Annotated in this window: 50 protein-coding genes and 1 pseudogene (1 of these 51 running past the window's edge); 27 read left to right on the forward strand and 24 right to left on the reverse strand. The window is 63.7% G+C overall.

All coding sequences use genetic code 11. The features are described 5' to 3' along the window. Positions 1-144: 144 nt before the first annotated feature. Together J2W40_RS04620 and J2W40_RS04625 are read right to left on the reverse strand one after the other, a co-directional pair. Complete coding sequence (locus tag J2W40_RS04620) at positions 145-1,245, reverse strand: ThuA domain-containing protein (RefSeq protein WP_310222226.1); 1,101 nt, start codon at positions 1,243-1,245, stop codon at positions 145-147. Between the two features lie 92 nt (positions 1,246-1,337). Further along, entirely contained in the window at positions 1,338-2,837 is a 1,500-nt protein-coding gene (locus tag J2W40_RS04625; RefSeq protein ID WP_310222227.1) for a CoA-acylating methylmalonate-semialdehyde dehydrogenase, read from the reverse strand. Positions 2,838-2,931: 94 nt separating this feature from the next. On the opposite strand from J2W40_RS04625, the gene J2W40_RS04630 reads away from it, so the two are divergent. Continuing rightward, a complete protein-coding gene (locus J2W40_RS04630; protein WP_310222228.1) occupies positions 2,932-3,816 on the forward strand; it encodes a LysR family transcriptional regulator in 885 nt (294 codons plus the stop codon). Between the two features lie 70 nt (positions 3,817-3,886). Next, positions 3,887-5,494: an AMP-binding protein gene (locus J2W40_RS04635; protein ID WP_310222229.1), complete on the forward strand. Its 1,608-nt coding sequence runs from the start codon at positions 3,887-3,889 to the stop codon at positions 5,492-5,494. On the opposite strand, the gene J2W40_RS04640 is transcribed toward J2W40_RS04635, so the two are convergent. Further along, entirely contained in the window at positions 5,495-7,048 is a 1,554-nt protein-coding gene (locus tag J2W40_RS04640) for a family 43 glycosylhydrolase (protein WP_310222230.1), read from the reverse strand. It abuts the gene before it with no gap. A 76-nt stretch (positions 7,049-7,124) separates the two neighbouring features. On the opposite strand from J2W40_RS04640, the pseudogene J2W40_RS04645 reads away from it, so the two are divergent. After that, positions 7,125-7,271: pseudogene (locus tag J2W40_RS04645) on the forward strand (MFS transporter); the annotation flags it as partial. Positions 7,272-7,274: 3 nt separating this feature from the next. Here the strand turns inward: J2W40_RS04645 and J2W40_RS04650 are convergent. Next, positions 7,275-8,183, reverse strand: coding sequence for an SDR family NAD(P)-dependent oxidoreductase (locus J2W40_RS04650; protein ID WP_310222231.1), 909 nt, complete (start codon positions 8,181-8,183; stop codon positions 7,275-7,277). A 151-nt stretch (positions 8,184-8,334) separates the two neighbouring features. Between J2W40_RS04650 and J2W40_RS04655 the strand changes: the two genes are divergently transcribed. Then, positions 8,335-9,117 (forward strand): SDR family NAD(P)-dependent oxidoreductase, encoded by a 783-nt coding sequence (locus J2W40_RS04655; protein WP_310222232.1) that lies wholly within the window; start codon positions 8,335-8,337, stop codon positions 9,115-9,117. Positions 9,118-9,121: 4 nt separating this feature from the next. Here J2W40_RS04655 and J2W40_RS04660 read toward each other — a convergent pair whose 3' ends face one another. Beyond that, the gene (locus J2W40_RS04660; protein WP_310222233.1) at positions 9,122-9,577 is read right to left on the reverse strand and encodes a MarR family winged helix-turn-helix transcriptional regulator; all 456 of its coding nucleotides are present in this window, start codon (positions 9,575-9,577) and stop codon (positions 9,122-9,124) included. Between the two features lie 79 nt (positions 9,578-9,656). Here J2W40_RS04660 and J2W40_RS04665 point away from each other — a divergent pair, with 79 nt between their 5' ends. The 3 genes from J2W40_RS04665 (at position 9,657) to J2W40_RS04675 (ending at position 13,042) form a co-directional block, all read left to right on the forward strand. Then, a complete protein-coding gene (locus J2W40_RS04665; protein ID WP_310222234.1) occupies positions 9,657-10,754 on the forward strand; it encodes an alpha/beta hydrolase fold domain-containing protein in 1,098 nt (365 codons plus the stop codon). Positions 10,755-10,887: 133 nt separating this feature from the next. Beyond that, positions 10,888-11,463: a hypothetical protein gene (locus tag J2W40_RS04670; RefSeq protein ID WP_310222235.1), complete on the forward strand. Its 576-nt coding sequence runs from the start codon at positions 10,888-10,890 to the stop codon at positions 11,461-11,463. Positions 11,464-11,614: 151 nt separating this feature from the next. Next, positions 11,615-13,042 (forward strand): porin, encoded by a 1,428-nt coding sequence (locus J2W40_RS04675; RefSeq protein ID WP_310222597.1) that lies wholly within the window; start codon positions 11,615-11,617, stop codon positions 13,040-13,042. Positions 13,043-13,066: 24 nt separating this feature from the next. Here J2W40_RS04675 and J2W40_RS04680 read toward each other — a convergent pair whose 3' ends face one another. From J2W40_RS04680 to J2W40_RS04700, 5 genes are all read right to left on the reverse strand, one after another. Continuing rightward, positions 13,067-13,330: a hypothetical protein gene (locus J2W40_RS04680; RefSeq protein ID WP_043153409.1), complete on the reverse strand. Its 264-nt coding sequence runs from the start codon at positions 13,328-13,330 to the stop codon at positions 13,067-13,069. A 41-nt stretch (positions 13,331-13,371) separates the two neighbouring features. Continuing rightward, positions 13,372-14,058 carry a DUF4197 domain-containing protein gene (locus tag J2W40_RS04685; protein WP_310222236.1) on the reverse strand — a complete coding sequence of 229 codons (687 nt, stop codon included), beginning with the start codon at positions 14,056-14,058 and terminating at the stop codon, positions 13,372-13,374. A gap of 62 nt (positions 14,059-14,120) precedes the next feature. After that, positions 14,121-15,209 carry an NAD(P)-dependent alcohol dehydrogenase gene (locus J2W40_RS04690; RefSeq protein WP_310222237.1) on the reverse strand — a complete coding sequence of 363 codons (1,089 nt, stop codon included), beginning with the start codon at positions 15,207-15,209 and terminating at the stop codon, positions 14,121-14,123. Further along, complete coding sequence (locus J2W40_RS04695; protein ID WP_310222238.1) at positions 15,209-17,803, reverse strand: TonB-dependent receptor; 2,595 nt, start codon at positions 17,801-17,803, stop codon at positions 15,209-15,211. The genes J2W40_RS04690 and J2W40_RS04695 overlap by 1 nt, the downstream gene beginning before the upstream one ends. 81 nt (positions 17,804-17,884) lie before the next feature. After that, on the reverse strand, positions 17,885-18,814 hold the full coding sequence (locus J2W40_RS04700; RefSeq protein WP_310222239.1) for an AraC family transcriptional regulator: 930 nt from the start codon (positions 18,812-18,814) through the stop codon (positions 17,885-17,887). A 218-nt stretch (positions 18,815-19,032) separates the two neighbouring features. On the opposite strand from J2W40_RS04700, the gene J2W40_RS04705 reads away from it, so the two are divergent. After that, positions 19,033-19,899 carry a 2-dehydro-3-deoxygalactonokinase gene (locus J2W40_RS04705; protein ID WP_310222240.1) on the forward strand — a complete coding sequence of 289 codons (867 nt, stop codon included), beginning with the start codon at positions 19,033-19,035 and terminating at the stop codon, positions 19,897-19,899. Beyond that, positions 19,896-20,528, forward strand: coding sequence for a 2-dehydro-3-deoxy-6-phosphogalactonate aldolase (locus tag J2W40_RS04710; RefSeq protein ID WP_310222241.1), 633 nt, complete (start codon positions 19,896-19,898; stop codon positions 20,526-20,528). The genes J2W40_RS04705 and J2W40_RS04710 overlap by 4 nt, the downstream gene beginning before the upstream one ends. Before the next feature lie 12 nt (positions 20,529-20,540). Here J2W40_RS04710 and J2W40_RS04715 read toward each other — a convergent pair whose 3' ends face one another. Together J2W40_RS04715 and J2W40_RS04720 are read right to left on the reverse strand one after the other, a co-directional pair. Further along, positions 20,541-21,908 (reverse strand): ATP-binding protein, encoded by a 1,368-nt coding sequence (locus J2W40_RS04715; protein WP_310222242.1) that lies wholly within the window; start codon positions 21,906-21,908, stop codon positions 20,541-20,543. After that, positions 21,905-22,633, reverse strand: coding sequence for a response regulator (locus J2W40_RS04720; protein WP_310222243.1), 729 nt, complete (start codon positions 22,631-22,633; stop codon positions 21,905-21,907). The genes J2W40_RS04715 and J2W40_RS04720 overlap by 4 nt, the downstream gene beginning before the upstream one ends. Before the next feature lie 305 nt (positions 22,634-22,938). On the opposite strand from J2W40_RS04720, the gene J2W40_RS04725 reads away from it, so the two are divergent. Genes J2W40_RS04725 through J2W40_RS04735 form a run of 3 tightly spaced genes read left to right on the forward strand, consistent with a single transcriptional unit; the run spans position 22,939 to position 28,577 of the window. Continuing rightward, complete coding sequence (locus J2W40_RS04725; RefSeq protein ID WP_310222244.1) at positions 22,939-24,051, forward strand: efflux RND transporter periplasmic adaptor subunit; 1,113 nt, start codon at positions 22,939-22,941, stop codon at positions 24,049-24,051. Between the two features lie 3 nt (positions 24,052-24,054). Then, positions 24,055-27,213, forward strand: a complete 3,159-nt coding sequence (locus J2W40_RS04730; RefSeq protein ID WP_310222245.1) for an efflux RND transporter permease subunit — start codon at positions 24,055-24,057, stop codon at positions 27,211-27,213. Further along, positions 27,210-28,577 (forward strand): efflux transporter outer membrane subunit, encoded by a 1,368-nt coding sequence (locus J2W40_RS04735; RefSeq protein ID WP_310222246.1) that lies wholly within the window; start codon positions 27,210-27,212, stop codon positions 28,575-28,577. The genes J2W40_RS04730 and J2W40_RS04735 overlap by 4 nt, the downstream gene beginning before the upstream one ends. 66 nt (positions 28,578-28,643) lie before the next feature. On the opposite strand, the gene J2W40_RS04740 is transcribed toward J2W40_RS04735, so the two are convergent. Next, positions 28,644-28,859 (reverse strand): hypothetical protein, encoded by a 216-nt coding sequence (locus J2W40_RS04740; RefSeq protein ID WP_310222247.1) that lies wholly within the window; start codon positions 28,857-28,859, stop codon positions 28,644-28,646. Between J2W40_RS04740 and J2W40_RS04745 the strand changes: the two genes are divergently transcribed. Beyond that, the gene (locus J2W40_RS04745) at positions 28,858-29,136 is read left to right on the forward strand and encodes a hypothetical protein (RefSeq protein ID WP_310222248.1); all 279 of its coding nucleotides are present in this window, start codon (positions 28,858-28,860) and stop codon (positions 29,134-29,136) included. The two genes, J2W40_RS04740 and J2W40_RS04745, sit on opposite strands and share 2 nt — an antisense overlap. Positions 29,137-29,365: 229 nt before the next feature. On the opposite strand, the gene J2W40_RS04750 is transcribed toward J2W40_RS04745, so the two are convergent. Then, the gene (locus J2W40_RS04750) at positions 29,366-30,010 is read right to left on the reverse strand and encodes a glutathione S-transferase family protein (RefSeq protein ID WP_310222249.1); all 645 of its coding nucleotides are present in this window, start codon (positions 30,008-30,010) and stop codon (positions 29,366-29,368) included. A gap of 116 nt (positions 30,011-30,126) precedes the next feature. Between J2W40_RS04750 and J2W40_RS04755 the strand changes: the two genes are divergently transcribed. Continuing rightward, complete coding sequence (locus tag J2W40_RS04755) at positions 30,127-31,734, forward strand: alpha-amylase family glycosyl hydrolase (RefSeq protein WP_310222250.1); 1,608 nt, start codon at positions 30,127-30,129, stop codon at positions 31,732-31,734. Positions 31,735-31,737: 3 nt separating this feature from the next. On the opposite strand, the gene J2W40_RS04760 is transcribed toward J2W40_RS04755, so the two are convergent. Genes J2W40_RS04760 through J2W40_RS04785 form a run of 6 tightly spaced genes read right to left on the reverse strand, consistent with a single transcriptional unit; the run spans position 31,738 to position 37,785 of the window. After that, the gene (locus tag J2W40_RS04760; protein ID WP_310222251.1) at positions 31,738-32,733 is read right to left on the reverse strand and encodes an NAD(P)H-dependent flavin oxidoreductase; all 996 of its coding nucleotides are present in this window, start codon (positions 32,731-32,733) and stop codon (positions 31,738-31,740) included. Beyond that, the gene (locus J2W40_RS04765; protein WP_310222252.1) at positions 32,733-33,896 is read right to left on the reverse strand and encodes an acetyl-CoA C-acetyltransferase; all 1,164 of its coding nucleotides are present in this window, start codon (positions 33,894-33,896) and stop codon (positions 32,733-32,735) included. Before J2W40_RS04765 ends, J2W40_RS04760 begins: the two co-directional genes overlap by 1 nt. A gap of 4 nt (positions 33,897-33,900) precedes the next feature. Next, positions 33,901-34,683 (reverse strand): enoyl-CoA hydratase/isomerase family protein, encoded by a 783-nt coding sequence (locus J2W40_RS04770; protein WP_310222253.1) that lies wholly within the window; start codon positions 34,681-34,683, stop codon positions 33,901-33,903. After that, positions 34,683-35,444, reverse strand: a complete 762-nt coding sequence (locus tag J2W40_RS04775) for a 3-hydroxyacyl-CoA dehydrogenase (protein WP_310222254.1) — start codon at positions 35,442-35,444, stop codon at positions 34,683-34,685. Before J2W40_RS04775 ends, J2W40_RS04770 begins: the two co-directional genes overlap by 1 nt. 20 nt (positions 35,445-35,464) lie before the next feature. Continuing rightward, entirely contained in the window at positions 35,465-36,649 is a 1,185-nt protein-coding gene (locus J2W40_RS04780) for an acetyl-CoA C-acyltransferase (RefSeq protein WP_310222255.1), read from the reverse strand. An 11-nt stretch (positions 36,650-36,660) separates the two neighbouring features. Further along, positions 36,661-37,785 carry an acyl-CoA dehydrogenase family protein gene (locus J2W40_RS04785; RefSeq protein WP_310222256.1) on the reverse strand — a complete coding sequence of 375 codons (1,125 nt, stop codon included), beginning with the start codon at positions 37,783-37,785 and terminating at the stop codon, positions 36,661-36,663. Positions 37,786-38,023: 238 nt separating this feature from the next. On the opposite strand from J2W40_RS04785, the gene J2W40_RS04790 reads away from it, so the two are divergent. Further along, positions 38,024-38,659: a TetR/AcrR family transcriptional regulator gene (locus J2W40_RS04790; protein WP_310222257.1), complete on the forward strand. Its 636-nt coding sequence runs from the start codon at positions 38,024-38,026 to the stop codon at positions 38,657-38,659. On the opposite strand, the gene J2W40_RS04795 is transcribed toward J2W40_RS04790, so the two are convergent. Next, a complete protein-coding gene (locus J2W40_RS04795; RefSeq protein ID WP_310222258.1) occupies positions 38,660-39,529 on the reverse strand; it encodes a LysR family transcriptional regulator in 870 nt (289 codons plus the stop codon). It lies immediately after the preceding gene. Between the two features lie 86 nt (positions 39,530-39,615). Between J2W40_RS04795 and J2W40_RS04800 the strand changes: the two genes are divergently transcribed. Then, positions 39,616-40,761, forward strand: a complete 1,146-nt coding sequence (locus J2W40_RS04800; protein ID WP_310222259.1) for an isovaleryl-CoA dehydrogenase — start codon at positions 39,616-39,618, stop codon at positions 40,759-40,761. An 85-nt stretch (positions 40,762-40,846) separates the two neighbouring features. Continuing rightward, positions 40,847-42,448 (forward strand): carboxyl transferase domain-containing protein, encoded by a 1,602-nt coding sequence (locus tag J2W40_RS04805; protein ID WP_310222260.1) that lies wholly within the window; start codon positions 40,847-40,849, stop codon positions 42,446-42,448. Between the two features lie 134 nt (positions 42,449-42,582). Here the strand turns inward: J2W40_RS04805 and J2W40_RS04810 are convergent, their stop codons facing one another. Beyond that, positions 42,583-42,900, reverse strand: coding sequence for a GIY-YIG nuclease family protein (locus J2W40_RS04810; RefSeq protein ID WP_310222261.1), 318 nt, complete (start codon positions 42,898-42,900; stop codon positions 42,583-42,585). Between the two features lie 67 nt (positions 42,901-42,967). On the opposite strand from J2W40_RS04810, the gene J2W40_RS04815 reads away from it, so the two are divergent. The 5 genes from J2W40_RS04815 to J2W40_RS04835 all read left to right on the forward strand — a co-directional run bounded on the left by J2W40_RS04815 (position 42,968) and on the right by J2W40_RS04835 (position 49,112). Further along, on the forward strand, positions 42,968-44,830 hold the full coding sequence (locus J2W40_RS04815) for an acetyl/propionyl/methylcrotonyl-CoA carboxylase subunit alpha (protein WP_310222262.1): 1,863 nt from the start codon (positions 42,968-42,970) through the stop codon (positions 44,828-44,830). A gap of 124 nt (positions 44,831-44,954) precedes the next feature. Continuing rightward, positions 44,955-45,413, forward strand: a complete 459-nt coding sequence (locus J2W40_RS04820) for a MaoC family dehydratase (RefSeq protein ID WP_310222263.1) — start codon at positions 44,955-44,957, stop codon at positions 45,411-45,413. A gap of 97 nt (positions 45,414-45,510) precedes the next feature. Continuing rightward, the gene (ilvD, locus tag J2W40_RS04825; RefSeq protein WP_310222264.1) at positions 45,511-47,361 is read left to right on the forward strand and encodes a dihydroxy-acid dehydratase; all 1,851 of its coding nucleotides are present in this window, start codon (positions 45,511-45,513) and stop codon (positions 47,359-47,361) included. Between the two features lie 8 nt (positions 47,362-47,369). Then, complete coding sequence (gene gloA2 / locus J2W40_RS04830) at positions 47,370-47,750, forward strand: SMU1112c/YaeR family gloxylase I-like metalloprotein (RefSeq protein ID WP_310222599.1); 381 nt, start codon at positions 47,370-47,372, stop codon at positions 47,748-47,750. A gap of 69 nt (positions 47,751-47,819) precedes the next feature. Further along, a complete protein-coding gene (locus tag J2W40_RS04835) occupies positions 47,820-49,112 on the forward strand; it encodes a DUF3422 domain-containing protein (protein ID WP_310222265.1) in 1,293 nt (430 codons plus the stop codon). On the opposite strand, the gene J2W40_RS04840 is transcribed toward J2W40_RS04835, so the two are convergent. Then, a complete protein-coding gene (locus tag J2W40_RS04840; RefSeq protein WP_310222266.1) occupies positions 49,109-49,996 on the reverse strand; it encodes a LysR family transcriptional regulator in 888 nt (295 codons plus the stop codon). The two genes, J2W40_RS04835 and J2W40_RS04840, sit on opposite strands and share 4 nt — an antisense overlap. A gap of 94 nt (positions 49,997-50,090) precedes the next feature. Here J2W40_RS04840 and J2W40_RS04845 point away from each other — a divergent pair, with 94 nt between their 5' ends. The 5 genes from J2W40_RS04845 (at position 50,091) to J2W40_RS04865 (ending at position 55,933) form a co-directional block, all read left to right on the forward strand. Beyond that, on the forward strand, positions 50,091-51,200 hold the full coding sequence (locus J2W40_RS04845; RefSeq protein ID WP_310222267.1) for an S-(hydroxymethyl)glutathione dehydrogenase/class III alcohol dehydrogenase: 1,110 nt from the start codon (positions 50,091-50,093) through the stop codon (positions 51,198-51,200). Positions 51,201-51,202: 2 nt separating this feature from the next. Beyond that, on the forward strand, positions 51,203-52,036 hold the full coding sequence (gene fghA / locus J2W40_RS04850; protein ID WP_310222601.1) for an S-formylglutathione hydrolase: 834 nt from the start codon (positions 51,203-51,205) through the stop codon (positions 52,034-52,036). Positions 52,037-52,085: 49 nt separating this feature from the next. Continuing rightward, positions 52,086-54,116, forward strand: a complete 2,031-nt coding sequence (locus J2W40_RS04855; protein ID WP_310222268.1) for a M3 family metallopeptidase — start codon at positions 52,086-52,088, stop codon at positions 54,114-54,116. Next, positions 54,113-55,177, forward strand: coding sequence for a PLP-dependent cysteine synthase family protein (locus tag J2W40_RS04860; protein ID WP_310222269.1), 1,065 nt, complete (start codon positions 54,113-54,115; stop codon positions 55,175-55,177). Before J2W40_RS04855 ends, J2W40_RS04860 begins: the two co-directional genes overlap by 4 nt. Positions 55,178-55,246: 69 nt before the next feature. Then, entirely contained in the window at positions 55,247-55,933 is a 687-nt protein-coding gene (locus J2W40_RS04865; RefSeq protein WP_310222270.1) for a CDP-alcohol phosphatidyltransferase family protein, read from the forward strand. Here the strand turns inward: J2W40_RS04865 and maiA are convergent. Further along, positions 55,930-56,414 carry the 3' portion of a maleylacetoacetate isomerase gene (maiA, locus tag J2W40_RS04870; RefSeq protein WP_310222271.1) on the reverse strand. Its footprint extends 154 nt past the window's final position, so the window shows 485 of its 639 coding nt (coding positions 155-639); the start codon falls outside the window, past its right edge; its stop codon occupies positions 55,930-55,932. The genes J2W40_RS04865 and maiA overlap by 4 nt on opposite strands.

A 56,414-nucleotide genomic window follows, 5' to 3' on the forward strand; every position in this document is an offset into this window, starting at 1 on the left:
CCCAGATGCTGATAGCCGTTCATCATGTGCCTTCCTGGAAAAGGGATCAAACCCCTATAAATCCTAGGATTTCGCACTTCGATCTAGAATCCACCCTGCTACATCAAAAATAGTCGATAATATATATTATGTTAATTACATCTTCTATTCGGCCTGACATGCTTCCTGCCGATCGCCCGCCCACCGAACCGCATTTTCCAACAACCGTACATGATGCCCATCGGCATAGGTTTCCGGGCGATGGCCGATAGCGCTGTAGGACATGCGCCCTTTGCCGATGCAGCGCGTCCAGGCAATAGGATGATCACCCATCGTCAACGGTTCGCCGGGCTTGTAGCTGCCTTCGTCCAACGTCGCGATGATCGTCGCCTCGGTCCCGCGCGGGTTGCTTTTGAAGGAATACCATTCGTCATTCATGACCCACGTCTGGGGCAGGCCCTGATTGACAGGATGACCTGTATTTTCGATCACGACCCGCGCATCCTGAAATTGCGGGTTCATCGGATGTCCGGCAAAGCGCGCGCCGATCAGCGTATCGACATACCAGTCCCAAAACGTCGCCGGATCGCCGGCCGATCCATGAACCCCTACGAAACCGCCGCCGCCCTCGACATAGTCGCGAAAGGCCTTGCGTTGCGACAGGGTCAATACGTCTCCGCTGACGTTGTTCCAGATGACGACATCGAACTGCGCCAGGGTCGCAGGATTCATCGCGCCACCCTTGTCGGTCACGACGATCGCCCAGCCTTCACGCTGTGCCATGGCCAGAAAGGCAGCCTTTGCCGCTTCGACCGATGGCCCATCACGGAAGCCGGTCATCTTCTCGAACAGCAAGACCGCCAGCTTATTGTCAGGCAGCGTAAAATTTGGACGATCATCATCATAACGGGCGCACCGTGCTGCCCGGTCCGCATCCGTTACCGGGATTGCCCGCAAACGCTGGTCGATAGAGGCCAACGCTTCTGGCGTCATGGCCTTTTCCCTCATCGTCCGCACCGTCAAGATAGCCGCGAATGTCGGCGCCTTCGTCGAGGTAAAGCTGGGAGGCAGAGCTTTGAAGAGATCGGGAGCCTGCGTATCCAGCACGCTTTTCGCCACCGGGTTGAGCAACAGATCAACCAAGGGTGACTCGATCGAAAACGGCGCATCGCGAAGCGGGCAATCTATCAGCGTCCGCGCCGTGACCGGGCTGCTGGTTAGGCTGGCCAGGAACAGTCCAGCCAGTATCGCCCCCATCCGTTTCATCACCGCTCTCCCATCATCTTGTGTAAGATAAGGCTATAGCAGTGCGACAGCGATGAAAAGGCGAGCCGTGGCCGACCGACCCGCCCTTTCCATTATCCCATCGTCGGGATGACGAAGCTCTGGTCCATCACCGCACCGCCGCTCGGCCAGCGCTGGGTGATCGTCTTGACCCGCGTATAGAAACGCACGCCATCCATGCCATATTGGTTCATGTCGCCAAAGCCCGACCGTTTCCAGCCGCCAAAGCTGTGATAGCTGACCGGCACCGGGATCGGCACATTAATCCCCACCATGCCGACCTCGACATTGGTGCAGAATTTCCGCGCATAGTCGCCGTTACGGGTAAAGATAGCGACGCCATTGCCATATTGATGCTTGGTCGGATAGCTCAACGCCTCCTCGAACGTGTCGGCTCGCACCATCTGCAATACCGGGCCGAAAATCTCTTCATTGTAGCTTTTCATGTCCGGCTTCACATGGTCGAGCAGCGTCGGCGCCAGGAAGAAGCCTTCCTCATAGCCCTGCAACGCAAAGCCGCGCCCGTCGATAACGAGTTCAGACCCTTCATCAACGGCCATCTGAATATAGTTTTCAATCCGTGCCTTATGCGCCGAACTGACCACCGGACCATAATGGGCGTCAGGATCGCTCGGCACGCCGACGCGCAATCCCGCTATCCCGGTTTCGAGCTTGGCCCGCAGCGTTACTGCGGTCGCTTCGCCCACCGGCACCACCACCGGCAAGGCCATGCAGCGTTCGCCCGCCGACCCGTAAGCCGCGCCAAGAATGTCGGCGACCGCCTGGTCCAGATCGGCGTCGGGCATGACGATACCATGATTCTTCGCGCCGCCCATGCACTGCATCCGCTTGCCGTTCGACGCGCCGCGGCCATAGACATATTGGGCGATGTCGGACGAGCCGACAAAGCTCACCGCCCGGATCGCCGGATTGTCGAGGATCGCGTCCACCACCTGCTTGTCGCCATGAACGACGTTCAGGATGCCTGCGGGCAGCCCCGCCTCCATCGCCAGCTCCGCCAGCCGTACCGGCACCGACGGGTTCCGTTCGGAGGGCTTGAGGATAAACGCATTGCCACACGCGATCGCTGGCGCAAACATCCACATCGGGATCATCGCCGGGAAATTGAACGGCGTAATCCCCGCCGCGATGCCGATCGGCTGGCGCATCGAATAGACGTCGATCCCCGGTCCTGCGCCTTCGCTATATTCGCCCTTGAGCAGATGCGGAATGCCGCAGGCGAATTCCACCACGTCCAGCCCGCGCTGGATATCGCCCTTGGAATCCGAATGCACTTTGCCATGTTCGGCCGACAGCATTTCGGCCAGCTCATCCATATGCGTTTCGATGAGCGCCTTGAGGTTGAACATCACCCGCGCCCGGCGCTGCGGGTTCATCGCTGCCCAGGCGGGCTGCGCCGCCTGCGCATTGGCGACGGCCGCGTCCAGTTCGGTGGGATCGGACAGGCGGACCTGCGCCTGCACCTTGCCGGTCGCCGGATCGAACACATCGCCCAACCGGGTGGAGGTCGATGCCTGCTGTTGGCCGCCGATGAAATTGTCGATGATGCGCATGATGCCCTCGCGATAAATGCCTGACGCGGCGATTAGCCTATGGCGCCCTGCGCAAAAATGATCATATCTGCGCATCTGTTGTGCAAGGATATATATGCTGCATTGGGATGATCTTCGCCTCTTCCTTGCCGTCGCGCGTGCTGGCCGCCTGACCAGTGCGGGGCAGGCGCTGGGCGTTAACCACACCACCGTCGCCCGCCGCCTGACCGCGCTGGAGGAGGCGCTCGGCGCACGCCTGTTCGATCGCACTTCGCGCGGGGTAGCGATGACGGCGGCGGGCGCGCTGCTGCTCGACCATGCCGAACGGGTCGAGCGTGAGTTCGAAGCCGCCGCCGCAACGCTGTCGGGACGGGCCGAAGCGATCGCAGGCGAAGTGCGCCTTGCGACCCCCGAAGCCTTCGGCACCTACATTATCGCCCCCAACATCGCCGATTTTCACGATCGTTACCCCGACCTTTTGCTGGAACTCGTGCCGGAATCGCGGGCCGTCAGCCTCGCCAACCGTGAAGCCGACATTGCCATCACCGTCGATCGTCCGCCGCGCGGCAAGCTGGTGATGCGCAAACTGTGCGACTATCAGCTCGGCCTCTATGCATCCGCCGACTATCTCGCTCGCCATCCGCCGATCCGCACCGCCCAGGATGTCGCCGCCCAGCCCTTCGTCGCCTATATCGACCAGATGATCGACATGCGTGGCCTGCGCTATTTGTCCGAAGTCGCGGGCGAAGCCCGCCCCGTGTTCCGCTCAAGTTCGATTGTCGCCCAGCAAAAGGCGGTGGCGTCGGGCGTCGGCCTTGGCCTGCTCCATCGGTTTTCTGCCGACAGCGAACCCGGCCTCGTCCGCATCCTGCCCGACGAGGTCGAAATCACGCGCAGCTACTGGCTGGTCCTGCGCCCCGAACATCAAAAATCTCCCCGCACCCGTGCCGTCATAGCCTTCATCGACGATCTGCTGGCGCGATATCGGGCGTTGCTCTGACCCTCCATCGCCAGAGCGTTGGATTGCCACTCGGCTTGCTCGTGCCGCCCATCTCCCGCATTTCTGCGCCATGTCCGACATAGCTTCACTCCGGCGCACAACCCCCACCGGCTGGTCCGTCCGCCGCGACGATGCCTTCGCGGCGCAGGCCTATAAGGATGGCTGGTGGCAAGCGGAAACCGCCGCCGATGCAATGGTGCGGACCGCGCGCGAAACGCCCGACCGCGTCCTCCTGATCGACGGTGACACCAGCCTGACCGCCGCCACCCTCTATGCGCAGGCTACCCGTCTGGCACAAGCCATGCTCGCCCGCTTCGCACCGGGCAGCGCCATCTCCTTCATGCTGCCCAACTGGCACGAAGCCGCGATCATCTATATGGGCGCAACGCTGGCGGGCATGGTCGCCAACCCCATCCTGCCCTCGCTGCGCGACCATGATCTGCGCTTCCTCCTCGCTGATCTTAACAGCGCGATGATCTTCATCCCCGCCAGCTTTCGCGGGCATGATTATGCCGCGATGCTCGCGCGCGTCACCCCGGCGCTGAAAAGCCCGCCCGCCGTCGTCGTCTTGCGCGGCGATGCAGGCCCGCACATCGTCTTTGCCGACCTGCTGGCAGAAAGTGCCGACGCGCCGCTCCCAACCGTCGACCCCGACGATGTTCGTATGGTCATGTATACCAGCGGCACCACCGGGCGGCCCAAGGGCGTCCTCCACAGCCACAACAGCATCAATGCCTTGATCCGCCAGATCGGCCGCCACTGGCTGGTCGAACCAGGCGACCGCTTTCTGGTGCCGTCCCCCATCAGCCATATCGGCGGGTCGATCTACGCCTTTGAAACGCCTTTGCTTTTGGGCGCGACCGCGATCCTGATGGAACATTGGAATCCCGATGAAGCCGTCGCCATCATGACCACCCAGCGCTGCACTCATATGGCCGGTGCGACGCCATTTCTCCAGCATCTGCTGGCTTCAGCCCGCGCAGCCGGAACGCGCCTGCCCGACCTTAAACTCTTCATTTGCGGCGGCGCTTCGGTTCCGCCAAGCCTAATCCGCGACGCTGCCGCCTATTTCGACCAGGCGATCGTCAGCCGTGTCTATGGCTCCACTGAATTGCCTGTCACCACTGTCGGCGTGATCGACCCGGCCGATCGCGATCATGCCGCCGACACCGATGGCCGCCCCGGCATCGCCACCATCCGCATCGCGCCCGATGGCGAAATCCGCGCGCGCGGACCGCAGATGATGGTGGGTTATCTCCACCGGGAGGATGAGGAAAACAGCTTCGACGCCGACGGCTATTATCGAACCGGTGACCAGGGTGCATGGATCGACAGCGACCATCTGGTCGTCACTGGGCGGATCAAGGATATCATCATTCGCAATGGCGAGAATATCGCACCAAAGGAGATAGAGGATCTGTTGATCGCCCATCCCGACATCGCCGAAATTGCGATCGTCGGCATCCCCGATCCGCGCACCGGGGAAAAGGCGGTGGCCGTCATCGTCCCGCGCAATGGCGCAAAACCCGACATAGCCTCTTTGGCTGATTTTCTCGCCAGCCAAGGCGTCGCCCGCTTCAAATATCCCGAGAGCGTCCTGTGGGTCGATGCCCTGCCCAAGAACGACGCTGGCAAGATACTCAAAGCTGCGATCCGCACGAGCCTGACGACCGGCTGATCAAAGCGCTTGAAACCGGAAATTGCGGAACCGCGCCTCCCCCGGACCCGCCGCATACAGGCCCGGTCGGAGCATCAGGAACCCGCCGCGCACATTATGATGATAGCCCGACACTTCCATGCCCCGGTCGAAACGGCTCCACGTTCGCCCTTGGTCCCCGCTCAAATGATAAGAGACGATATGGTGGCGGTTGGTCACCTTCATCGTCAGCTTGCGGCCATGGGGATTGGCGGGGCGGCCCCGCTCCATGCCATATTGATGGGTGACGAAGCGCGTCTCGTCAAAACCCAGCCCGCAATAGAGCTTGTCATCATAGAAGAGCAGCAGTCCCGCTGTCCCACCAGGCGCAATCTCGATTTCGCACTGAAATTCATAGGCCGGGTCGCCCGCGATCAGCAGCAGCGGCGATGAATTGACTGGCGCGGTCCCCCGCCCCTTCAAGAACAATATGTTGTCTTCCACCCGTGCCCGATCTGCTTCGTCGGACGTCGGCTTGAAGAAATTCCACTTCGCGCCGAGGTTCAACGTCGCGAAATCATCCGACAGCGCCAAGGCGTGCGGCAGCGCTTGACCACCGCGTGGCTTGGCGATCGGCTGCGACAAATCGCCGCCGGTCATGCGGAACCAGCCATTCGGCGTCCATTCGACCGGATCGAGCAGGGTTTGCCGGCCCAATGTCCAAAGGCCATTTTCATAGCCATGATAGACCGCCCGCCAGCTTTTATCGGGCGCTTCGACCAAGCTGGCATGGCCGCGCGACCACCAGCGTTCGGCCAGCCTTTCCGTCCGTACCAGCGGATTGCCCGGATGCTGCTCCCAGGGACCATGAATGGAGCGGGATCGCGCTGCGATCACCATATGTCCGGTCGGCGGTCCCGCTGTCCCGCCCACCGCGGTCAGCATGTAGAACCACTCGCCATGACGATGGATCTTCGGCCCTTCCGGTGAAAATCCTTCCACATCCCACGTGTCGGGATAGCGCCAGGGATCATAGACATGCTCGACCGCGCCGACCGTGGACAGTCCGTCATTGCTCAATCTTATGCGGTCGCCGCCCGACAGGAACAGCCAGCGGCTGCCATCCTCGCCAACCACATGGCAGGGGTCGCTCCATGGCCCGTCGATCGTGTCGGCATGGATTACGAAGATGCTGTTGGGGGCTGCCTTGACCGGCATGTAGAGGAAATAGCGCCCGCCATGCTTTTCCAGGCTGACCGCCCACACCGAGCCGATATTCTTGTGCAATGCCGCCCCGCGCGGCTGCCAGTTGATCAGGTCGCGGCTATGCCAGATCGTGACCCCCGGATAGCTGTCGAATGTCGAGAAGGTCATGTAATAATCCGCGCCATCCTTGAGGACGGCCGGATCAGGGCGATCGCCCGAAATCAGTGGATTGAGAAAGCGCCCGTCGCCCAAATCGGCGATACGCTGATTGTCAAAGCCCCGCTTCCAGTCCGCCGCGGCCATAGGCGTTGTGGCAGCTTCCGCGCGGCCAAGCGCCAGCGCGCCGCCCGCCAATACCCCCGTCATCGCGTCGCGCCGACTGATCGCCATAGTCTTTCCCAACTAAAAAACCGGGCCGCCCGTGCAGAGGCGACCCGGTCATGAGCCTTACATCTTGAAGCGCGCGGTCATGGCCAAATATGCAGGTTACATCCTCGACGGCATCGGCAGCTACACGCCGCTCTTTGCCGTCGCGGGCAGTGCCTATTTCGTCGCATTGGGTGCCGTCCACCTGCTCTCGCCGCGGCTGGAGCGTGTGAGCGTATCGACCTGATCTTCAGGCCCCCGCTACGGCCCGTTCAAAGCTGTAGCGGATATGGTCGACATGGCCGTGCAAGCCAAAATCGAGCGGATCGGCGCTGTCCATGATGGCGTCGATTTGGCTGCCGACATCCTCCATCGACCAGGCTGGCTGATAGACGCCCTTGCTTTCCGCCACGAAGACCCGCGCGATGCGCCCCGCGATCGAGGCCAGCATCTGGCCGGTGATCGAGCAATCCTCATGCGCCAGCCATCCGACAACGGGCGCGACCAGTTCAGGCCCCATCGGCGGATAGGCGGACACGTCGATGCCTTCGGCCATGCGGGTGACGGCACCGGGCACGATGATATTGGACCGAACGCCCTGCGCCTCCCCCTCCAGCGCCAAAATATTGTTGAGGCCGATCATGCCGGATTTGGACATGGCGTAATTGACGCAATTTGCATTGCCGTAGACCCCGCCGATCGAGGAGGTCAGCACGATCCGGCCATAGCCCGCACTGCACATGATCGGGAAGGCGGGCCGGGTAACATGAAAAGCGCCGCGCAGATGCACGTCTAAGACGGCGTCGAAATCGTCCTGGCTTAATTCCTGCATAGATCCGTAGCGCACATTCCCGGCATTATGGATCAGCATATCGGTGCGACCATAATGGTCGAGCGCGCAGTCGATGATAGCGCGGCCGCCTTCGGGTGTTGCGACCGACTCGGTGCAGGCGACCGCTTCGCCACCCAAAGCCTTGATCTCCGCCACGACATCGGCTGCGGGTCCGGCATCGCCGCCCTCGCCCCGGATCGCGGCACCCGGATCATTGACGATCACCTTTGCGCCGCGGGCGGCCAGCAACAGTGCATAGGCGCGGCCCAAGCCACGACCTGCACCCGTGATGACGGCGACGCGATCGTCGAAGCGCAACTCGGCCATGGCCCTATCCTTCTCATCTGGTTGTCGCGCCAACGGGTTACCGGGTGCATCCGCCCGTTCAAGACAGGCCGACAAGGCATCGCTCCAGCGGTTCGCGATGGCGGGCCTAGCGCGATAGGACAGGCTCAAGACAGAGAGAGGGACATAAACGATGCAGGTTGCGATCATCACCGGGGCGGGCAGCGGCATCGGCCTGGCCACCGCTAAGATGTTGGCAGAGGCTGGCATGGCGATCGTGGGCGTCGGGCGCGACGCCGACAAGCTGGCGACGCTCGAACAGGCGATCGGCGATCCGACGCGGATCGCGACGCTCCCGGTCGATATCACCGCCGACGATGCGCCGACCCGGATCGTCGCTCTGGCGCTCGACCGCTTCGGCCGGATCGACTTCCTCGTTAACAATGCCGGGGCAGGCAGCCCCAAGCCGCTGCATGAAACCGACGATGAGACGCTCGACTATTTTCTGGGGCTGATGCTCCGCGCGCCGTTCCGCCTGTGTCGCGAAGTCATCGGCCATATGGGGGATGGCTGTGGCATCGTGAATGTCAGTTCAACCTATGCGATGATCGGCGGGCGGCGGGGCGGCGCTTATTCGGCGGCCAAGGGCGGCCTTGGCGCGCTGACCCAGCATATCGCCTGCGATTATGGCCCGCTTGGCATTCGCGCCAATTGCGTCGCGCCTGGCGTCACCATGACCGACATGGTGCGGCACCGATTCGACGATGAGATGTTCAAGCGGGTGAATGTCGAAACGACGCCCTTTCCCCGATTGGGCGAAGTCGAGGATATCGCCAGCACGATCGCCTTCCTTTGCTCGCCAGGCGCGGGGTTCATCAATGGGCAGACGATTGTCGTGGATGGTGGCTGGACCACCACCAAATATCTTTCCCCGCGCGCGCTGACCACGAAGTGGGTGGAGCCGGACGCCGAATAAGCGATCAGGGGTGGCAAGCGTCGCGGCAGATCTGGCGGAGCAGCGCCAATATCTCGTCGCGCCGTTCGGGCGGTATCGAACGGCCGATCACCTCTTCATGGCGCGCGAAGGCCTGCTGCACTTTTGCATGGAGCTGTTTGCCTTTGGATGACAGCGAGAGGGCGATCGCCCGCCCCTTCCCCGGATGCTTATCGAGCGCGCCGAGCAGCGCCAGTTTGTTGATCAGCGGCACCAGATTGGCGGGCTGGGCACGCAAAGCGCGGCCGATGTCGCTCTGGGTACAGCCCTGGTTCGCGCCCAGGAACAGCAGCAGCGTTGCTTCACTGACATTGAGTTCCAGAGGCTGAAGCATATTCGCCAGAGCGGCGGTCGCCGCCGTGGTGGTGCGGCGCAGATGATAGCTGAGCAGAGTGTCGAGCGGATCGACCAGATCGGATAAAGCGGACAGCGACACGGACATAGGTTTCAATAGTCTGCTTGCGCTCCCCACTCAAGTCTGTAGATTATGTTGTATAACATACAATGCAGAGGAGATGAGCATGTCTAGACTATCTAAAGGAATTAGAACGGTTTTCCTGGCCACTTCGGCTTGTGCGCTGAGTATCGCCGCCGCTTTTGCCCAGACGCCACCCTTGGCCGGACCCGGCACGATCGAGCCGGACGGTACGGTGGTTGTGCCGTCCTTCCGCTTGCCGCCATCGGACTATCTGAGCGAGGCGGCGAAGAAGGCGCTGCCCCGGACACCGTCGGACCCCGAAGAACCGATGATGCGCGCCGTCGCGGCCGGTCAGGCCGGTGCGTTGCGCGCGCGGATGCCGCAACTCATGGCGCCGCGCATTGATGCCCTGAAACAGATGTACAAGGTGACCACGCAAGAGACGGTGATCGCAGGCATCCCCGCCGTTCGGGCGACACCGACAGGCGGCGTCCCACGGGCGAACCGGGCCAAAATCCTGCTCAATCTGCCCGGCGGTGGCTTTGTCATGGGGGCCGCGCCAGGAACGGGCATGATCGAATCCATCCCGCTTGCGGGTCTGGCCGGGGTGGAGATTGTCAGCATCACTTATCGGCAGGCGCCCGAACATGTTTACCCGGCCGCAACGCAGGACGTGCTGACCGTCTATCGCGAATTGCTCAAGACCCATAAGCCACAGGATATCGCGATATTCGGCTGTTCGGCAGGTGGTCTGCTGACGGCAGAAACCATCGCGGCGCTGGTGCGCGACAAACTGCCCCTGCCAGCGGCGATCGGCATCTTCTGTGCGTCGGCCGATGCGCGCTGGGGCGGTGACAGTCGGGCGTTCGGGCGTCCGTTCCAGGCCTTGGCGCAGCGAGAAGATAGTCGCGGCTATTTCAAGGATAGCGACCTGTCCGATCCGCTGGTTTCCCCAATCGAGTTGCCCGCGACCTTGGCGCAGTTTCCGCCGACGCTGGTGATCACGGGCACGCGCGCGTTCGAGATGAGCGCGGCGGTCAACACGCATAAGGAGTTGGTGAAGGCCGGGGTCGATGCCGACCTGCATGTCTGGGATGGCCTGGGCCATGCCTTTTTCTACGATCCGGCGTTACCCGAATCGCGAGAGGCGTTCGACGTCATGGCGCGCTTCTTCACCCGTCACCTGAACCTCCAACGCTAGGCGGCAAAGGCGGCCCTCCGGCAAAGTCTCGCGCGTGACACTTTACCGGAGGGCAAAGTGTCACGCGCGACAAAGTGCGACTCGGCAGAAATTAGGGATTCACAGGAGGGCTGCACTGTGCTTGATTCACCTTATGTTTCACGCACCCCTTCCCTCCCGCGCAGCCGGCGGCAGCGATGTGTCGCTGCTGCTCGACCAATTGTCGCATTGCTGTTCGCGTCCGCGCTATGCCTTCATGCTGCTGACCTTGATCGCGGACGTGGCGCGGCCCGATGGCAGCGCCGGACCATTGGTGCGGGTGGACGACAGCCTGGTGTCGTTGCGCGACTGGTTGTGCGATGCGTTGACGCCCATGGGCCATCGCGACCCCCGGCGGATGGCGCTGGTCGAACGTGTCAGGGACGAATTGCGCAAGGAAGAGCGGCTGACCGGCGACGCGGCGGCGGACGAGGCTTTGGTGCAGGATGAAGTGCGTATGCGTGTCCGCACCTCCGGCAAGACGAACCTCAGCCGCGCGGTGTCGGAACTGGTGAAGGCCGGGTTGCTCAAACGCCATTATCAGGGGTTTCGCGTCGATCATTTGAACCGCGGCGCGCAGCGACAGGCGGTCTATACCCTGGCCGGACGCGCCCGCGCGCTGGTCAGTGCGCCGCCCCTGGCACGGCGTCCTGCCACCCGGCCACGGCAGGGCGATCTCTTCGCGTCCTGACGTGTGAACGTGCCGACATGTATGTGACGATTTCATGTCGCTACTGTCATAAAAACCGATAAAATCTGTCATTAGATTGTCATTTAAGAGTCATAGCTGGCGCCCTTGTCGAACAAGGGGCAAGGCTGTGAAACAATCGAGACATATCGGCATGGGTCTGGCGGTCAGCCTGCTGGCGCTGATGCCCCAAGCCGCGCAGGCGCAAACGGTTGAGCAGTTGCAGAGCCAGATCGACGAGCTGAAGGCCCAGGTCCAGGCTCTTACCGCCGCCTTGTCCACCCATCAGTCCGCCCCGACAACCGCGTCCGCCGCCGCCCCTGCGCCGGTCCCGACCAGCCCTGCCCCTGCCCCCGCGCCACAGGTAGCGACCCTTTCGGCACCCAGCCCGGAGCCTGTCGGTGCCGCGCCGGTCCAGAAGCCGAAGAAAAGCTGGTATGATCGCCTGTCGCTGCGCGGCTATACCCAGATGCGCTACAACGCCTTCCTGTCTGGCGACGATAGCGCACCTGCCGGGGTTTCGCGCCTGCGGTCGGTCCATGACAGCGGCATTTCCGACAATGGCGGCTTTACGCTGCGCCGGGTCCGCCTCGTCCTGCAAGGCGATATTTCCGATCGCGTATCGCTTTATCTGCAGCCGGACTTCGCGACCGCCGTCAGCAACCAGAGCGGTGGCGAACGGCGTGAGGGCTTTGGCCAGTTGCGCGACGCCTATGCCGATATCTTCCTCGACAAGGCCAAAAGCATCCGGTTGCGGTTCGGCCAATCGAAGGTGCCCTATGGCTGGGAGAATATGCAATCCTCGTCCAATCGCCTGACGCTCGACCGCAGCGACGCGATCAACAGCGCCGTGCCCGGCGAACGCGACCTGGGCGTCGTGGCCTATTATACGCCGCCATCGGTTCAGAAAATCTGGGACCGGCTAGCCGATGACGGGCAAAAATTGTTCGGCAATTATGGCGCGTTCGGGCTGGGCGTTTTCAACGGGCAGGGCATCAACAAGACCGAGCAGAATAAAGACCTGATGAAGGTCGCCTTTGCGACCTGGCCGTTCGAACTGGATGGCCTGGGCGATGCCTTTGCGGGCCAGGTGTTCGAGATCGGCGGGTCGGCGATGCTCAACACCATCCAGCCGGAAATCCGCAGCGGCGGGGTCAGCGCCCTGTCCTATGACGATAATCGCGCTGGCATCCACGCCATGCTCTATCCCCAGCCGATCGGCATTCAGGCCGAATGGAATTGGGGCCGCGCGCCGCAATATGATCTGGCCAGCCAGTCGATCCGCGCGAGCAAGTTGAATGGCGGCTATGTCCAGATGATGGCCCGACTGCCGACGTCGGACAGCTTCGGCCCGCTCATGCCTTATGCGCGATGGCAACATTATCGCGGCGGCTGGAAGGCGGCGACCAATGCACCGCGTCTGGAGACAGACGAATTCGAACTGGGCCTGGAATGGCAGCCGTGGAAGGCGCTGGAAATCACCATGACCTATGCCCGGATGAAGCGTACCGAAGCGGATGAGCGCCGCACGGGGCGCGCCGAAGGCGATTTGATCCGTACCCAGGTCCAGTGGAATTATTAAGGCCCGGCGCGCGCTGATCGACCGTTAATGCGCCTCGCTGCGCATCCGCACCACCAGCGCTTCGATCTCATTGGGTTCGAGCAACCAGGTCCGCGTCTTGCGGCCTTCCCGATGGACGGGATGGGTCAGCAACACCCGCGCCTGCGTCTGGGCGTGGGGCTTGTAGAGCGCGAAATGGGTGGCGCAGTCGCGGATCGTGCCGATCAGCGGCGGCTTGCCGTCGAGGTCGATCATCGTCGCGGGCTGGTCCCAGGGGATGGCGGCGACGCCGGGATATTTCTGTTCCATGGGGGCCGGAACACCACGGCGCGCCGCCAAAATCAAGGGGCTTATCGCAGCAGCGCCATCAGGATCGGGTCGCGCGTGGCGGCAGGGTCGCGGCGTATCTCCGCTTCCTCGCGGCCGATGGCGCGAAAGATGGCATCGCCGATCTGCCCCGACACATTGCCCGCCAGCGCCGCATAATCGCGGCCTCCGGTGGCGGACAGCGCCGCCGTCAGCATTTCAAACATGTCCGATTGCAGTGCGCGCGACGCGCCCGGCAACAAGGCTTCGACCACCGAACCGCGCGCTTCGCGCGCCAAAAGGTCCGTCGCCGCCGTCGGCCCGCCACGTAGGACGGACACCGCATCGGCCAGCGTCATGCGCTGCACCGCATCCATCACGATCGGCGCGGCATTGTCGGCCAGATCGACGGCGACATCGTTGAGCGCCATGCCCACCCGATCGCGCACCGCGCGCGTGCGCAGCAGCGCCGACAGCACCGCCCCGCCCCGGTCCCCGCCCAGATCGGGGGGCGTGATGCGGGTAAGTTGATCGTCGTAGAAACCACCCGGTTCGGTCAGGCGCGCAAAGGCGCGTTGGCTCGACAATTGGAGCAGGCGGCGCACCGCTTCCTCCACGGTGTAGCGCCCCATCGGTGTCGCGCAGGCGGCAAGCGGCAGCAGCGCGATTGTCGCGATCAAGCTGCGCCTGTCACAAAGGCCGGTCGGCGCTATCCCCAATTTGTCCACCATGATGCGTCTCCCTGTTGCTGGGCTGACGCTATGGTCCGATCCGCCTTGCCGGTCGCTGAACGTCAGGGGTGATCCATCACCACCACCGGCTTTACCACATCGCCGCTTTCAGAGGCGGCGAAGGCGGCCTGAAGTTCGTCAAAGGCATAGCGCTGGATCAGCTTTTCCAGCGGCAACCGGCCGTCGCGATAATAGCCGATCAGGCGGGGAATGAAGCGCTGCGGGTCGATGCCGCCCTCGACCACGCCGACGATTCGCCGTCCCATGCTCATGATCGCCGAGGGGTCGATGGCGCAGCCACCGGGTGGATAGGCACCGACCAGCGCAAGCGTGCCGCGCTGCGCCAACTTCTCTACGGCGACGCCAAGCAAGGCGGGGACGCCGGTCGTATCGACGATATGGTCGAACAGGCCTTCGACCGAGGCGAGATCATCGCCTGTTTCGGTCGCGCCTAATGTGCGGGCAAGGTTCAGGCGGCTGGCATGGCGGTCAATCACAACTATCCGTCCCGCTCCAGCTATCACCGCCGCCATGACGGCCGACAGGCCGACGGCCCCGGCCCCCAGGATGGCAATCGACTGGCCAGGCGCGACGTTGAGCGTTTCCAGCACCGTGCCCGCGCCGGTCTGTATCCCGCATCCCAAAGGCGCAAGGATATCGAGCGGCAGGTCCGGGGCGATCCGCACCACATTGTCGCGATGCGCAAGCGCATGGGTCGCAAAGGCCGACTGGCCGAAGATATTGCTGCCGATCCGCTGATCGCCGCGCCAGATGCCGCCTTCGCCTGCCTGGGTTACCCCCATGAAATTGCGCGGCACGAACTCGACACAATAGCCCGGTTGATGGTCATGGCAGGCCCTACAGGCGCCGCAGCTATGGAAGCTGAGCAGTACATGGTCGCCGACTGTCACATGGTCGATAGCGGACCCAACCGCATCGACTACGCCCGCTCCTTCATGCCCCAATATGACCGGGAAGGGCGTGGGCAATGCACCGTCCCGCATCACCATATCGGTGTGGCAGATGCCGCAGGCATGAAGCCGCACGCAGATCTGGTCGGGACCGGGCGGGTCCATGGACAGCGTTTCGAAGTGGAAGGGACCGCCAGCTGTTTGCACCACGGCGGCCCTGATCGCGATCCGCCCCATCATCAGAAATCGAAGCCGAAGCGCAGATACCATTCGCGCGGCCGGTTATAAGTGCCAAAGATCGCACCCGCCGCGATGTTTGACCCGCCCGATGTCAGGAAGCGCTTGTCGGTCAGGTTGGTGCCGCCCGCCGTCACCGACCACCGGCCGTCCGGCGCGCGATAGCTGACCGAGGCGTTGATGATGTCGGTCGATACCCGCTTGAGCAGCAGGGTGCGTTGCGTGTCGTTCCAGGCGCTGGACGTATAGGTCCAGTCGGCCAGCATGACGAGCGACGCGCCATTGCCCAGCCTGGCTTCGTAGCGGGGGCTGAGATTGACCTTCCATTTAGGTGTTTTGGGCAGGGTTTCGCCGACCAGCGTCCCGGCCTGGAAGGCATTGGCCCCGCCGACCGCCGCGGCACCGGCCGAGACGGAAGTATATTGCGCGTCGATATAGCCGACCGCGCCATTGATGGTCAGGCCATCGACCGGCGCTGCGACCATTTCCAGTTCGAAGCCGCGGATGCGCGCATCGCCCGCATTGGCGATGGTCGGCGATGTGCCGACCTGGATATTGAGCTGAATGTCGCGATATTTGGTCGAGAAGACTGCTGCGTTGAGTTGCAGCTGCCGGTCGAGCAGCGTGGATTTGATGCCCGCTTCCCAGGTCGTCGCCTTTTCCTCGTTGAAGTCGGGGGCGACATTGCCCTGCGGGTTGGTCAGGCGCGTGGTCCAGCCGCCGGTCTTATAGCCCTTCGACCAGCTACCATAGAGCATGACATCGTCGGTGGGATGGATCTGGACGCCGACCTTGGGCGAGAAATCGCTGAATTTCTTGCGGTTGACGCCGGGCGTGTAGACGCGGACCGGATTGTTCGGGTCGGGATAGCCCAGGCCCGCCTGGCAGGGGATCGGCGCCAGCGGAAACGCGCCGCCGGGGAAGACATTGCCATTGGCATCGGCGCAACCGAACAGCTTGTAGTTGAAGCCGTTCAGTTCCTGTTGGCCGCCCTCGAACCGCTTGCGTTCATTGGTGTAGCGGCCGCCGATGGTGATGCCGATCAGGTCGATCGGGCGATAGTCGATCTGGCCGAAAAAGGCGTAATTCTTCGTTGCCAGTTCATTGGGACCATCGACCTGCACCAGCCCTTCGGCGAAGGTCACATAGTCGTGCAGGTCGCCCGCTTCCTTGAAATAATAGGCGCCCAGAACATAGTTGAGCTTTTCATCCAGGGCGTTGCCGAGCAGCTGCAGTTCCTGGCTGAACTGCCATTGGTTCATGGTAAAGCTCAACTGCACGAAATTGAGCGGCGAGCCGTCTGCATCCAACCCGGCATTCCAATGCAGCTCGCGATAGGCGGTGATGGATTTGAGCGCGAGATTGTCGGCCAGGTCGAAGTCGACGATGCTGCTGAGGCCCCAGCTTTCCAGGTTGGAATAGCTGTTGCCGCTGGCATAGCTGCGGTCCTTGTCCGCAACCAGATAGCGACCATCCCAGGGCAGGCGGTCATTGGCGGGATTGCCATCGACATTGGCGCTGGCGACGCTGGCCAGCTGGAATTGCGGATTAAATTGCGTACCCGCCACGCCGCACAAGGCCTGGGCGTTGCGTGCGGCGATCTGCGCGCCCGTGCTGCCGATGCAGAAATTATAGAGGCCTGCAAACAGGAAGCCGGTGGTGCCGGTCGGGTCGAACGCCGTGCCGGGCAGGTTGGTCGTGCCCGCGAAATTGCCGGGCACGAACTCGGTCGTGCCGATCAGCTTGTTCGCCGACGTGCCCTTGTCCTTGCTATAGTCGCCGGAGAAGGTCGCGCGCACCGCCCCGCCATTGTCCCAGCGCAGCTTGCCGCGCAGGTTCCAATTGTCATTGGCACCTTCCTTGGCCGCGCTGTCATAGCCCGCAGCCGAGAAAGCGTCGAAGGAGGGCGTATTGTTCGCGCGCTGATCGGGATAGGGCAGGCGCTTCAAGAAGCCGTCGCGCGACTTGATGCCGAAGGTGAAAGCGGAGCTAAGGCCATCGGTGATCGGCACGGTCACCGACCCGCGCACCTGGAACAGCTTGTAGCTGCCCAGCGTCACGTCGCCCTTGGCTTTGAATTCGTCGCCCGGATCGGCCGTGACGATCGAGATCGCGCCGCCGATCGTATTACGGCCGAACAAGGTGCCTTGCGGCCCCTTCAATATTTCCACCCGCTCGACATCGAGCAGATCCTGGTTCGCGCCGACCGTGCGGGCGAGATAGACGCCGTCGAGATAGATGCCGACGCCCGGATCAATGTTGAAGGCGAAATCGTCCGACCCGATGCCGCGAATATAGGCGGACAGCACGGCGGTGGAGCCGGAAAAGGGCGTGCCCGCGTCCAGATTGACATTGGGGGCGATGGCGGAAAGCTGCGACACGCTACCGACGGCGCGTTCCTGCAAGGATTCGGCGGTAAAGGCCGAAATGGCGATCGGCACATCCTGCACATTTTCCGCGCGCTTCTGCGCCGTGACGACGATTTCGGCGATGCCGCCCGATTGTTCGGCATCCTGTGCCAATAGTGGCGTGCTGGCCATCGCGCTCGACGCCATCAGCGCCGCGATCATCGACTTGCCCATTTCCAATCCTCCCATAATGGCCCACCTGTTCCGGTGTGTTGTCGGCCATCATAGGCGGCGGCCCCCACCGCGTCTTGGATAGGGGCGAACCGAGGATCAGGACAAAAGCGAACCACCCTGGCCACTGCGCCACTGGCGGGGTGAGACGCCGAAATGGCGGCGGAAGCAGCGGGTGAAGAAAGCGGAGTCGCTGAAACCGACGTCGAAGGCGACGTCCGTGATCGTCATGCCATCGTCACGGGCCAGCAAGGCCGCCGCCCGTTCGAGCCGCCGCGTGGTGATGAACGCGGTCGGCGTCAGGCCGACATGGCGAAAGAAGCTTTTTTGGACAGCGCGCGGCGACAGGTCGAGCGCTTCGCAGATCAGCGCCGTGCCAAGGTCTGGATTGCCCAGATGCTCCAACGCATAATCGACCGGCGAGCGCGGCATGGCGATCGCCGGTCGATCAACCACGCTGCGTCGGCAGAGCATCCTTGCCGCATCGGCCAGCAACACACCCGCATCATCGTCCAGCGCGGCCAGCTTATCGCGTTGCGACCATAGGCCTTGCAACACATGGGCCAGGAACAGGACATGCGGGTTGGTCGATGGCACCAGACAGCCGTGCCAATCGCGCGCGGCGATATCATCGCCCATCATCGACACCGGCACCTGCAGGATCAGGCAGTCGTTGAACTGCGAAATGTCGATGGCATAAGGGTGACGATCATCGGCGATGACGACGTCGCCGACCCGCGCCATGCTGCTGCGGTCGCCATGGATCATCGTCATAGATCCCCGGTGAAGCAAATGCAGCAACAGGTGCCGCTCTTCGCCTTCCGTCACCACCCGGCTGACCTGCGCCCTCTCGCTGCGCGCGCGGGCAAAGCCGACACCGCCGAGCGACCAGCGCGCAAGCTCGGCCTTGATCCCTTCGGGCGCATGGGCGGTCATGCCGGGAAAGGCCTCTGCCACCACCTCGCGCCAGAAGAGCTGGCGACTCTGTGGCGGCACGAGCCGCGTGGAGTAACGCTCGACCGCGCTCATCGACGGGCCATCTTGCGGCCATATGCACGGTGGATCATAGCCAACATCCTCTCCCCTTTTCGTCGCGCGCTTATCTTTGCCCGTCGACCGATCTTGCCAATCGTCGCAAAAGTATCCCAGGCATACGGATATGGCAATATGATTGAACGGTCACACCCTTCGCTGGACCGGCGACCAACAGCGTTGCCTTTGCAAAGGCCTCGATATACTCGGACAATATGGGAATATCGCATTTCATCGCCGTCGATTGGGGCACGACCAATCGCCGCGCCTATCGGATCGAGCATGGCGCGGTGGTCGCCACGCACCGCGATACACTGGGCGTGACATCGGTGCCGCCCGGTGGATTTGCGGATGAAGTCGATCGCCTGCGCGAGCGGCTGGGCGATGGCCCGCTGTTGCTGGCGGGGATGGTCGGGTCCAATCGCGGCTGGATCGATGCGGGCTATGTGCCCACGCCTGCAACGCTCGATACGCTGGCGGCCGCGATGGCGCACCCCGCCGACGGCGTCATGATCGTGCCCGGCGTGTCGCATATCGCGGACGGCCGGGGCGACGTGATGCGGGGCGAGGAAGTGCAATTGCTCGGCGCGGTCGCCGCTGGCCTCGTCCCCGCCGACGCGCTGCTGTGCCAGCCGGGCACCCATTGCAAATGGGCGTGGATGCGTGGCGGCGCGATCGCCGCCTTCGTCACCGCCATGACCGGCGAGATGTTCGCCCTGCTCAAGGCCCATGCCCTGATCGGACAGGATATGACGGGGCCGGTCATAGCGGGCGACGCCTTCCTGGCGGGCGTGCGCGAAGCCAAAGGCGGGGACATGCTCGCTTCGCTATTCGCCATCCGTCCGGCGTGCCTGCTTGGCCTGCGCGACCGCGCCGATGCCGCGTCCTTTGCCAGCGGCCTGCTGATCGGCAGTGATTGCGCCGCCCATGCGACCGGCGGCACCGTCCATCTGTTGGCCGATCCGACGCTGGGCGCCCTCTATGGCTGCGCCATCACCGAACTGGGAGGCACCGCCGTCATGGTCGATAGCGAAGCCGCCTTTATCGCGGGCATGACCCGCCTTTGGGAGCAGATTGCATGAGCCTGGATTTTCCCACCGCCTTTACCCGCTGCCCGCTGGTCGCCATTTTGCGTGGCGTGCGGCCGGACGAGGTCGAAGCGATCGGCGACGCACTGGTCGAAGCGGGCTTCACCCTGATCGAAGTGCCGATGAACTCGCCCGACCCGATCGACAGCATTGCCCGACTGGCGCGCCGGTTCGAGGGACAGGCACTGGTCGGCGCAGGCACCGTGCTGACCGTCGCACAAGTCGAACAAGTGCGGCAGGCGGGGGGACAGCTTGTCATCTCGCCCAACAGCGACGTCGCCGTGATCGCCGCGACCGCGAAAGCGGGCATGATTTCGATGCCCGGCTATTTCACCCCGACCGAAGCCTTTGCCGCGATCGCGGCGGGCGCAACGGCGCTCAAGCTCTTCCCCGCCGAAGCCGCCACCCCTGCCCTGCTCAAGGCGCAGCGCGCGGTCCTGCAGAAGGATATGCCGGTGCTGATCGTCGGCGGCATCAACCCCGGCAATATGGCCCCCTGGGTTGAGGCGGGTGCCAATGGGTTCGGCCTTGGCTCCGCGCTCTACAAGCCAGGCGCAACCGCGGCGCAGGTCGGCGAAGCCGCGCGCGCCTTCATCGCCGGTTGGCAGGCCTTGTCGGCCTAACGCAACCTTTCCTTACCCCTTCATGTCGATGGTGGCGATCAATCCGCCATCATCGGCGTTGCGCAAGCGCACCGACGCCTCGAAACTCATCGCCAGCGACCGCGCGATGGTGAGCCCAATACCCGTGCCGTGCCGCCCGCCGGGTTGACCGCTCGGCCCCCGCGTGAACGGTTCGAACATCTGATCGAGCTGATCAGGCGCAATGCCCGGCCCCCGGTCGCGCACATGGATCAGCACGCGCCCGCCGGTCCGCGCGCAGCTTATGTCGGCGCTGCCGCCATATTTGATCGCATTGTCGACCAGATTGCCGATGCAGCGGGTCAGCGCATTGGGCTTCACCCGCACCGTGCCGCCGCATCCCGTGATGAACCGCACCGGCGCGCCTAGTTCCTCCGCGTCTTCGGCCATGCTGGCGAGCAGCGAGTCGATATCGAGTTGCGACCAAGGCTCGCGCGCTTCTGTGCTGCTGGCGAGGTCCAATCCTTCACGCACCAGCGTCTGCATCGCCTGCAGATCCTGCAGTAGGCGCGCGCGCAACTCACCCTCCTCCATCAGTTCCAGCCGTAGGCGCATCCGTGTCATCGGCGTTTGCAGGTCGTGGCTGATCGCGGCAAGCAATTGCGTGCGCTCGGCAAAACCGGCGCGGGCGCGGCGCTGCATCAGGTTGAAGGTGGAGAGCGCCGCGCGCACTTCCTCTGGCCCCCGTTCGGGAATTTCCTCCGGATCGAGCGACACGGAAAAGGCTTCGGCCGCGCGTTCAAGACGGCGCAACGGCTTGGACACGAAGCGCGCGACCAGAATCGCCAGTCCCGCCGAGGCCACGATGATGACCATCAGATAGAGCGGATTGTAGATGGCGGGCGGCGGCTTGGCGAGGCGAGGAAAGGTCAGGGCGAGCGCGCGCCGCTGCCCACTGGTGTCGGTAAAGCGCACGACCCAGCAATCGGGGCGCGGCGCATCGACCAGCCCGGCCGCGCGCTCGGTCGTCCGGGTAAAATCTGGGAAGCACAGGCCAAGCGGCACCTGCCCGGCTTCGGGCAGTGAGCGAGGACCAAGGCGGTCGGCCAGTGTTGCCTGCAGGTCGGCGTCCGGTTCGTTGATCGCGATCCCGGCGGGCGCGGGCGAGGCGCCGATGATGCTGTGCGTCGCCATCATCGCCTCGATCCGGGCGGGATCGCGGCGCAAACGGTCGGCGATGTCCAGTGCGCTCGCCACCACACGCTGGCGCCGCACCCGCTCGAAATCATGCCGTCGTGTCTGTTCGGCGACCATCAGCGCGATGATCGCGGCGACCGACATGCCAAGCGTGAGGATCACGAAAATCTGGCCGGTCATGGACCGGAAGAAGACCGGCACGCGCGACAAGGATCGGCGGATCATGAATAATCCACCGCGCTGGCCAATACATAGCCTTCGCCGCGCACCGTCAGGATCAATTCGCTACCGCCCGGCAGCACCGCCAGCTTTTGTCGCAATCGGCTGATCTGCAGGTCGATCGTCCGATCGAAGGCAGCGGTCGCGCGCCGTTCGGGCAGCAACGCCTCGCGCGCCAGCACTATGTTCGGCTCCTCGATGAAGCGACAGAGCAAGCGATATTCCGCCGATGAGAGCATCACCAGCCGCTCGTCGGGCGCGACCAGCCGCCGTTGTACCAGGTCCAGCCGCCACGGGCCGAAATGGGCGTAGCGCATCGCCTCGACGGGAGCCACAGGTTCGCTCCGCCCGCGCCGCAACAGGTTGCGGATGCGTACCAGCAACTCGCGCGGTTCGAACGGCTTGGTCAGATAATCGTCGGCGCCCAGCTCCAGCCCCAACACCCGGTCGATCGCGCTGCCGCGCGCGGTCACCATGATGATCTGCACGGCCGAACCCTCGGCCCGCAATTCGCGGCACAGCGACAAGCCGTCGCCATCGGGCAGGTTGAGATCCAGCACGATGAGGTCGACACTCTCCTCACGCAGCGTCTGGCGCAGTTCGGTCAGGCTGCCGACACCCAGCAGCCGGTAATTTTCCTGTCGCAACTGCCCGATGATGAGATCGCGAATATCGGCATCATCATCGACCACCAGCACCGTGGCGGCAGGGGAAATGGGAGGATCAGTCATGCGGCCTTCTATCGCGCACGGCTGCAAAAGTCTGCGCTTCTCCGCACGGTGCTACAGGCTGATACAAAGCGTTACCCGACAGCAACGCCATGCGACAGGATGACGATAAGTCGCTCTACCATGTGACAGGCAATGGCGTCAGGACAGCAGCGTCGGCACCCCCTAGCCGACGCCAAGCGGAGTCCTCGCGACGTCAGCGGAACAGGTCTGTCCGGCGCACGATCCCTCCCCCCTCCCCCCGTGTCCGGCCGGCCCGCCGATGACGCGAGGCTCCGCCTGGTTCACGCAAGGATCGACGTTACTCTATGCCCTCGCCTTTTCGCACCGTGCCGCTGGCGCTCTGCATATTGATCGCCGCCTGCGCCGACCCCAAGCCACAGCAAAAAGGCCCGGTCGAGGTGGGTGTCGTTACCCTGACAACGCAGAGCGTAACCGTGGCGAGCGAACTGCCGGGCCGCACCGTGTCGGCGATGATGTCCGAAGTTCGGCCCCAGGTTGCAGGCCTGATCCAGAAGCGGCTCTTCACCGAAGGGGCAATGGTGACGGCGGGGCAACCGCTCTACCAGATTGACGAGCGGCTCTATCGTGCGTCGCGCGACGAAGCGCAGGCCGCGCTCGCCAGTGCGCAGGCGACTCAGATGGCGGCGCAGGCCAGGGCGCGCCGCTACACATTGCTTGGCGACAGCGAAGCCGTCAGCGCGCAGGATCGCGACGATGTCACCGCCACTGCGCGACAGGCGAGCGCCGCCGTGCAGCAGGCGCGTGCCAGCCTACAGACCAGCAACGTCAACCTGCAATTCACGCTGGTCCGCGCACCAATCAGCGGGCGTATCGGTCGCACCCTGTTCACGCCGGGCGCGCTCGTGACCGCAAGTCAGGCCGATCCGTTGACGACGATCCAGCAGCTTGACCCGATCTATGTCGATGTCACGCAATCCAGCACCCAATTGCTCGCGCTGCGCCGGTCGCTGGCGTCGGGCCAGACGCTGCCCGCGAGTGCGACTATTCGCCTGAAACTGGAGGATGGCAGCGATTATCCGCAGGAGGGGGTGATCGCGTTTGCCGAGCCGATCGTCGACGTCAATAGCGGCACGGTGACGCTGCGCGCGCGCTTCCCCAATCCCGACGGGCTGCTGATGCCCGGCATGTTCGTGCGGGTCGTCGCCCCGCAATCGGTCGTGCCCGGCGCCATCCTTGCGCCGCAGCAGGGCATCACCCGCGATCCCAAGGGCAATGCCACCGCGATGGTGGTGAACAGCGCCAACAAGGTTGAGCGCCGCACCGTGACGGCGGGTCAGGCGATCGGCGACAAATGGCTGATCACCAAAGGCTTGAAGGCCGGCGACAGACTGATCGTCGAAGGCACGGGCAAGGTGCAGCCCGACGAAATCGTCAAGCCCGTCGCGGCATCGAAATAAGCCATGCTCAGTCGCTATTTCATCGAACGGCCAATCTTTGCCTGGGTCATCGCCATCGGGATCATGCTGGCGGGTTTAGGGTCGATATTTTCGCTGCCGATCGCCCAATATCCTGACATTGCGCCGCCCGGCGTTGGCATCAGTGCGACCTATCCCGGTGCATCCGCCGATACCGTCGAAACTGCCGTTACCCAGGTCATCGAACAGCAGCTGACCGGCATCGACGGGTTGATGTATTTCTCCTCCTCTTCATCGGCGACGGGCCGGTCGCAGATCACCGTCACCTTCCAAAAGGGCACCGATCCTGACACCGCGCAGGTGCAGGTGCAGAATCGCGTGCAGCAGGCGCTCAGCCGCCTGCCCAATCCGGTGCAGCAGCAAGGGCTGACCGTCACCAAGCAGCAGACCGACTTCCTGATGCTGGTCGGCCTCTATGACGAGAATGACCTGGCTACCCAGGCCGACATTTCGGACTATCTCGTCAATAATTTCCAAGACCCGATCGCACGGATCGAAGGCATTGGCGCGACCCAGATTTTCGGGTCGCAATATGCGATGCGCGTCTGGCTCGATCCCTATAAGCTCGCGGCCGTCAAGCTGATGCCGTCGGACGTGCAGAGCGCCATCGCGGCCCAAAATGTCGAAGTCTCCGCCGGACAGATCGGCGCTGACCCCGCACCCGCCGGGCAGCAGATCAACGCCACGGTCACGGCCCGATCACGGCTGGAAACCCCCGAACAATTCCGCAACATCGTCGTCAAGACGCAGCGTGACGGGTCGATCGTCCACTTGTCCGACGTTGCGCGCGTGGAATTGGGCAATGAAAGCTACACCACCGCCGCGCGTCTGAACGGTCATCCCGCATCGGGCATTGCGCTGCAACTTGCGCCTGGTGCCGATGCGCTCAAGACCGCCGAACTGGTGAAGTCGAGGGTGACGGAACTCTCACAGAACCTGCCCCATGGCTATAAGCTGGTCTATCCGCGCGATACCACGCCGTTCATTAAACTGTCGGTCAATGAAGTCATCAAGACCCTGATCGAGGCTGTCTTACTGGTCGTCGTGGTCATGTTCGTCTTTCTGCAAAGCTGGCGCGCGACCCTGATCCCCACCATCGCCGTGCCGGTGGTGCTACTCGGCACCTTCGGCGTGCTGGCGCTGTTCGGCTATTCCATCAACACGCTGACCCTGTTCGGCATGGTGTTGTCGATCGGCCTGTTGGTCGATGACGCCATCGTCGTCGTCGAAAATGTCGAGCGGATCATGGAGGAGGAGGGGCTGTCGCCCCGCGACGCGACGATCAAGTCGATGGAGGAGATCGGCAGCGCATTGGTCGGCATCGGCCTCGTCCTGTCCGCCGTGCTGTTACCCATGGCTTTCTTCGGCGGATCGACCGGCGTCATCTATCGCCAATTCTCGATCACCATCGTCTCGTCCATGCTGCTCTCGGTCGTGGTCGCGCTCATTCTCTCGCCCGCGCTCTGCGCCACTTTGCTCAAACCCGTGCATGACGAACGGCGCAATCATGGCTGGGCGGGCAAGTTCAACCGCTGGTTCGATCGGCTGACCAACGGCTATATCCGCCGCACCGAACAGATGCTGGGACGGCGCAAGCTGTTCTGGGTCGGCTATGTCGTCATCCTTGGCATTCTCGCCCTGCTGTTCGTGCGCTTGCCCTCCAGCTTCCTGCCGGTCGAGGATCAGGGCCAGGTAATGGTGCAGATGACGCTGCCCGCCGGTGCCAAGTCCAGTCGCACGACCGAAACCGCGGCGCAGGTGCAGAATTACTTTTTGAATGACGAGAAGGACAATGTCGCTTTCGCCTTCATCATGACGGGGTTCAGCTTCCAGGGTCAGGGTGAGAATGTGGCCCAAGGCTTCATCAACCTCGCGCCCTGGGATGATCGTAAAGGCGCGGTGAACAGCGCAGGTGGCATTGCCCAGCGCGCGAACAAGCAATTGTCGGCCATTCGCGATGCCAGCGTGTTGGCGATGACGCCGCCCGCCATTCGCGGCCTCGGCCAATCCAATGGGTTCACCTTCGAACTGCTCAACACCGCCGGGCTCAGCCGCGCACGTTTTCTGGAACTGCGGAACCAGTTGATCGCCGCCGCCGCGAAAGACCCGCTGCTTGCAGGCGTGCGCGCCGCCGCGCTGGAGGATACGCCGCAACTCAAGATCGACATTGATTCCGAAAAGCTCGCCGTCCTGGGGCTTAGCCAGAGCGACGTGGACTCGGTCCTCAGCGCCGCCTGGGGCAGCCGCTACATCAATGATTTCGTGGATCGCGGCCGGGTGAAGCGCGTCTTCATGCAGGCCGACGCCCCCTATCGTGCATTGCCGACCGATCTCGACAACTGGATGGTGCGATCCGCATCCACCGGCGAGATGGTGCCTTTCTCGGCCTTTGCGACCACTCACTGGACGATGGGGCCGTCCACACTGGCGCGCTTCAACGGCCAGTCCTCCTATGAATTGCAGGGACAGGCGGCGGCCGGTGCCAGTTCGGGTGAAGCGATGGACCGTATTGTCGAGCTGCAACAGCAATTGCCCACAGGCACCAGCTATGCCTGGAGCGGCCTCTCCTATCAGGAACAATTGTCGGGTGGGCAAGCGCCGTTGCTCTACGGCCTGTCGGTGCTGGTCGTCTTCCTTTGCCTCGCCGCCTTGTATGAAAGCTGGTCGATCCCGATCGCGGTGCTTCTGGTGGTGCCGCTTGGCCTTGTCGGCGCGGTGATCGCGGTGTGGGCGCGCGGGCTGGAGAATAATATCTTCTTCCAAGTGGGCTTGCTCACCACCATGGGCCTTGCCGCCAAGAACGCCATTCTGATCGTCGAATTTGCCGAACTCGCGCATCGGCAGGGCAAAGACCCGCTCTCGGCGGCAATCGAGGCGGCCAGGCTGCGCTTCCGCCCGATCCTGATGACGTCACTGGCCTTCATTGCGGGCGTCATTCCGCTCGCCATCGCCACCGGCGCGGGGGCGCAGAGCCGGGTCGCGATCGGCACCGCCGTCGTCGGCGGCATGCTGACCGCCACCTTGCTGGCGATCTTCTACGTACCGCTCTTCTTCGTAACCATTGCGCGGCTGTTCGACAGCGACAAAACCAAGGCCAAAGCCCCGCCGCCAAGCCCCGCCCCGGACGCAGGACTGCCCGCATGATCCGCTCGCTCCTTCTGCTGACCAGCGCGCTGACGCTGGCGGGGTGCAACATGGCGCCGACCTATGTCCGCCCTGCCGCGCCGGTTCCGGCGGCTCTGCCCACTGGCGAAGCCTATGCCCCGGCACAGGCGGGGGCAGCGGCGGGCCTGCCCTGGACGCAATTGGTCGGCGACGCCAAACTCCAGGCGGTGATCGAGCGCGCGCTCACCAATAATCGCGACCTGCGCGCGACGCTCGCCAATGTGCAGGCCGCCCGCGCCCAATATCGCATCCAACGCGCAAATCAGTTGCCCACTGTGACCGGCGACGCCAGCGCCGCCTTCGTCCGTCAGAATGATGCGCGGCAGAATAGCTATAGCGCCGACATCGGCTTTGGTGCGTTCGAAATCGACCTGTTCGGGCGGTTGCACAACCTGTCGGAATCCGCGCTGCAATCCTATCTGGCGACAGAAGAAGGCGCGCGCGCCGCGCGCATCGCGCTCATTGCCGAGACAGCTTCCGCTTATGCAACACTGGCCGCCGACCAGGAATTGCTCGCCGTCTCACGCCAGACGCTCGCCAGTGCGCAGCGCACGCTCGACCTCGTCAGTTCGCTCAACGGCGCCGGGTTGACGGGCAAGCTGGACGTTTATCAGGCGCAAACAACGGTCGAACAGGCAGCTTCGGACGTCGCCGCCAATGTGACGCAAGTGGCGCAGGACCGTAATGCGCTCGACCTGCTGGCGGGTGCCCCAGTCGAGGACGCGCTGCTCCCGGCCTCACTCGACAGCCTGATCGCGGGCATCGCCAAGGTGCCCGCCGGGTTGACCTCAGACATCCTGCTCCAGCGTCCCGATGTGCTACAGGCCGAACATCAGCTCATGGCCGCCAATGCCGATATCGGCGCGGCGCGCGCGGCAATGTTTCCGCGGATCAGCCTGACCTCGGCGATCGGCGTTGCCAGTTCGGCCCTGTCCTCGCTGTTTACCGGGGATGCCCTTGCCTGGTCGGCCGCGCCGTCGGCGAGCTTGCCGATCTTCGGCGGCCCCGTGCGCGGCAATATCGACTTTAGCAAGGCCCAGCGCGATAGGATGCTGGCGCAATATGAGGGCGCGATCCAGACCGCTTTCAGAGAAGTTGCCGATGCCCTCGCCCGCGACGGCACGATCGACGCCCAGCAGGCCGCCCAGCGTCGCCTGGTGATCGCCAGCCAGCGGGCCTATGCCCTGTCCGAAGACCGCTATCGCGCGGGTATCGACACATTCCTGACCACACTCACCAGTCAGCGCACACTGTACGCCGCGCGCCAGTCGGCGATCGCCACCGACCTTGCTCTGCTCACCAACCGCATCCTGCTTTATCGCGTGATCGGCGCGGACCAGTAAGCTCTTCCCCCGCTTCCTATTTGTGATATGCTTGCTCCATAAGATAAATGGAGAGGGACCATGCTGTTATTGGCGCGGTATCTGGATTGGTTTTGTCGGCAATGTGCCGCCGGTGCGCAGGATGAACTGCGCCTCAATCAATTGATCATCAGCGCGCGGGCACCGCAGCCGCGCAAGGATGCTGCGCCGCAGCGCCGCTGAACCCCGCTTCTTCGCCCTTGCCTCTCCGCCATTCCCGCGCCATGGCACGGGCGATAGCGCGGCGGAGGAAAGCAGAGCCATGAGCAAGGACCGCCCGCAAGAGCTGCGCGACATTGTCGAGCGGATCGGCCAGCGGCCTGCCAACCCGATCACCCGCGCGCGCCAGATGGTGGAGCAGGAAGTGCCCGTCGCCAGGCGCGGCCCAGGCTGGGACCGGCATTGGCGCGAATTGGAAGCCTATCTCGAAGTCGGCGTCGTCTGGCGCGACCCGGCCCAAACCGCCTGCGTCGATCCCGCAGGACCGGAGGGCGAAACGCAAACAGACAAAAAAAGGGCCGATCCGAAGACCAGCCCGTAAAAGTTTTAGGAGAGGATGCCTGAAAGGCGAATTTGTTTTCGCTCCAATGGCGTTTTGCTGCAAGTGCGAAAACATCCTGAGCGATTGCAAAAACTGCATCCGTAGCGCAATGCAACGCTTTCCGTAGGGGAATTGATCCCTACCCTGTGGCCTCGCGGTAGGCGACGGCTAGTTGCGACTCGGCGAATCACTCGCTGATCCAGGCTTTGCGCACAGCGTTAGGCTGCCTCTATGATGACTGCGCGAACACGGCCAACTGATCGGCGAAGGCGTGCTGAAAGGCTGGGCGCGCCTCGCCACGGGCGACATAGGCACATAGATTGGGATAGGCGGTCAGCAGGCCAGACGTGGTCAGCCGACGCAGCACAGTGACCATCAGCAAATCGCCCGCGCTAAATGCGCCATCAAGCCATTCCGCATCACCCAAATGCTTTGACAGGGCGTCGAGACGGTGATGAATCTGATCGTCCATCATCTGCAGACGTTCAACATGCCAAGGCTTGTCGCGTTCAGTGAACAGGGCGCTTTCACGATGGAGGATCGGGGGCTCGACCGTGCTGAGCGCCGCGAACATCCAACTGATCGCCCGCCCTCGCGCGACTTCGTCGTTCGGCAATAGGCCGGGATGCTGCTGTGCGATGTTGAGGATGATCGCGCCAGATTCGAACAGCCTTAAATCCCCTTCCTCATAGGTCGGGATTTGCCCGAACGGGTGCAGCGACCGATGCGGAGCTTCCTTCATCGCCGCAAAGGACAGCAATCGAACTGCATAGGGCTGGCCCACTTCCTCCAAGGCCCATCTGACCCCCATATCGCGTGCCAGACCCCGGCCGCGATCAGGCGATTGGGCAAAAGCGGTGATGGTGATAGCCATTGTGAGGTTCCTGCATTCTGCCGACGATATGCGCAGGCTTCACCTCTCCCGTCCGGCATGCAAGAGTGTGTCGACATTTTCGTCCATCGCCAATCCCTGACCCGCAAAGGCCAGCCATGACAGCAGCGTCCCCGCAGACCGATCAGCCCTGGTGGAAGGGCGCGGTGATCTACCAGATTTATCCGCGCAGCTTTCAGGACAGCAATCATGACGGCGTGGGTGACCTGAACGGTATGACCCAGCGATTGGAGCATGTCGCCAAATTAGGCGTGGATGCGATCTGGATATCGCCCTTCTTCACCTCGCCAATGCGCGATTTCGGCTATGATATCGCCGATTATTGTGGCGTTGATCCGATCTTCGGCACCCTCGCCGACTTCGACGCGCTAATCGCCCGCGCCCATGCGCTGGGCCTTAAGGTGACGATTGATCAGGTCTATGCCCATAGTTCGGACCTGCACGGCTGGTTCGTGCAGAGCCGCGCCGACCGCACCAATGAGAAGGCCGACTGGTATGTCTGGGCCGATCCCAAAGCCGACGGCACGCCGCCCAATAATTGGCAGTCGGTATTCGGCGGCCCGGCCTGGACCTGGGACGCGCGGCGCGGCCAATATTATATGCACCAGTTCCTGGCCAGCCAGCCGCAGCTCAACGTCCATAACCCGATGGTTCAGGATGCCTTGCTGGACGTCATGCGCTTCTGGTTGGACCGCGGCGTCGATGGCTTCCGCCTCGATGCGCTCAACCACGCGATGCACGACCCTGACTTCCGCGACAATCCTCCCGCCCCCGATGATGGCAGCCCCCGCACCCGACCCTTTGATTTCCAGATCAAACGCTACAGCCAGTCGCATCCCGCCATCGTCCCCTTCGTCGAACGCATCCGCACGCTATGCGACGCCTATGGCGCGATCTTCACGGTCGCCGAAGTGGGCGGCGCGCTCGCGGAACAGGAGATGAAGGCCTTTACGGCGGGCGATCATCGCCTCAACAGCGCCTATGGCTTCACCTTCCTCTACGCGCCCGCCCTCACGCCAGCGCTGGTGGCGGAAACGGTTGATCGCTGGCCAGACGAGCCGGGCATGGGCTGGCCCAGTTGGGCCTTTGAAAATCACGACGCGCCGCGCGCGCTGTCGCGCTGGTGCGCGCCCGAAGATCGCCCAGCCTTTGCCCGCATGAAGATGGTTCTGCTGATGGCGCTACGCGGCAATGCCATCCTCTATCAAGGCGAGGAACTGGGCATTACCCAGGTCGACATCCCGTTCGAGCGATTGCAAGACCCCGAAGCCATCGCCAATTGGCCGCTCACCTTGTCGCGCGACGGCGCGCGCACCCCACTGCCCTGGTCGGCCGATGCGATACAGGCGGGCTTTTCCAGCGTCGAACCCTGGCTACCCCATGGCAACGATCATCTCGCGCTGGCGGTGGACGCGCAGGAGGCAAACCCCGACTCCCTCCTCACCTTCACCCGCAACATGCTGGCGCTGCGCAAGGCCAACCCGGCGCTGCGCCATGGCGCGCTCGCCATCCTGGTTGCCGACGCCGCCTGCCTAGCCTTCCGCCGGACCAGCGGTGATCAGTCTTTGCTCTGCGTCTTCAACCTGTCGCACGAGGCCATAGCTTGGCCCGCTGGCGTTGACGGGTCAGGTCGCATCCTGAGCGCCGTCAACGGAGCATCGTCGGAGAAACTGCCGCCGTTCGGCGCCCTGCTGATCGAACAGTGACGCTCAGGCGGCGACCCGTTCGCCGCTTAGCATGGCGCTCAACCGACCCCGGATGATCGCCTCGGCATCCGCCACGATGCGCTTCACCAGCGCGTCGCAGGTCGGGATGTCATGGATCAGGCCTTGGACCTGCCCGGCCCAGACCAGCCCCGCGTCCAGATCGCCCGTTTCCAGCGCAACCCGCCCCTTCGCGCCCGACACGAGCGGCTGAATGTCCTGAAACACCGCGCCCTCGCGCGACGATATCTCGACCACCTGATCCGACACGCTGTTCTTGGCGACGCGCCCCGTATTGTGGAATTTGCGGAAGATCAGGTTGGTGCCGCGCTCGTCATTTTCGACCAGAAACTGCTTCACATTGTCATGGATCGGCGCTTCCACCGTCGCGCAGAAGCGCGTGCCCATGTTGATGCCGTCCGCCCCCAGCGCCAGCGCCGCGGCAAGACCGCGCCCGTCGCCGAAACCGCCGCTCGCGATCATGGGGATCGTCAGCTTGTCGGCCGCCGCCGGGATCAGGATCAGCCCCGGAATATCATCCTCGCCCGGATGGCCCGCACATTCGAACCCATCGATCGAGATCGCATCCACGCCCATCCGCTGCGCCGATAAAGCATGACGGACGGCCGTGCATTTATGGACGACGATGATGCCATGCGCCTTGAAATCATCGACATGCTCCTGCGGCTTATGCCCTGCCGTCTCAACAATCTTGACCCCGCTGTCGATGATCGCCCGGCGATATTCCGCATAAGGCGGCGGATTGACCGACGGCAATATGGTCAGGTTCACCCCGAACGGCTTGTCGGTCATCGTGCGGCAACGATCAATCTCGCGCCGCAGATCGTCGGGTGTCGGCTGCGTCAGCGCGGTCAATATGCCAAGCCCGCCCGCATTGGAGACGGCCGCGGCCAGTTCCGCCCGACCGACCCACATCATGCCGCCCTGCACGATCGGATGCTCGATCCCGCACAGATCGGTGAAGCGCGTCCTGATCCCCATTACAGCGCTTCCACGATCGTCACATTGGCAACGCCACCGCCTTCACACATCGTCTGCAAGCCATAGCGCTTGCCCTTGGCGCGCAGGGCATGGATCAGCGTGGTCATCAGCTTGGTGCCGCTGGCGCCCAGCGGATGGCCAAGCGCGATCGCGCCGCCATGGACGTTGAGCTTCGCCGGGTCCGCACCGATCGCCTTGAGCCATGCCATCGGGATCGCGGCAAAGGCTTCGTTGACTTCGAACAGGTCGATATCATTGAGGCTGAGGCCCGACCGTTCGAACGCGCGCCGGGTCGCCGGAATCGGCTCTTCCAGCATGATCACCGGGTCGCCCGCCGTGACCGTCAGGTTGACGATGCGCGCAATGGGCTTGAGGTTGAAGCGCTTGATCGCCGCCTCGCTCGCCACCAGCACGCCCGACGCGCCATCGGTCATCTGACTGGCATTGGCCGCGGTGATGGTCCCGCCCTCCTCCAGCGTCTTGACGCTGGCCATCGCCTCCATCGTGCCGCCGCGGCGCACGCCGTCATCGGTGTCGAACAGGCCTGCGGGCGTTTCCACGCCGACGATCTCGCCCTTAAACGCGCCGCTGTCGATCGCAGCCGCCGCCTTGGCATGGCTGGCCAGCGCAAAAGCGTCCATATCCTCGCGGGTGAAGCCATATTTGTTGGCGATCATCTGCGCGCCATGAAACTGGCTGAACTCGGCGACGCCATAGCGGTTCTGGATGCTCTTGGGCCATGGCCCGATGCCGACACCGGCAGCGGCATGAAGCTGATAGTTGGAGCCCATCGGCACCCGCGTCATGCTTTCGGCACCGGCCGCGATCACCAGATCCTGCGTACCGGACATGATTGCCTGCGCCGCGAAATGCAGCGCCTGTTGCGAGGAACCGCATTGGCGGTCGATCGTCACGGCGGGCACGCTGTCGGGCAGCTTCGACGCCAGCACCAGGTTGCGGCCGAAGGCAAAGGCCTGCTCGCCCGCCTGGCTGACGCAGCCGACGATGACATCCTCGATCGCAGCGGGATCGACGCCCGTGCGATCGACCAGCGCATTGAGGATGGTCGCGCCCAGATCGGCGGGATGCACGTCGATCAGGCCGCCCTTGCGGGCGCGGCCCCCGGCGGTACGGACGGCTTCTACGATATAGGCGTCGGCCATGGTCTCAAACTCCCCTAAAATTGGCGGGGCGTTTTGCAAGCAATGCGCTCAGCCCCTCTTCACTTTCCCGTCCCGCGCCTGCCGCCGCCATGCTCCGCAATTCGCGGTCCAGCTGCGTCTCCAACCCGGTCTCGAAACTGTCGGCCAGCAGCGCGCGGCTGGCGGCCAGCGCCGCCATCGGCGCATCGGCGAGCGCGGTGGCGACGCGCAGGCCTTCGTCGGCCAGTGCTTCATCATCGACGATCCGCGTCACCAGCCCGATCGCCTCGGCCTCCTCCGCCTTGATCCGGCGATTGGCCAGGATGATCTCCTGCGCCTTGCGCAACCCCACCAGACGCGGCAGCAACCAGCTAAGGCCCCCATCCGGCGTCAGGCCGATCGCCCCATAGGCGGCGGTAAAATGGGCCGAGCGCGCGCCGATCACGACGTCACCCAGCATCCCCAGGCTGAACCCCGCACCAGCCGCCGGGCCATTGACCAGCGTCACCAGCGGCTTGGGCGCGCGCGCCAGCCGCGCAACGGCGGCATGAAAGGTCGCGATCAACTCGCTCAGCACTTCCGATCGTTTGTCGCCAGCGCCGGCAAGCAATTGCACATCGCCGCCCGCGCAGAACAGCCGCCCGTTGCCGGTCAGGACGATACAGCGGATCGCCGTGTCGGTCTGACAGCGGATTGCCGCCGCCAGCAGCGCGCGCGCCAGCGGCAGGGTGATGGCGTTCCCCGCTTCCGGCCGGTCGAGCGTGATCCACCCGATGCCCTCCTCGACCGTAAAGGCGATCCCGTCCATCAGCGCGGCGCCATGCGGATTGCGCCGTCCAGCCGGATGACTTCGCCGTTCAGCATCGGGTTGCGGACGATGGTTTCCACCAGTTGCGCATATTCGGCCGGTTTACCCAGGCGACTGGGATGCGGCACTTGCGCGCCCAGCGCATCCTGCACATGCTGCGGGAAGGCTTCGAGCATCGGCGTCAGGAAAATACCCGGCGCGATCGTCATGACACGGATCTTATGCTGCGCCAGGTCGCGCGCGATCGGCAGGGTCATGCCGACGACGCCGCCCTTCGAAGCGCTATAGGCGGCCTGCCCGATCTGCCCGTCATAGGCCGCCACTGATGCGGTGTTGACGATGACGCCGCGCTCGCCGTCAATCTCTTCCGCAGCGGCCAGCCGTGCGGAAAATTTCGAAATGACGTTGAATGTGCCGATCAGGTTGACGGTCACCGTCTTGGCGAAGCTGTCGAGCGGATGCGGTACATTCTCCTTGCCCACGGTCTTGACCGCAGGCGCGATCCCCGCGCAGTTGACCAGGATGCGCGCCACGCCATGCGTTGCTTCGGCCGTGCCCAGCCCAGCGGTGACGCTGGCATCATCTGCGACATTGACCGATACATAGACTCCGCCCAGTTCCGCCGCGACGGCCTTGCCCGCTTCTTCGTTCAGGTCGAAGATCGCAACCTTCGCGCCCTGCGCCGCCAGCATCGTCGCGGTCGCCCGGCCGAGGCCCGAAGCGCCGCCCGTGACAATGGCCGATAACCCGTTGATATCCATAACATCCAACCCCTAAACTATCAGACCAGCTCGATCGCCATCGCCGTTGCTTCGCCACCGCCAATGCACAGGCTAGCAACGCCGCGCTTCAACCCGCGCGTTTCCAGCGCGCCGATCAAGGTCGCGACGATACGCGCGCCCGATGCGCCGATCGGATGGCCAAGCGCCGTCGCCCCACCATTGACGTTCAGCTTCTCCGCCGGAATGCCCAATTCCTTCGCCGCAATCATCGCGACGACGGCAAATGCTTCGTTGACCTCGAATAGATCGACATCGTCCACCGACCAGCCTGCCTTTTCCAGCAGCTTGCGCATCGCCGGAACCGGTGCGGTCGTGAATTTCGATGGCTCATGCGCGTGCCCTGCGGTCGCGACCACGCGGGCGACAACCTTCATGCCTTGCTTGTCGGCGACGCTCTGCCGCGTCATCACGAACGCTGCCGCACCGTCCGAAATGGACGAGGCGTTGGCCGCCGTAATCGTGCCATCCTTGACGAAGGCGGGCTTGAGGCCGGGAATCTTGTCCGGCCGCGCCTTGCCCGGCTGTTCGTCGGTATCGACGATCGTGTCGCCGCCCCGGCCCTTGACCGTCACCGGCGTAATCTCGCGCACGAAAGCCCCGTTGCCGATCGCCGCATTGGCGCGTTCGAGCGAGCGGATGGCATAATCATCCTGATCCTGCCGCGTGAACTGATAGTCGCGCACCGCTTCTTCGGCGAACACGCCCATCGCCTTGCCCGGCTCATAGGCATCTTCCAGCCCGTCCATCATCATCGTGTCGATAATCCGGTCATGGCCGATCCGCGCGCCGCCGCGATGCTTGGGCAGGGCATAAGGCGCATTGGTCATGCTTTCCATGCCGCCTGCAATCACGACATCGACCGCGCCAGAGCTAAGCGCTTCATGCGCCATGATCGCGGCCTGCATGCCCGATCCGCACATCTTGTTGACAGTGGTGGCTTCGGTATTGAGGCCAAGCCCCGCACCCAAAGCCGCCTGCCGCGCAGGCGCTTGCCCCAGACCCGCCGGCAGGACACAGCCCATATAGATGCGATCGACCGCATCGACGGAAACGCCCGCGCGCTCGACCGCTGCCTTGACCGCTGCCGCGCCCAGTTCCGTGGCTTTGAGGCCCGACAAGGCACCCTGAAAACCGCCCATCGGCGTGCGGGCATAGCTGGCGATGACTACCGGATCGTCCTGCATATCAATTCCTTTCAAAGACTGCGCGCGATGACCATGCGCTGGATGTCCGACGTGCCTTCGTAAATCTGGCACACGCGCACATCGCGATAGATTTTGGCGACGCCATATTCTTCCAGATAGCCATAGCCGCCGAGCGTCTGGAGCGCGCCCGATACGATCTGTTCGGCGGCTTCCGACGCAAACAGCTTGGCCATCGACGCTTCGGTCAGGCAGGGCAGGCCCGCATCCTTGACCCGCGCGGCGTTCAGCACCAATTGCCGCGCCGCTTCCAATCGGGCGGCGAGATCGGCCAAGCGAAAGCCCACCGCCTGATGCTCGATAATGGGCTTGCCGAAACTCCGGCGCTCCTTGGCATAGGCGACCGCGATGTCCATTGCCGCCTGCGCCATGCCGACGCATTGCGCGGCGATACCGATACGGCCGGTTTCCAGATTGGCAAGCGCAATACGATAGCCCTGCCCTGGTTGGCCGATCAGCAGGTCATCCTCGACGAACATATCATCGAACCGCAGCGCACAGGTGTCGGACGCGCCCTGCCCCAGCTTATGTTCGACCTTGTCGACGCCGAAACCGGGCCGATCGGTCGGTACGATGAATACGGACAGACCCTTCTTACCCGCATCGGGATCAGTCACGGCGGCGACCATCACCAGTCCGGCGATCTTGCCCGACGTGATGAACTGTTTGGAGCCGTTGATGCGCCAGCCGCCATCGACCTTGGTCGCGCGGGTGCGCACGGCGGATGCATCCGATCCGGCATCGGCCTCGGTGAGCGCAAAGGCACCGATGGCCCGCCCACCGATCAGGCCGGGCAGGAAACGCGCCTTCTGCGCCTCGCTACCATCCTTGAGCAGGCCGGACACGAGGATGCTATTCTGGATGGAAACGATGGTGGACAGCGCCCCGTCCGCCGCCGCCAGTTCGATCAGCGCCAGCGCGTAGGACACCGCGTCCGCCTCCGCCCCGCCATAGCTTTCCGGGGCGGTCATGCCCCACAGGCCGAGCCCCGCCATCTGCTCGAACAGTTCAGGCGGATAGCCGCCCTCGGATTCGAAGCGCGCACTATGCGGACGGATCGTCTCCTGCGCGAAACTGCGCACCGTGTCGCGAATGGCCGTCTGAATTTCCGTCAGCATAAAACCCATTCGTCTCCTATATACTCGTCGGTATATTGATTATCTCAGGGTTTCTTGTCAAGACGGTCCGTAACTCCACATCCTCCCCCGGCGGGGGAGGTGGCAGGGCGCTGCCCTGACGGAGGGGTGTCATGCTCTCGATGGGGTGACACCCCTCCACCATCGGCTACGCCGACGGTCCCCCTCCCCTTTTCAGGGGAGGATGCGGAACAGACAGTCGATCAGACCCAAGGATATTATGGCACCCCGTCTTGCTTCTGCCGCCCCCTCCCCCTTTCGATCGCGCGAAGAGCGTGAGCGTGACCGCGAGGAAAAGCGCGAAGCCGTGCTGCGCGCGGCGGTGCGGATGTTCAACGCGCGCGGTTTCCACGCGACCTCGCTCGATGACGTCGCCGCGAGCCTTGGGATCAGCAAGCCGACCATCTATCATTATCTGGGTAATAAGGAGCAGGTGCTGATCGAATGCGTGACGCGCGGGCTGGAATTGCTCAGCGCCGCGGCCGACACCGCTCGCGCCCAGCCCGGCGATGGCCTTGCCCGACTACGCAGTGTCCTGCGCAGCTATGCCCTGGTAATGATGGACGATTTCGGCCGATGCGTGGTGCGTACCGGCGACGAATTTCTCTCCCCCGAAGGCGCGGCGCTGTTTCGTGCGCGCAAGCGAGCGATCGACCTCTCGATCCGGGCGCTGATTCAGGACGGGATCGCCGACGGCTCGATCGCACCGGTCGATGTGCGGATGACGGCCTTCACCCTGGCGGGTGCGCTCAACTGGCCGGGCCGTTGGCATGCGCCGGACGGGCCATTGTCCCCCAGCGAGATCGCCGACGCGATGGTTGACATATTGATCGGCGGCCTCGCCCCGCGCACCTGATCAGTCCGCCAACACGCCGCGCGCCGCAGCCACGATCGGCGGGGGTGACGCCGCCAGCGCTTCGGACGTCGTGGCGTAAAGCAGCCCGATGGTGCGGGTCTGGTCGAAGCCCGCCAGCCGGGGCCGGGCAACGTCGGGCGCGGCATAGCTGATCGGCATCAGCGTGATCCCCACCCCCGCCGCCACCATCTGCATCACCCGTTCGTCATTGACCGACCGATAGGCGAAATGCGGCCGCACCCCGCGCTCGGTAAAGAAGCGGCTCGTGTCCGACAGAACCTCGCAATGGCGGCGCACGATCATCACATCCTCGTTCAGCGTCTCGGCTGCAACCGACGCCTGCCCGGCGGCCGGGTGGTCCAGCGGAACGGCAAGCGCATAGCCCTCCTCGCGCAACGGCTCTTCCAGAAACCGGTCGCTGCCCCGCCCGACCAACGTCAGCGCACAGTCGATCCGCCCGCGCGCAACATGGCCCAGCAATTCGCGTTCGGTTCCTTCCACCAGTTCCAGCCGCGCGTCGGGGTCGATGCCGCGTGCCGCGCGCGTGATCGCCGCTATGGTCGCACCGGGCAGGCTGCGGATCACCCCCATCCGCGTCAGCGGCCCTTGCGCTGCGCCCGCCAGCACCTGCTGCGCCAGGTTGAACTCGCCTTCGATCCGCCGCGCATGGGCCAGCAGGCGCGATCCCGCCTGCGTCAGCTCGACCCGATGCCCCGACCGCAGGAACAACGCCCCGCCCAGCGCCCGCTCCAGCTTGGCAATCCCCACCGACAGCGTCGGCTGCGCCACATTGCAATGCCCCGCCGCCCGCGAGAAATTGCCATGGTCGACCACGGCCAGGAAATAGCGGAGCTGATAGCGTTCGATCATAGACGCCATCTATGACACCTTGCCAATTCTTTCAATTTTGAATTAGCGGCTGGTTCCGTTAGTCTTGGTGCAAATAGGAGAGGCCAATGAGCAATTTCGATTTCGCCCTGGGTGAAACCGCCGACATGATCCGCGAAAGCACCGCGCGCTTCGCCGCTGACAAGATCGCACCGTTGGCGGCCGAAATCGATGCGAAGGACTGGTTCCCGCGCGACCTGTGGCCGCAAATGGGCGCGCTTGGCCTGCACGGCATCACGGTCGAGGAGGAATGGGGCGGCCTTGGCCTCGGCTATCTCGACCATGTCGTCGCACAAGAGGAAGTCGCCCGCGCTTCCGCTTCGATCGGCTTGTCCTATGGCGCCCACTCCAACCTCTGCGTCAACCAAATCCGCCGCTGGGGCAGCGACGCGCAAAAGGCGAAATATCTCCCCAAGCTGATCTCCGGCGAGCATGTTGGCAGCCTCGCCATGTCGGAAGCAGGCGCTGGCTCGGACGTCGTGTCGATGACGCTGAAGGCGGAAAAGCGCGGCGACCGCTATATCCTCAACGGCACCAAATTCTGGATCACCAATGCGCCCTATGCCGACACGCTGGTCGTCTACGCCCGCACCGGCGAAGGGAGCCAAGGCCTCACCACCTTCCTCATCGAAAAGGGGATGAAGGGCTTTTCCATCGGCCAGAAGATCGACAAGATGGGCATGCGCGGCAGCCCGACCGCCGAACTGATCTTCGACGATTGCGAAGTGCCGGAAGACAATATCATGGGGGCGCTCAATGGCGGCGTCGGCATCTTGATGTCGGGCCTGGACTATGAGCGCACCGTGCTGGCGGGCATACAGCTTGGCATCATGCAAGCCTGCCTCGACACCGTCATCCCCTATGTCCGCGACCGCAAGCAATTCGGCAAAGCGATCGGTACCTTCCAACTGATGCAGGCCAAGATCGCCGACATGTATGTCGCGCTCAACAGCGCGCGCGCCTATGTCTATGCGGTCGCCAAGGCCTGCGATGCCGGACGCACCACCCGCTTCGACGCGGCGGGCGCGATTTTGCTGGCATCGGAAAATGCAGTGAAGGTCGCGCTGGAAGCCGTGCAGGCCTTGGGCGGCGCGGGCTATACCAAGGATTGGCCGGTCGAACGCTATCTGCGCGACGCCAAGCTGCTCGACATCGGCGCCGGCACCAACGAAATCCGCCGCATGTTGATCGGCCGCGAGGTCATCGGGGCTTAATAATCCTCCCCCAGCTTGCTGGGGGAGGGGGACCGCCCGAAGGGCGGTGGAGGGGCGCAGGCCCGCAATACAGGGTAAGAACAATATGACCGCACCCATCCTCGACACCAAAGTCCTGCGCGATAGCGAAGCCTTCCGCGCCAATGTCGCGCACAACCGCGCCCTGGCCGAAGAATTGCGCGCCAAGGTCGCCGCCGCCGCCCAGGGCGGCTCCGCCAGCGCGCGCGACAAACACACCGCGCGCGGCAAACTCCTGCCCCGCGACCGCGTCGAACGCCTGCTCGATCCCGGCTCGCCTTTCCTCGAAATCGGCCAGCTTGCCGCCAACGGCCTCTATGGCGATGAAGTCCCCGGCGCTGGCCTGATCGCCGGGATCGGTCGCGTGTCGGGCCGTCAGGTCATGATCGGCTGCAACGACGCCACGGTAAAGGGCGGCACCTATTATCCCGTCACCGTCAAAAAGCATCTGCGCGCGCAGGAAATCGCGCTCGAAAACCGCCTGCCCTGTATCTATCTGGTCGATAGCGGCGGCGCGAACCTGCCCAATCAGGCGGAAGTATTCCCCGATCGCGACCATTTCGGCCGCATCTTCTACAATCAGGCAAACCTGTCCGCGCAGGGCATCCCCCAGATCGCCTGCGTCATGGGTAGCTGCACCGCGGGCGGCGCCTATGTCCCCGCCATGTCCGACGAAACCGTCATCGTCCGCAACCAGGGCACGATCTTCCTCGCCGGCCCGCCGCTGGTGCAGGCCGCAACCGGCGAAGTCATCACCGCCGAAGATCTGGGCGGCGGCGACCTGCATGGGCGCAAATCGGGCGTGGTCGATCATGTCGCCGACAGCGACGATCATGCCCTCACCATCGTCCGCGACATCGTCTCGACCCTGCAACCCGACCGCCAGCCCGACCTCAACTTGCGCGAACCCCGCCCGCCCAAATATGATGCGAGCGATCTCTACGGCATCATCCCCGACGATGTCCGCGCCCCCTATGACGTGCGCGAAATCATCGCGCGCATCGTGGACGGCAGCGAGTTTCACGAATTCAAGGCGCTCTACGGCACCACGCTCGTCTGCGGCTTCGCTCATATCTGGGGCATGCCCGTCGCGATCCTCGCCAATAACGGCGTGCTATTTAGCGAAAGCGCGCAAAAGGGCGCGCATTTCATCGAACTCGCCTGCCAGCGCCGCATACCACTTCTGTTCCTCCAGAATATCTCCGGCTTCATGGTCGGCGGCAAATATGAGGCGGAGGGGATCGCCAAACATGGCGCCAAGCTCGTCACCGCGGTCGCCACCGCGCAGGTGCCCAAAGTCACCGTCCTGATCGGCGGCAGTTTCGGCGCAGGCAATTACGGCATGTGCGGCCGCGCCTACCAGCCGCGCTTCCTCTTCACCTGGCCCAACGCCCGCATCAGCGTGATGGGCGGCGAACAGGCCGCCTCCGTCCTCGCCACCGTCCACCGCGACGCGGCCAAATGGTCGCCTGAGGAAGCCGAAGCCTTCAAGGCCCCCGTCCGCCAGAAATATGAGGAAGAAGGCAACCCCTATTACGCCACCGCCCGCCTGTGGGACGATGGCGTCATCGACCCCGCGCAAACCCGCGATGTGCTGGGGTTGGCGTTCGCCGCGGCGCTGAACGCGCCGGTGCCGGACCGGGCGCAATTCGGCCTGTTCCGGATGTGATGGGGGTGGGCACCGAGGACAACGCCATACCTCCCCGGAACGGGGAGGGGGACCGCCCGAAGGGTGGTGGAGGCGCGCAAGCCTCGTTTCTGGCACACCAGTTTGCTCAGCACTTTCGTCATGCTGAACTTGTTTCAGCATCCATCAGGCAGCAAAGGCGGAAGCCCGATCGACGGCGCAAGGTCCGCCCAATGCGGATTGTCGCTCTCGATCAGGTTGATCTTCCATTGGCGATGCCAGCGCTTGAGCTGCTTTTCCCGCAGGATCGCCCGCTCTATATCACCAAACATCTTGAACCGTACCAGATGATGGACATCGTACCGGCTCGTGAAACCCGGAATACTGCCGGTGCGGTGTTGATAAAGGCGACCGATCAAGTCGGATGTCACGCCGATGTAAAGCGTCCCGTAGGACGCGCTACTCAGAATATAGACGCACGGTTGCTTTTCCATCGTAGCACCGAGCCTGCCGCTAAATGGATGCTGAAACAAGTTCAGCATGACGGATTGGGAGATCCCTGTGCTTGAATCCCTCCTCATCGCCAATCGCGGCGAAATCGCCTGCCGCATCATCCGCACCGCGCGCGCCATCGGCATCCGCACCGTCGCCGTCTATTCCGACGCCGACGCGAACGCCCTCCACGTCCGCTCCGCTGACGAAGCCGTCCATATCGGCCCGTCCCCGGCGCGCGAATCCTACCTTATGGGCGACCGCATCATCGCCGCCGCCCAGCAAACCGGCGCGCAGGCGATCCACCCCGGCTACGGCTTCCTCAGCGAAAATGCCGAGTTCGCCCAGGCTGTCATCGACGCAGGCCTCATCTGGGTCGGCCCCAACCCGTCCTCCATCACCGCCATGGGCCTCAAGGACGCCGCCAAGCAATTGATGCAGGATGCAGGCGTTCCCACCACGCCCGGCTATCTCGGCGCGGACCAGTCGCCCGCCCATCTCGCCGCCCAGGCCGACGCCATCGGCTACCCCGTCCTGATCAAGGCCGTCGCGGGCGGCGGCGGCAAGGGGATGCGCAAGGTCGATGCCGCGCAAGACTTCGCCGACGCGCTCGCCTCCTGCCAGCGCGAAGCCGCGTCCAGCTTCGGCAACGACCATGTCCTGCTCGAAAAATGGGTCACCAACCCGCGCCATATCGAGGTGCAGATATTCGGCGACAGTCATGGCAATGTCGTCCACCTGTTCGAACGCGACTGCTCGCTCCAGCGCCGCCACCAGAAGGTGATCGAGGAAGCGCCAGCGCCCGGCATGACGGAGTCTACTCGCGCCGTCATTTGCGCAGCGGCTGTCCGGGCGGCGAAGGCGGTCGATTATGTCGGCGCAGGCACGATCGAGTTTATCGCCGATGGGTCGGCAGGCTATATCAAGCCGGATCGCGTCTGGTTCATGGAAATGAACACCCGGCTTCAGGTCGAACATCCCGTGACAGAAGAAATCACCGGCGTCGATCTGGTCGAATGGCAGCTCCGCGTAGCATCGGGCGAACCATTGCCCAAAAAGCAGCATGAACTATCAATCAACGGTCACGCAATCGAAGCACGGCTCTATGCGGAAGATCCGGCCAAAGGCTTCTTGCCGTCGATCGGGACGCTGGAACAATTCGAACTCGACGCCAATGTGCGGATCGAAAAGGGCGTGGATCAAGGCGCGACTATTTCGCCTTATTATGACCCGATGATCGCCAAGATGATCTCGCACGGGCTGGACCGTGAAGAGGCACGGGAGATTCTGGCCTATGCGCTTAATGGCAGCGTGATTTGGCCGGTGCGAACCAATGCTGCATTTCTGATCAACGCGCTCGACCACCCTGATTTCATTGCCGGAACAATGGACACGGGCCTCATCGAGCGTGCCGGGGACGCGCTTATTCCTCCCCTTATGCCATCGGACGAAGCGCTGTCCGATGCCGCCCACCGCTATGCGCGTCAGGCGCTGGCGGGGTTCAGACTGAACGCACCGCCGCAGCAGGACATCATGCTCTCGGTCAATGGGCAGCCGGTTCCCGTCTATATGCCGATCCACGACTATGTCGATCAGCATGCGCTCGCCGGGCCAAAAGACGATCCATCTTCATCCTGGCTGACCGATAGCGGACAAACCTGGCGGATCGAGCCGATGCGCGCTTCATCCACAGGAGGCGCCGTCGCCTCCGACGGCGCAATCCTTTCCCCCATGCCCGGCCGCATCATCGCGGTCGCCGTCGCGGCGGGCGACGCGGTGATCAAGGGCCAGAAGCTCCTGACGCTGGAAGCCATGAAGATGGAGCATAGCCTCATCGCCCCCTTCGACGGCACCGTCGCGGAACTGAACGCCGCCGAAGGCGGACAGGTGAGCGAGGGCGTCTTGCTCGCCAAGATCGCCAAAGCCGCTTAGCCGCTGTCCTACATCCCGCCTTTCAGGCTATGATGCGGGCCGCGGCTCCGTTTGAAATATTCAGTCCCCAGCGTGGCATATAATGTCAAAAACTGCGGGAAATATGCGAAGTTAAGGGAAAAACATGGCCGGGCGCTTTTACGATCAATGGACGATCGGCGACACGATCACCCACGATATCCGCCGCACGGTGACGGAGACCGACAATCTCCTGTTCACGACGATGACGCATAATCCGCAGCCGCTGCATCTCGACGCCGAGTTCGCCAAGGCCAGCGAGTTCGGCCAGATCCTCGTCAACGGCACCTTCACCTTCGCGCTGATGATCGGGCTGTCGGTGGGTGACACGACGCTCGGCACGCTGGTCGCGAACCTGGGCTATGACAAGTTGGTGATGCCAAAGCCCGTCTTCATCGGCGACACGCTGCGCTGCGACTCCGAAGTGACGGACCTCAAGCCCAGCAAATCGCGACCCGGCGCAGGCATCGTCACCTTCACCCACCGCCTGCGCAACCAGCGCGACGAGATCGTCTGCCAATGCCTGCGCATGGCCCTGCTCCAGGGGAGCGGCGCGGCGGCGTAAGAAAATGACGCACGGGGCGGGCAAAAGGAATAATTTGTTCCAAAGCTGGCCCCTGCGCTGTAGAGGGGCCGCCTCAAAGCCCTGAAGGACCGCCATCATGCCTGCCTATCGTTCACGCACCACCACCCACGGCCGCAACATGGCGGGCGCGCGCGGCCTGTGGCGGGCGACGGGCATGAAGGACGAGGATTTCGGCAAGCCGATCATCGCGGTGGTCAACAGCTTCACCCAGTTCGTGCCGGGCCATGTCCACCTCAAGGATTTGGGCCAGCTCGTGGCGCGCGAGATCGAGGCGGCAGGCGGCGTCGCCAAGGAATTCAACACCATCGCAGTCGATGACGGCATCGCCATGGGCCATGGCGGCATGCTCTATTCGCTACCTAGTCGGGATCTGATCGCCGACAGTGTCGAATATATGGTCAACGCCCATTGCGCTGACGCGATGGTCTGCATCTCCAACTGCGACAAGATCACGCCCGGCATGTTGATGGCTGCAATGCGCCTCAACATCCCCGCCGTGTTCGTCTCCGGCGGGCCGATGGAAGCGGGCAAGGTCGTGATGCGCGGCAAGGAGGTCGCGCTCGATCTGGTCGATGCCATGGTCGTCGCCGCCGACGAAAGCTATACCGACGAGGAAGTGCAGACCATCGAACGCTCCGCCTGCCCCACCTGCGGCAGTTGTTCGGGCATGTTCACCGCCAATTCAATGAACTGCCTGACCGAAGCATTGGGCCTTTCGCTTCCGGGCAACGGTTCGACGCTCGCCACCCATTCGGACCGCGAGCGGCTGTTCCGCGAAGCGGGTCATGTCATCGTCGATCTCGCCAAGCGCTATTATGAGCAGGACGACGACACCGCCCTGCCCCGCACCATTGCCAGCTTCAAGGCGTTCGAGAATGCCATGAGCCTCGACATTGCCATGGGCGGCTCGACCAACACCGTCCTCCATCTGCTCGCCGCCGCGCATGAAGGCGGCGTCGATTTCACCATGGCCGATATCGACCGCCTGTCGCGCCGCGTCCCCTGCCTGTGCAAGGTCGCACCCGCCAAGCAGGACGTCCATATGGAGGATGTCCACCGCGCGGGCGGCATCATGGCGATATTGGGCGAACTGGAACGCGCCGGGCTGGTCGATACGTCGCTGCCCACCGTCCACGCCCCGACCATGGCGGCCGCCTTGGCCCGCTGGGACATTGGCCGCACCAATAGCGAAGAAGTGCGCAATTTCTTCCGCGCGGCCCCCGGCGGCGTGCCGACCCAGACCGCATTCAGCCAGTCGGCGCGTTGGGAGGAACTCGACACCGACCGCGAAAAGGGCGTGATCCGGTCAGCGGAGCATCCCTTCTCCAAGGATGGCGGCCTAGCCGTCCTGTACGGCAATCTTGCGCCCGAAGGCTGCATCGTCAAGACGGCGGGCGTCGATGACTCGATCCTGACCTTCCACGGCACAGCGCGCGTCTATGAAAGCCAGGATGCCTCGGTCGTGGGCATATTGGGCAATGAGGTCAAGGCAGGCGACGTCGTCGTCATCCGCTATGAAGGGCCAAAGGGTGGCCCCGGCATGCAGGAAATGCTCTATCCGACCAGCTATCTTAAATCCAAGGGACTGGGCAAGGAATGCGCGCTCATCACCGATGGGCGCTTTTCAGGTGGCACTTCGGGCCTGTCGATCGGCCATGTCTCGCCGGAAGCCGCTGAAGGCGGGCTGATCGCGCTGGTTCAAACCGGCGACCCGATCGTCATCGACATTCCCAACCGCGTCATAAAGCTGGACCTGGACGACGCCGTACTGGCCGAACGCCGGGCGGAGATGGAAAAGATGGGCGTCAAGGCCTGGAAGCCTTTTGGCCGCAAGCGCGCCGTTTCCCCGGCCTTGCGTGCCTATGCGGCGATGACCACCAACGCCGCCAAGGGCGCGGTGCGCGACGTCAGCCAGATCGAGAAATGAGCGTCATGCTGCGCGGCGTTCATCATATCGCGATCATCGGGTCGGACTATGCGCGTTCGCGCCGCTTCTATGTCGAAGTGCTGGGGCTGCCAGTGCTGCATGAGGTCTATCGCGAGGCGCGCGATAGTTGGAAATGCGATCTCGATGCGGGCAATGCCCGGATCGAACTCTTCTCCTTCCCCGCGCCGCCACCCCGCCCTTCCCGCCCCGAAGCCTGCGGCCTGCGCCATCTCTCCTTCGTGGTGAGCGACATCGACGCCGAAGTCGCGCGCCTCGCAACGCATGACGTGACGTGCGAGCCGATCCGCGTCGATGAATATACAGGGCAGCGCTTCACCTTCTTCAGCGACCCCGACGGTCTGCCACTGGAGCTATACGAGGAAATCTGACCCTCGCCGATCTTGCATATTGCGCATTTGTCTGACTTAATAGTTCTCAAGACTAGGGGGCGAGGCAGCATGAACAATAGCGGCGATCCATTCGCAGCCCTGCATGCGCGCAGCCACCCGCTGCGCGGTTCGCTCTCGCGGGAAATGCATGTCCGCAAAATGCCCCGGCTCCAGGCGCCCGCGCGGGTCGTTCAATTCGTCCTGCTGGTCGATGACGCCGACGTGGACGCGAGCCTGACGATCATGCGCAGCCTGCTCGCTCCCCATGATGTGCCGTTCGATCCGACTGGCCGCTTCCTCAATTGCCGGATCGGTGCGCTGGGTTTCACTTGGGAACGGCATAGCGAGTTCATGACCTACAGCTTCCTGGCCGCTGGTCGCGGGCCGCTGTTCGACCTCACCCCCTTCGCGCAGGCGGCCCTATGGATCGGCGCGCTGCCGGGCCGGGTGATCCGCTCGACCCAGATTGCGGTCATCGCCGATGCGCCCGATGAGGCGACCATCGCCACCCATTTTGCCCAGGACGACCTCATCATCTCCGATGTGGCCGATGGTCAGGCGCGCATCTGGAGCGACTTTCGCCTCCATGCCGATGGCTTCGGTCGGCTACTCGTTCAGGACAAGGGATTGCAGGGGGCCGAACTCGCCCAACTGGTCCAGCGGCTTCAGGAGCTTGGCAATTATCGCAAGATCGCTTTGCTAGGCCTTCCCGAAGCGCAGGCGGCGACCCCGCTGCTCACTGGCCTGGAACAGCGATTGACTGCCATTACAGGGCGCGTCGCCGAGCCGGATGCCGACGCCGATGTGGTGCTGGAGGCGCTGTCTGCGCTGGCGGCCGAACTGGCCCAGATCGTCGCGCGCACCCGCTATCGCATGAGCGCGACGCAGGCCTATGCCGCCATCTGCCGCGACCGCATCCGCGCTCTGGAGGTCGCGCCGGTGCGGGGCTATGGCTCGCTTGATGATTTCACCGAACGGCGGCTGCTCCCCGCGATGCGCACCTGCGACGCCTTCACCCGGCGGCTGGAGGATCTGTCGCAGCGCACCGCCTGGACCAGCGCGATGCTGCGCACGCGGGTCGATACCGCGCTCGCCCGCCGCAACCGCGATCTCCTGGCATCAATGGACCGGCGCACCGGGCTGCAACTGCGCCTGCAACATACAGTCGAGGGGCTGTCGGTGGTCGCGGTCAGCTATTATTCGTTGGGGCTGTGGCATTATCTCAAGGAAGCGCTGGAGCATCAGGGTGCGCATCTGCCCGGCTGGATCGACATTGCCTTGATCCCCGCCATCGTGCTGGCTGTCTGGCTTGGCATCCGCCAGCTCAAGAAGGTGAAGCGCCCCTCCCCCAACAGCCACTAACCCGTGTTCAACGCAGGCGGCAGTTCACGCCGCAGCAGCGCGACCAAGGCCGTGACCTTGGGCGAGAGATGCCGACGTTGGGGATAGACCGCCCAAATGGCTTCATCCCGCGGCCGGATGTCGGCCAACACCAATTGCAGCGCCCCGCTTCGCAAATGGGGCAGCACATAAAATTCGGGCAATTGGCAAATGCCCATACCCTGGACTGCGGCGTCCAATATTGCCCGACCACTATTGATCTGCAATCGTCCGGTGGGGCGATGCAGCCGATCGCGGCCCTCTTCGCAGAAGTGCCAGGTCGTTGCCGATCCCAACAGACATTGATGGGCGTCCAGATCTTCGACCGTCCTGGGTCGGCCGACCGCGTCGAGATAGCCCGGCGCAGCGCAGGTGCAAAGCGAGCGCGACGCGATACGTGTGCGGATCATCTGCGAATCCGCCATGTCGCCGGTACGGATTGCAAGATCGAAGCCGTCCGCTACGATATCGACGAGACGATTGGTCAGTTCCATCGTGATACTGAGCTTTGGATAGGCGGCGGCGTAGCGGCTGACTATCGGCGCGACGAATAGTTCGCCCAAGGCGGTCGAACAGGTAACGCGCAATTGTCCTTGTGGTTCGCCTGTCGCGCTGACCGAGGCGATCGCTTCCTCCCGCTCCGCGACCAACCGTTCGCAATGGCCCAGGAAGGTCCGGCCGGTATCGGTCAACGTCACCCGGCGCGTGGTGCGATGAAACAGGGGCGCGTCGAGCCGCTGTTCCAGCCGAGCCACCGCACGACTGCAATGGGTTACGGAACAGCCGAGCTTTGCCGCCGCGCCGGAAAAGGAGCTGGCATTGGCCACCGCCACAAATTCGTCGATCCCCGACCATCTATCCGTCATTATAACCATAGGGTTGTAAACTTTTGCCAAAACACGTCTTTATCACATCCGTTGCCGGGCGCTAGAAGGCCGCCAACTGGATAGGGAGTGCCATATGAAGACCCGCGCCGCCGTCGCTTTTGAAGCCAAGAAGCCGCTTGAAATCGTCGAACTGGACCTGGAAGGGCCGAAGGCGGGCGAGGTTCTGGTGGAAATCATGGCGACGGGCATCTGCCATACCGACGCCTACACGCTCGACGGTTTCGACAGCGAGGGCATCTTCCCGTCCGTACTGGGTCATGAAGGCGCGGGCATCGTGCGCGAAGTCGGCGCTGGCGTCACCAGCGTCAAGCCGGGCGACCATGTGATCCCGCTCTACACCCCCGAATGCCGCCAGTGCAAAAGCTGCCTGTCGGGCAAGACCAACCTGTGTACCGCGATCCGCGCGACGCAGGGCAAGGGGCTGATGCCCGACGGCACGACCCGCTTTTCCTACAAGGGCCAGCCCATCTACCATTATATGGGCTGTTCGACCTTCTCCAACTTCACTGTCCTGCCGGAGATTGCGGTCGCCAAGATCCGCGAGGACGCGCCGTTCGACAAGAGCTGCTATATCGGCTGCGGTGTCACGACGGGCGTCGGCGCGGTGGTGAATACCGCCAAGGTTCGCGTGGGCGACAATGTCATCGTATTCGGCCTGGGCGGCATCGGCCTGAACGTGCTGCAGGGCGCGCGCATGGTGGGTGCCGACAAGATCATCGGCGTCGACATCAATCCCGACCGCGAGGCATGGGGCAAACGCTTTGGCATGACCCATTTCGTCAATCCCAAGGAGATTGAGGGCGATATCGTCCAGCATCTGGTGGCCCTGACCGACGGCGGGGCGGACCATACGTTCGACTGCACCGGCAACACGACGGTCATGCGCCAAGCGCTGGAGGCTTGTCATCGCGGTTGGGGCGTGTCGACGGTCATCGGTGTCGCGGAAGCGGGCAAGGAAATCAGCACGCGGCCTTTCCAGCTCGTCACGGGCCGCGTCTGGCAAGGCAGTGCCTTTGGCGGGGCAAAGGGCCGCACTGATGTACCCAAGATTGTCGATTGGTATATGAATGGCAAGATCGAGATCGACCCGATGATCACCCATGTCCTGAGCCTGGAGGAGATCAACAAGGGCTTTGATCTTATGCATGCCGGCAAGAGCATCCGCAGCGTCGTGGTGTTCTAATGATGGAGACGGTTTCGACCAATCGCGCCTTTGGCGGGGTGCAGGGTGTCTATCGCCATGCCTCCGCCGTCTGCGCGATCGACATGACCTTCTCGGTCTATGTCCCGCCGCATGCGCCCGGCGCGGAGCTACCAGTGGTCTGGTATCTGTCGGGCCTGACCTGCACCCATGCCAATGTCACGGAAAAGGGCGAATATCGCCGCCTGTGCGCGGAGCTGGGCCTCATCTTCGTCGCACCTGACACGTCGCCGCGCGGCGACGGCGTGGCTGATGATCCTGAGGGCGCCTATGATTTTGGCCTCGGTGCGGGCTTTTACGTCGATGCGACGCAGCAACCCTTCGCAACCCACTATCATATGTGGTCCTATGTGACCGAAGAACTGCCCGCGCTGGTTGCAGCGGAATTCCCCGCCGACATGGCGCGCCAGTCGATCATGGGCCATTCCATGGGCGGCCATGGCGCATTGACCATCGGACTGACCTTCCCCGACCGGTTCAAATCGGTGTCGGCCTTCGCCCCGATCGTTGCGCCCTCGCAAGTTCCCTGGGGCCAGAAAGCGTTGAGCGGCTATCTCGGTGATGATCGCACAGCCTGGCGTCGTCATGATGCGGTGGCGCTGATTGAGGATGGCGCGCGGATCGCCGACCTGCTGGTGGATCAGGGAGAGGCCGATCCCTTCCTTGCCGAACAACTCCGCCCCGACCTGCTGGACGCTGCTTGCAGGGCGGCGGGCATCCCGCTGACGCTGCGGCTCCAGCCCGGCTATGATCATAGCTATTATACCATCTCGACCTTCATGGAGGATCATCTGCGCTGGCATAGCGCCCGCCTCTGACCCATGGAGCGCTTTACGGTCATGCCCCGCCCCGTGTAAGGGCAAGGGCATGACCCAAGCTAATCCCCTGCTCGACAGCCGCCTGCATCCCCAGTTCGGCGCCGTCCATCCCGACCATGTCCTGCCCGCCGTGGAAAGCGCGATCGCCACCCACCGCGCCGCCATGGCCCAGTGCGCCCAGGCGTCGGGCTTTGCTGCCGTCTTCCTGGCCAAGGAAAGCGCCGACGCAGCCCTGTCGCGCATATGGGGCACGGTCGATCATCTGATCGGCGTGACCAACAGCCCCGAACTGCGCGCCGCCCATGGTGAAGCCCAGCCGCTGATCCACAGCTATTTTGCCGAGGTGGGCCAGGACCGGCCGCTCTATGACGCGCTCGCCGCGATCCCGACCGAGGGATTGGACGACGCGCAAGCCCGCGCGCTGGCGCTGACGTTGCGCGGCTTCGAATTGTCGGGCGTCAGCCTGGACGGGGGAGATCGCGCCGCCTTTGCCGCCAACAGCGTCGAACAGGGGCGACTAGCGACTACGTTCGCCAATGCAGTGATGGATGCGACCGAAGCCTGGACGCTGCACCTGACCGACGACTCGCGCCTGGCGGGGGTGCCGCAGAGCGATCAGGATGCTATGGCACGCGCCGCGCAAGCGAAGGGGCTGGACGGCTGGCTCGTCGATCTTCACGCGCCGTCGGTGCGCGCTGTCACAGCCTTTGCGCAGGATCGCGATTTGCGCCGCACCGTCTACGAAGCCTATGGCACCCGCGCCTCCGACCAGGGACCGCAGGCGGGCCAGTTCGACAATGGCGACCGGATCGCGCAATTGCTGGCCTTGCGGCAGGATGCCGCGCGTTTGCTGGGCCATAGTGATGCGGTAGCGCTGTCGCTGTCGACCAAGATGGCGCGCGATGGGGCTGAGGTGGACGCTTTCCTCGTCGACCTGGCACAACGGGCGCGGCCGCGCGCGCAGGAGGAACTGGCCGAACTGACCGCCTTCGCCCGCGATCATCTCGACATCGCGACCATCGAGCCATGGGACGTCGCTTATGTGACTGAGCATATGCGCCGCGCGGTGCATGCGGTGGACGAAGCGGAAATCCGCGCGCACCTGCCGCTGGCGCGCGTGCTTGATGGATTGTTCGCCTTGGTCACCGACCTGTTCGAACTGGAAATCCGCGCCGCCGATGGCGAAGCGCCGGTGTGGCATCCCGATGTGCGCTATTTCACGTTGCACCGGGCGGGCGAGGACGCGCCCGTCGCCGCGCTCTATTGCGATATGTTCGCTCGTGCGGGCAAGCGGGGCGGTGCGTGGATGGATGTGTGCCGTCCCCGTCTGCGCGAAGCCGACCGGGAGCAGATGCCGATCGCCTATCTGGTCTGCAATTTCGCCAGCGGCGGCGCGGACCGTCCGGCGCATCTTACCCATTCGGATATGGTCACGCTGTTCCACGAAATGGGGCATTGCCTGCATCATCTGCTGACGCAGGTGGACCTGCCTTCGATCGGCGGCATATCGGGCGTCGAATGGGATGCGGTGGAACTGCCGAGCCAGTTTCTGGAGAATTTCGCCTGGGAACCCGCCATGCTGCGCCGGGTGTCGGCGCATGAGACGGGCGGCGCGCCTTTGGACGAGGCGATGATCGGCCGGATGCTCGCAGCCCGCCGCTTCATGGGGGCGCTGGCGCTGTTGCGGCAGGTGGAGTTCGCTCTGTTCGACCTGCGCCTGCATCTGGCGGCGGCGCGACCCGATGGCCCCTCCGCGCAGGAAGTGCTACAGGCAGTCCGGCAGGAGGTAGCCGTTATCCATCCGCCGGAGTGGCATCGCTTTGCCCATGGCTTCAGCCATATCTTCGCGGGCGGCTATGCGGCGGGCTATTACAGCTATTTGTGGGCCGAACGCCTGTCGGCCGACGCCTTCGAAGCCTTTGCCGATGAGCGCGCCGACCGGGCCGCCTTGGGTGGCCTGTTCCGCGACCATGTGCTGGCACGGGGCGGATCGCGACCTGCGCTCGACAATTTCGTCGGCTTCCGGGGCCGCGAGCCGGATTCGGCCGCTTTGCTGCGGGCATTGGGCCTGGCCGCATGAGTGGTGGGGTGTCGCGGGACTGGCTGGCCGAAGCGATAAGGCGGATTGAGGCGGATTATAACCGCTCCGCCGACACCCACCTTATCCGCCTGCCCCTGCCGCGCCACCCCGGCATCACCCTCTATCTCAAGGATGAAAGCTCGCACCCGACCGGCAGCCTTAAGCATCGGCTTGCGCGCTCGCTTTTCCTTTATGCGCTGTGCAATGAATGGATCGGGCCGCGGACGACGGTGATTGAGGCCTCCTCCGGCTCGACCGCCGTGTCCGAAGCCTATTTCGCTAAGATGCTGGGGCTGCGCTTTATCGCCGTGGTGCCCGCCTCCACCGCCGCGCCCAAGCTCGATGCGATCCGCTTTCACGGCGGCGAGATCCATGCCGTCGATGATCCCCGCACCGTCTATGCCACCGCCCAACGACTGGCGCGCGAAACGGGCGGCCATTATCTCGATCAGTTCACTTATGCCGAGCGGGCGACCGATTGGCGCGGTAATAATAATATCGCGCAGAGCATCTTCACCCAAATGGCGCAGGAAGAATATCCCATCCCTAGCTGGATCGTCTGTGGCGCGGGGACGGGCGGCACATCGGCGACGATCGGCCGCTTCATCCGCCACGAACGGCATGCGACGCGCCTGTGCGTCGCCGACCCCGTCAACTCGGTCTTTCACCGCCATCATGCCGACCCGTCGGTCACGACCCTCCCCGAAGGTTGCGCCGCGCGGATCGAGGGGATCGGGCGGCCCCGCGTCGAGCCGAGCTTCATCCCCTCGGTGATCGACCGGATGATCGCGGTGGAGGATGGGCAGTCGATCGGCGCGATGCATGCGCTGGCCGGAATATTGGGCCGTCGCGTCGGCGGATCGACCGGCACCAATATCTGGGTCTGCATGGAGATCGCCGATGACATGGCGCGAGCCGGTGAACAGGGGAGTATCGTCACCTTGCTGTGCGACAGTGGCGATCGCTATGGCTGCACCTATTATGATGCGGACTGGACGAGCGCGCACGGCATCGACTGGCAGGCTGATGCGGCCAGCATTGCCGCGCGGATGACGGAATAGAGGCAGGCCGAGCGTCGATCGATGCGACAGGAGCATTGCCGTTGTCGCTGGGTTGCCCGATAAGGCGATATGACAGACTCATTACAGAGTGGCCCCGGCGCGCTCGACCGCATACAACAGAATTTTCTTGCCAAGGCCGAACGACGACTGCTGACCTGGCTATGCAGCCGGATGCCGAGTTGGGTCACGCCCGACCGCCTGACCTTCGCCGGGGTGATCGGCGCGGTGATGACCTTTGCCGGTTATGTGGCCAGCAATTGGGGCGCGGCGTGGCTGATTCTGGCCATTATCGGCTATGTCGTCCAGTGGTTCGGCGATTCGATGGATGGCAGCCTGGCGCGGTTCCGGCGGATCGAGCGGCCATCCTATGGCTATTTCATCGACCATAGCTGCGACGGGCTGGTGACGCTGCTGATCCTGGCGGGGATAGGCCTCAGCCCCTTTGTGACGATGGATGTGGCGATGGTGGCGCTGGCAGGCTATCTACTGCTGTCGATCCACGCCTATCTTTCCGCCCGCGTGCTGGGCGAGTTCAAACTCTCCTATCTGTCGGCCGGGCCGACCGAATTACGGCTGATGCTGATCGGCCTGACCATCATGATGATGGCGCTTGGCTATGGGCCGGGCCTGTTCGGGCGGTGGTCGGGCTTCGACATCTTCGTCGGCGCGGTCGGCGGCCTACTGATCATCCTGTTCATCGGCCAGACGCTGATCACCGGGCGGCGGTTGGCGCATAAGGATGCGGGGCTGCTTTAAGCGCGGTCGGCGTCGGGCTGCCGGTCGGGATGGGCTTGGGCGACGAGTGCCAGGCCCGACAGGCGGGTGCCGATCGCGCGGATCAGCGGGAAGGGCTGCACATCGACGCCAAAGCGATTGGCACCGTAGAGTTGTGGTAGCAGGAAACAGTCGGCCAGTCCGGGTGTATTGCCGAAGGTGAAGTCGCCGCCGTGGCGGGCAATCTGTTGCTCCAACGCGGCGAAGCCTTCGCTGATCCAGTGGGCGATCCAGGCGGCGATCTGATCGGGGGTCGCCGCGAAATCGCCGTGTAGCCGGTCAAGGACGCGCAGATTGTTGAGCGGGTGAATGTCACACGCGACGAGGGCCGCCATGCCGCGCACCACCGCCCTGTCGAACGGAGTGGCGGGCAGCAGCGGCGGATTTGGATATTGCTCGTCCAGCCATTCGATAATCGCGCCGGACTGGGTGAGGACACCGTCCGGCGTCTCCAGCGCGGGAA

It is taken from the genome of Sphingobium xenophagum, assembly GCF_031457465.1.
Classification (GTDB): domain Bacteria; phylum Pseudomonadota; class Alphaproteobacteria; order Sphingomonadales; family Sphingomonadaceae; genus Sphingobium; species Sphingobium xenophagum_A.

Bases quoted from the DNA above. Each gene is read 5' to 3' on its own strand.
- J2W40_RS04685 (WP_310222236.1), bottom strand. From the start codon at position 14,058: ATGGTGGACAAATTGGGGATAGCGCCGACCGGCCTTTGTGACAGGCGC.
- J2W40_RS04780 (WP_310222255.1), bottom strand. From the start codon at position 36,649: ATGCAGGACGATCCGGTAGTCATCGCCAGCTATGCCCGCACGCCGATG.
- J2W40_RS04765 (WP_310222252.1), bottom strand. From the start codon at position 33,896: ATGGCCGACGCCTATATCGTAGAAGCCGTCCGTACCGCCGGGGGCCGC.
- J2W40_RS04655 (WP_310222232.1), top strand. From the start codon at position 8,335: ATGCAGGTTGCGATCATCACCGGGGCGGGCAGCGGCATCGGCCTGGCC.
- J2W40_RS04720 (WP_310222243.1), bottom strand. From the start codon at position 22,633: ATGACTGATCCTCCCATTTCCCCTGCCGCCACGGTGCTGGTGGTCGAT.
- J2W40_RS04785 (WP_310222256.1), bottom strand. From the start codon at position 37,785: ATGCTGACGGAAATTCAGACGGCCATTCGCGACACGGTGCGCAGTTTC.
- J2W40_RS04630 (WP_310222228.1), top strand. From the start codon at position 2,932: ATGCTGCATTGGGATGATCTTCGCCTCTTCCTTGCCGTCGCGCGTGCT.
- J2W40_RS04800 (WP_310222259.1), top strand. From the start codon at position 39,616: ATGAGCAATTTCGATTTCGCCCTGGGTGAAACCGCCGACATGATCCGC.
- J2W40_RS04690 (WP_310222237.1), bottom strand. From the start codon at position 15,209: ATGATGGGGCGGATCGCGATCAGGGCCGCCGTGGTGCAAACAGCTGGC.
- J2W40_RS04835 (WP_310222265.1), top strand. From the start codon at position 47,820: ATGAACAATAGCGGCGATCCATTCGCAGCCCTGCATGCGCGCAGCCAC.
- J2W40_RS04640 (WP_310222230.1), bottom strand. From the start codon at position 7,048: ATGGCGATCAGTCGGCGCGACGCGATGACGGGGGTATTGGCGGGCGGC.
- J2W40_RS04700 (WP_310222239.1), bottom strand. From the start codon at position 18,814: ATGAGCGCGGTCGAGCGTTACTCCACGCGGCTCGTGCCGCCACAGAGT.
- J2W40_RS04805 (WP_310222260.1), top strand. From the start codon at position 40,847: ATGACCGCACCCATCCTCGACACCAAAGTCCTGCGCGATAGCGAAGCC.
- J2W40_RS04625 (WP_310222227.1), bottom strand. From the start codon at position 2,837: ATGCGCATCATCGACAATTTCATCGGCGGCCAACAGCAGGCATCGACC.
- J2W40_RS04695 (WP_310222238.1), bottom strand. From the start codon at position 17,803: ATGGGAGGATTGGAAATGGGCAAGTCGATGATCGCGGCGCTGATGGCG.
- J2W40_RS04760 (WP_310222251.1), bottom strand. From the start codon at position 32,733: ATGGGGATCAGGACGCGCTTCACCGATCTGTGCGGGATCGAGCATCCG.
- J2W40_RS04650 (WP_310222231.1), bottom strand. From the start codon at position 8,183: ATGGCCGAGTTGCGCTTCGACGATCGCGTCGCCGTCATCACGGGTGCA.
- J2W40_RS04665 (WP_310222234.1), top strand. From the start codon at position 9,657: ATGTCTAGACTATCTAAAGGAATTAGAACGGTTTTCCTGGCCACTTCG.
- J2W40_RS04795 (WP_310222258.1), bottom strand. From the start codon at position 39,529: ATGATCGAACGCTATCAGCTCCGCTATTTCCTGGCCGTGGTCGACCAT.
- J2W40_RS04660 (WP_310222233.1), bottom strand. From the start codon at position 9,577: ATGTCCGTGTCGCTGTCCGCTTTATCCGATCTGGTCGATCCGCTCGAC.
- J2W40_RS04705 (WP_310222240.1), top strand. From the start codon at position 19,033: ATGGGAATATCGCATTTCATCGCCGTCGATTGGGGCACGACCAATCGC.
- J2W40_RS04620 (WP_310222226.1), bottom strand. From the start codon at position 1,245: ATGAAACGGATGGGGGCGATACTGGCTGGACTGTTCCTGGCCAGCCTA.
- J2W40_RS04790 (WP_310222257.1), top strand. From the start codon at position 38,024: ATGGCACCCCGTCTTGCTTCTGCCGCCCCCTCCCCCTTTCGATCGCGC.
- J2W40_RS04845 (WP_310222267.1), top strand. From the start codon at position 50,091: ATGAAGACCCGCGCCGCCGTCGCTTTTGAAGCCAAGAAGCCGCTTGAA.
- J2W40_RS04820 (WP_310222263.1), top strand. From the start codon at position 44,955: ATGGCCGGGCGCTTTTACGATCAATGGACGATCGGCGACACGATCACC.
- J2W40_RS04715 (WP_310222242.1), bottom strand. From the start codon at position 21,908: ATGATCCGCCGATCCTTGTCGCGCGTGCCGGTCTTCTTCCGGTCCATG.
- J2W40_RS04725 (WP_310222244.1), top strand. From the start codon at position 22,939: ATGCCCTCGCCTTTTCGCACCGTGCCGCTGGCGCTCTGCATATTGATC.
- J2W40_RS04675 (WP_310222597.1), top strand. From the start codon at position 11,615: ATGGGTCTGGCGGTCAGCCTGCTGGCGCTGATGCCCCAAGCCGCGCAG.
- J2W40_RS04770 (WP_310222253.1), bottom strand. From the start codon at position 34,683: ATGGACGGGATCGCCTTTACGGTCGAGGAGGGCATCGGGTGGATCACG.
- ilvD (WP_310222264.1), top strand. From the start codon at position 45,511: ATGCCTGCCTATCGTTCACGCACCACCACCCACGGCCGCAACATGGCG.
- J2W40_RS04865 (WP_310222270.1), top strand. From the start codon at position 55,247: ATGACAGACTCATTACAGAGTGGCCCCGGCGCGCTCGACCGCATACAA.
- J2W40_RS04735 (WP_310222246.1), top strand. From the start codon at position 27,210: ATGATCCGCTCGCTCCTTCTGCTGACCAGCGCGCTGACGCTGGCGGGG.
- J2W40_RS04710 (WP_310222241.1), top strand. From the start codon at position 19,896: ATGAGCCTGGATTTTCCCACCGCCTTTACCCGCTGCCCGCTGGTCGCC.
- J2W40_RS04635 (WP_310222229.1), top strand. From the start codon at position 3,887: ATGTCCGACATAGCTTCACTCCGGCGCACAACCCCCACCGGCTGGTCC.
- J2W40_RS04860 (WP_310222269.1), top strand. From the start codon at position 54,113: ATGAGTGGTGGGGTGTCGCGGGACTGGCTGGCCGAAGCGATAAGGCGG.
- J2W40_RS04810 (WP_310222261.1), bottom strand. From the start codon at position 42,900: ATGGAAAAGCAACCGTGCGTCTATATTCTGAGTAGCGCGTCCTACGGG.
- J2W40_RS04840 (WP_310222266.1), bottom strand. From the start codon at position 49,996: ATGACGGATAGATGGTCGGGGATCGACGAATTTGTGGCGGTGGCCAAT.
- J2W40_RS04740 (WP_310222247.1), bottom strand. From the start codon at position 28,859: ATGGCTCTGCTTTCCTCCGCCGCGCTATCGCCCGTGCCATGGCGCGGG.
- J2W40_RS04745 (WP_310222248.1), top strand. From the start codon at position 28,858: ATGAGCAAGGACCGCCCGCAAGAGCTGCGCGACATTGTCGAGCGGATC.
- J2W40_RS04855 (WP_310222268.1), top strand. From the start codon at position 52,086: ATGACCCAAGCTAATCCCCTGCTCGACAGCCGCCTGCATCCCCAGTTC.
- J2W40_RS04670 (WP_310222235.1), top strand. From the start codon at position 10,888: ATGTTTCACGCACCCCTTCCCTCCCGCGCAGCCGGCGGCAGCGATGTG.
- J2W40_RS04730 (WP_310222245.1), top strand. From the start codon at position 24,055: ATGCTCAGTCGCTATTTCATCGAACGGCCAATCTTTGCCTGGGTCATC.
- J2W40_RS04750 (WP_310222249.1), bottom strand. From the start codon at position 30,010: ATGGCTATCACCATCACCGCTTTTGCCCAATCGCCTGATCGCGGCCGG.
- fghA (WP_310222601.1), top strand. From the start codon at position 51,203: ATGGAGACGGTTTCGACCAATCGCGCCTTTGGCGGGGTGCAGGGTGTC.
- J2W40_RS04755 (WP_310222250.1), top strand. From the start codon at position 30,127: ATGACAGCAGCGTCCCCGCAGACCGATCAGCCCTGGTGGAAGGGCGCG.
- J2W40_RS04680 (WP_043153409.1), bottom strand. From the start codon at position 13,330: ATGGAACAGAAATATCCCGGCGTCGCCGCCATCCCCTGGGACCAGCCC.
- J2W40_RS04775 (WP_310222254.1), bottom strand. From the start codon at position 35,444: ATGGATATCAACGGGTTATCGGCCATTGTCACGGGCGGCGCTTCGGGC.